The organism is Mesorhizobium sp. M0954 (genome assembly GCF_040319155.1).
Lineage (GTDB): Bacteria > Pseudomonadota > Alphaproteobacteria > Rhizobiales > Rhizobiaceae > Mesorhizobium.
The window spans coordinates 56,007-112,513 of sequence record NZ_JAMYNR010000015.1; the positions used below are offsets into that span (position 1 = coordinate 56,007).

The 56,507-nt window shown below is 61.3% G+C and carries 51 protein-coding genes and 7 pseudogenes (2 of these 58 cut by a window edge); 24 read left to right on the forward strand and 34 right to left on the reverse strand.

All coding sequences use genetic code 11. From position 1 onward, the window contains the following. The 4 genes from NKH93_RS21065 to NKH93_RS21080 form a co-directional block, all read left to right on the forward strand. Window positions 1-619: the 3' portion of an iron-containing alcohol dehydrogenase gene (locus NKH93_RS21065; RefSeq protein ID WP_352971792.1), read on the forward strand. The gene continues 707 nt to the left of window position 1, outside the view; 619 of the gene's 1,326 nt are visible here — the last part of the coding sequence; the start codon falls outside the window, past its left edge; the stop codon is at window positions 617-619. Between the two features lie 77 nt (window positions 620-696). Next, window positions 697-1,779: an ABC transporter ATP-binding protein gene (locus NKH93_RS21070; protein ID WP_352971795.1), complete on the forward strand. Its 1,083-nt coding sequence runs from the start codon at window positions 697-699 to the stop codon at window positions 1,777-1,779. Then, window positions 1,780-2,835, forward strand: a complete 1,056-nt coding sequence (locus NKH93_RS21075) for a hypothetical protein (RefSeq protein WP_352971798.1) — start codon at window positions 1,780-1,782, stop codon at window positions 2,833-2,835. 97 nt (window positions 2,836-2,932) lie between these two features. Beyond that, a complete protein-coding gene (locus tag NKH93_RS21080; protein ID WP_352971801.1) occupies window positions 2,933-3,931 on the forward strand; it encodes a sugar-binding transcriptional regulator in 999 nt (332 codons plus the stop codon). A gap of 52 nt (window positions 3,932-3,983) precedes the next feature. Here NKH93_RS21080 and NKH93_RS21085 read toward each other — a convergent pair whose 3' ends face one another. From NKH93_RS21085 to NKH93_RS21105, 5 genes are all read right to left on the reverse strand, one after another. Next, window positions 3,984-4,715, reverse strand: coding sequence for an ATP-binding cassette domain-containing protein (locus NKH93_RS21085; RefSeq protein WP_023678772.1), 732 nt, complete (start codon window positions 4,713-4,715; stop codon window positions 3,984-3,986). A 2-nt stretch (window positions 4,716-4,717) separates the two neighbouring features. Beyond that, window positions 4,718-5,698: an ABC transporter permease gene (locus NKH93_RS21090; RefSeq protein WP_352971941.1), complete on the reverse strand. Its 981-nt coding sequence runs from the start codon at window positions 5,696-5,698 to the stop codon at window positions 4,718-4,720. A gap of 194 nt (window positions 5,699-5,892) precedes the next feature. Beyond that, complete coding sequence (locus NKH93_RS21095; protein ID WP_502895713.1) at window positions 5,893-6,876, reverse strand: sugar ABC transporter substrate-binding protein; 984 nt, start codon at window positions 6,874-6,876, stop codon at window positions 5,893-5,895. A gap of 39 nt (window positions 6,877-6,915) precedes the next feature. Further along, window positions 6,916-8,121, reverse strand: a complete 1,206-nt coding sequence (locus NKH93_RS21100; protein WP_352503248.1) for a mandelate racemase/muconate lactonizing enzyme family protein — start codon at window positions 8,119-8,121, stop codon at window positions 6,916-6,918. A gap of 14 nt (window positions 8,122-8,135) precedes the next feature. Next, window positions 8,136-8,855 (reverse strand): FadR/GntR family transcriptional regulator, encoded by a 720-nt coding sequence (locus NKH93_RS21105; RefSeq protein ID WP_352503247.1) that lies wholly within the window; start codon window positions 8,853-8,855, stop codon window positions 8,136-8,138. A gap of 352 nt (window positions 8,856-9,207) precedes the next feature. Between NKH93_RS21105 and NKH93_RS21110 the strand changes: the two genes are divergently transcribed. After that, window positions 9,208-10,197 carry a Tim44 domain-containing protein gene (locus NKH93_RS21110; protein ID WP_352971944.1) on the forward strand — a complete coding sequence of 330 codons (990 nt, stop codon included), beginning with the start codon at window positions 9,208-9,210 and terminating at the stop codon, window positions 10,195-10,197. An 86-nt stretch (window positions 10,198-10,283) separates the two neighbouring features. Here the strand turns inward: NKH93_RS21110 and NKH93_RS21115 are convergent, their stop codons facing one another. From NKH93_RS21115 to NKH93_RS21130, 4 genes are all read right to left on the reverse strand, one after another. Next, window positions 10,284-11,375, reverse strand: coding sequence for an AI-2E family transporter (locus NKH93_RS21115; protein ID WP_352541845.1), 1,092 nt, complete (start codon window positions 11,373-11,375; stop codon window positions 10,284-10,286). Window positions 11,376-11,600: 225 nt separating this feature from the next. Further along, window positions 11,601-12,014, reverse strand: a complete 414-nt coding sequence (locus NKH93_RS21120; RefSeq protein WP_352971805.1) for a type II toxin-antitoxin system VapC family toxin — start codon at window positions 12,012-12,014, stop codon at window positions 11,601-11,603. Then, a complete protein-coding gene (locus NKH93_RS21125) occupies window positions 12,011-12,259 on the reverse strand; it encodes a plasmid stabilization protein (protein WP_352455498.1) in 249 nt (82 codons plus the stop codon). Before NKH93_RS21125 ends, NKH93_RS21120 begins: the two co-directional genes overlap by 4 nt. A 422-nt stretch (window positions 12,260-12,681) precedes the next feature. Next, window positions 12,682-13,824: a Fic family protein gene (locus NKH93_RS21130; protein WP_352971808.1), complete on the reverse strand. Its 1,143-nt coding sequence runs from the start codon at window positions 13,822-13,824 to the stop codon at window positions 12,682-12,684. A gap of 204 nt (window positions 13,825-14,028) precedes the next feature. Here NKH93_RS21130 and NKH93_RS21135 point away from each other — a divergent pair, with 204 nt between their 5' ends. Then, window positions 14,029-14,259 (forward strand): hypothetical protein, encoded by a 231-nt coding sequence (locus NKH93_RS21135; protein WP_502896473.1) that lies wholly within the window; start codon window positions 14,029-14,031, stop codon window positions 14,257-14,259. 355 nt (window positions 14,260-14,614) lie between these two features. Further along, on the forward strand, window positions 14,615-15,403 hold the full coding sequence (gene xth, locus NKH93_RS21140) for an exodeoxyribonuclease III (protein ID WP_352971811.1): 789 nt from the start codon (window positions 14,615-14,617) through the stop codon (window positions 15,401-15,403). 74 nt (window positions 15,404-15,477) lie between these two features. Here the strand turns inward: xth and ligD are convergent, their stop codons facing one another. Then, the gene (ligD, locus tag NKH93_RS21145) at window positions 15,478-17,250 is read right to left on the reverse strand and encodes a DNA ligase D (RefSeq protein WP_352971814.1); all 1,773 of its coding nucleotides are present in this window, start codon (window positions 17,248-17,250) and stop codon (window positions 15,478-15,480) included. A gap of 637 nt (window positions 17,251-17,887) precedes the next feature. Here ligD and NKH93_RS21150 point away from each other — a divergent pair. Then, the gene (locus tag NKH93_RS21150) at window positions 17,888-19,816 is read left to right on the forward strand and encodes an adenylate/guanylate cyclase domain-containing protein (protein WP_352971817.1); all 1,929 of its coding nucleotides are present in this window, start codon (window positions 17,888-17,890) and stop codon (window positions 19,814-19,816) included. Window positions 19,817-20,067: 251 nt separating this feature from the next. Here the strand turns inward: NKH93_RS21150 and NKH93_RS21155 are convergent, their stop codons facing one another. The 8 genes and pseudogenes from NKH93_RS21155 to NKH93_RS21190 all read right to left on the reverse strand — a co-directional run bounded on the left by NKH93_RS21155 (window position 20,068) and on the right by NKH93_RS21190 (window position 27,512). Continuing rightward, a complete protein-coding gene (locus tag NKH93_RS21155; RefSeq protein ID WP_352971819.1) occupies window positions 20,068-20,403 on the reverse strand; it encodes a hypothetical protein in 336 nt (111 codons plus the stop codon). 133 nt (window positions 20,404-20,536) lie between these two features. Beyond that, window positions 20,537-21,652, reverse strand: coding sequence for an ABC transporter substrate-binding protein (locus NKH93_RS21160; RefSeq protein ID WP_352971822.1), 1,116 nt, complete (start codon window positions 21,650-21,652; stop codon window positions 20,537-20,539). 74 nt (window positions 21,653-21,726) lie between these two features. Further along, complete coding sequence (locus tag NKH93_RS21165) at window positions 21,727-22,662, reverse strand: SMP-30/gluconolactonase/LRE family protein (RefSeq protein WP_352971825.1); 936 nt, start codon at window positions 22,660-22,662, stop codon at window positions 21,727-21,729. Between the two features lie 29 nt (window positions 22,663-22,691). Continuing rightward, the gene (locus NKH93_RS21170; protein ID WP_352971828.1) at window positions 22,692-23,747 is read right to left on the reverse strand and encodes an ABC transporter permease; all 1,056 of its coding nucleotides are present in this window, start codon (window positions 23,745-23,747) and stop codon (window positions 22,692-22,694) included. Window positions 23,748-23,766: 19 nt separating this feature from the next. Beyond that, window positions 23,767-25,309 (reverse strand): annotated as a pseudogene (locus NKH93_RS21175) (sugar ABC transporter ATP-binding protein). Window positions 25,310-25,346: 37 nt separating this feature from the next. Continuing rightward, window positions 25,347-26,231 carry an NAD(P)-dependent oxidoreductase gene (locus tag NKH93_RS21180; RefSeq protein ID WP_352771276.1) on the reverse strand — a complete coding sequence of 295 codons (885 nt, stop codon included), beginning with the start codon at window positions 26,229-26,231 and terminating at the stop codon, window positions 25,347-25,349. Beyond that, window positions 26,228-26,806 carry a gluconokinase gene (locus NKH93_RS21185; RefSeq protein ID WP_352971832.1) on the reverse strand — a complete coding sequence of 193 codons (579 nt, stop codon included), beginning with the start codon at window positions 26,804-26,806 and terminating at the stop codon, window positions 26,228-26,230. Before NKH93_RS21185 ends, NKH93_RS21180 begins: the two co-directional genes overlap by 4 nt. Next, window positions 26,775-27,512, reverse strand: a complete 738-nt coding sequence (locus tag NKH93_RS21190) for an SDR family oxidoreductase (protein WP_352971947.1) — start codon at window positions 27,510-27,512, stop codon at window positions 26,775-26,777. The genes NKH93_RS21185 and NKH93_RS21190 overlap by 32 nt, the downstream gene beginning before the upstream one ends. 157 nt (window positions 27,513-27,669) lie before the next feature. Here NKH93_RS21190 and NKH93_RS21195 point away from each other — a divergent pair, with 157 nt between their 5' ends. Together NKH93_RS21195 and NKH93_RS21200 are read left to right on the forward strand one after the other, a co-directional pair. After that, window positions 27,670-28,605, forward strand: a complete 936-nt coding sequence (locus NKH93_RS21195) for a 2-hydroxyacid dehydrogenase (RefSeq protein WP_502896474.1) — start codon at window positions 27,670-27,672, stop codon at window positions 28,603-28,605. A 14-nt stretch (window positions 28,606-28,619) separates the two neighbouring features. Then, window positions 28,620-29,651, forward strand: a complete 1,032-nt coding sequence (locus NKH93_RS21200; protein WP_352971835.1) for an L-idonate 5-dehydrogenase — start codon at window positions 28,620-28,622, stop codon at window positions 29,649-29,651. Between the two features lie 43 nt (window positions 29,652-29,694). Here NKH93_RS21200 and NKH93_RS21205 read toward each other — a convergent pair. From NKH93_RS21205 to NKH93_RS21220, 4 genes and pseudogenes are all read right to left on the reverse strand, one after another. Continuing rightward, window positions 29,695-30,090, reverse strand: a pseudogene (locus NKH93_RS21205) (GlcG/HbpS family heme-binding protein); the annotation flags it as partial. A gap of 44 nt (window positions 30,091-30,134) precedes the next feature. Next, window positions 30,135-31,127, reverse strand: coding sequence for a LacI family DNA-binding transcriptional regulator (locus NKH93_RS21210; RefSeq protein ID WP_352971953.1), 993 nt, complete (start codon window positions 31,125-31,127; stop codon window positions 30,135-30,137). Window positions 31,128-31,774: 647 nt separating this feature from the next. Then, window positions 31,775-31,906, reverse strand: a pseudogene (locus NKH93_RS21215) (DNA-binding response regulator); the annotation flags it as partial. Then, complete coding sequence (locus NKH93_RS21220) at window positions 31,903-32,820, reverse strand: sensor histidine kinase (RefSeq protein WP_352971841.1); 918 nt, start codon at window positions 32,818-32,820, stop codon at window positions 31,903-31,905. The pseudogene NKH93_RS21215 and the gene NKH93_RS21220, both read right to left, overlap by 4 nt. 515 nt (window positions 32,821-33,335) lie before the next feature. Between NKH93_RS21220 and NKH93_RS21225 the strand changes: the two genes are divergently transcribed. The 4 genes from NKH93_RS21225 to NKH93_RS21240 all read left to right on the forward strand — a co-directional run bounded on the left by NKH93_RS21225 (window position 33,336) and on the right by NKH93_RS21240 (window position 35,828). After that, window positions 33,336-33,638 (forward strand): BrnT family toxin, encoded by a 303-nt coding sequence (locus tag NKH93_RS21225; RefSeq protein WP_352474884.1) that lies wholly within the window; start codon window positions 33,336-33,338, stop codon window positions 33,636-33,638. Then, window positions 33,622-33,894, forward strand: coding sequence for a BrnA antitoxin family protein (locus NKH93_RS21230; RefSeq protein ID WP_352474883.1), 273 nt, complete (start codon window positions 33,622-33,624; stop codon window positions 33,892-33,894). Before NKH93_RS21225 ends, NKH93_RS21230 begins: the two co-directional genes overlap by 17 nt. Window positions 33,895-34,027: 133 nt before the next feature. After that, entirely contained in the window at window positions 34,028-34,642 is a 615-nt protein-coding gene (locus NKH93_RS21235) for an ATPase domain-containing protein (protein ID WP_352971955.1), read from the forward strand. Beyond that, window positions 34,605-35,828, forward strand: a complete 1,224-nt coding sequence (locus NKH93_RS21240) for a two-component system sensor histidine kinase NtrB (RefSeq protein ID WP_352971844.1) — start codon at window positions 34,605-34,607, stop codon at window positions 35,826-35,828. The genes NKH93_RS21235 and NKH93_RS21240 overlap by 38 nt, the downstream gene beginning before the upstream one ends. Here NKH93_RS21240 and NKH93_RS21245 read toward each other — a convergent pair. From NKH93_RS21245 to tkt, 6 genes and pseudogenes are all read right to left on the reverse strand, one after another. After that, window positions 35,812-35,931: pseudogene (locus tag NKH93_RS21245) on the reverse strand (hypothetical protein); the annotation flags it as partial. The gene NKH93_RS21240 and the pseudogene NKH93_RS21245 overlap by 17 nt on opposite strands. Before the next feature lie 542 nt (window positions 35,932-36,473). Beyond that, on the reverse strand, window positions 36,474-37,295 hold the full coding sequence (locus NKH93_RS21250; protein WP_352541824.1) for an ATP-binding cassette domain-containing protein: 822 nt from the start codon (window positions 37,293-37,295) through the stop codon (window positions 36,474-36,476). Continuing rightward, window positions 37,295-38,305, reverse strand: a complete 1,011-nt coding sequence (locus NKH93_RS21255; RefSeq protein WP_352971847.1) for an ABC transporter permease — start codon at window positions 38,303-38,305, stop codon at window positions 37,295-37,297. Before NKH93_RS21255 ends, NKH93_RS21250 begins: the two co-directional genes overlap by 1 nt. Window positions 38,306-38,414: 109 nt before the next feature. Continuing rightward, window positions 38,415-39,431, reverse strand: a complete 1,017-nt coding sequence (locus NKH93_RS21260) for a substrate-binding domain-containing protein (RefSeq protein ID WP_352502787.1) — start codon at window positions 39,429-39,431, stop codon at window positions 38,415-38,417. Between the two features lie 202 nt (window positions 39,432-39,633). After that, window positions 39,634-41,229 (reverse strand): FGGY-family carbohydrate kinase, encoded by a 1,596-nt coding sequence (locus NKH93_RS21265; protein WP_352971851.1) that lies wholly within the window; start codon window positions 41,227-41,229, stop codon window positions 39,634-39,636. Further along, on the reverse strand, window positions 41,226-43,286 hold the full coding sequence (gene tkt, locus NKH93_RS21270) for a transketolase (protein ID WP_352971854.1): 2,061 nt from the start codon (window positions 43,284-43,286) through the stop codon (window positions 41,226-41,228). Before tkt ends, NKH93_RS21265 begins: the two co-directional genes overlap by 4 nt. A 223-nt stretch (window positions 43,287-43,509) precedes the next feature. On the opposite strand from tkt, the gene NKH93_RS21275 reads away from it, so the two are divergent. Then, window positions 43,510-44,751, forward strand: coding sequence for an ROK family transcriptional regulator (locus NKH93_RS21275; RefSeq protein WP_352971857.1), 1,242 nt, complete (start codon window positions 43,510-43,512; stop codon window positions 44,749-44,751). Window positions 44,752-44,758: 7 nt separating this feature from the next. Here the strand turns inward: NKH93_RS21275 and NKH93_RS21280 are convergent, their stop codons facing one another. The 3 genes from NKH93_RS21280 to NKH93_RS21290 are packed head-to-tail and all read right to left on the reverse strand — an operon-like array spanning window position 44,759 to window position 47,579. Further along, entirely contained in the window at window positions 44,759-45,547 is a 789-nt protein-coding gene (locus NKH93_RS21280; RefSeq protein ID WP_352971860.1) for an ATP-binding cassette domain-containing protein, read from the reverse strand. Further along, window positions 45,544-46,581: an ABC transporter permease gene (locus NKH93_RS21285; protein WP_352971863.1), complete on the reverse strand. Its 1,038-nt coding sequence runs from the start codon at window positions 46,579-46,581 to the stop codon at window positions 45,544-45,546. The genes NKH93_RS21280 and NKH93_RS21285 overlap by 4 nt, the downstream gene beginning before the upstream one ends. Window positions 46,582-46,589: 8 nt before the next feature. Then, window positions 46,590-47,579 (reverse strand): sugar ABC transporter substrate-binding protein, encoded by a 990-nt coding sequence (locus tag NKH93_RS21290; RefSeq protein WP_352774054.1) that lies wholly within the window; start codon window positions 47,577-47,579, stop codon window positions 46,590-46,592. 250 nt (window positions 47,580-47,829) lie between these two features. Between NKH93_RS21290 and NKH93_RS21295 the strand changes: the two are divergent. Continuing rightward, window positions 47,830-48,212 (forward strand): annotated as a pseudogene (locus tag NKH93_RS21295) (ATP-binding protein); the annotation flags it as partial. Between the two features lie 152 nt (window positions 48,213-48,364). Beyond that, window positions 48,365-48,895 (forward strand): annotated as a pseudogene (locus NKH93_RS21300) (IS91 family transposase); the annotation flags it as partial. Between the two features lie 512 nt (window positions 48,896-49,407). On the opposite strand, the gene NKH93_RS21305 reads toward NKH93_RS21300, so the two are convergent. The 3 genes from NKH93_RS21305 to NKH93_RS21315 all read right to left on the reverse strand — a co-directional run bounded on the left by NKH93_RS21305 (window position 49,408) and on the right by NKH93_RS21315 (window position 50,712). Further along, on the reverse strand, window positions 49,408-49,605 hold the full coding sequence (locus NKH93_RS21305; protein ID WP_352837597.1) for a hypothetical protein: 198 nt from the start codon (window positions 49,603-49,605) through the stop codon (window positions 49,408-49,410). Between the two features lie 788 nt (window positions 49,606-50,393). Continuing rightward, window positions 50,394-50,603 carry a DUF1612 domain-containing protein gene (locus NKH93_RS21310; RefSeq protein WP_352971957.1) on the reverse strand — a complete coding sequence of 70 codons (210 nt, stop codon included), beginning with the start codon at window positions 50,601-50,603 and terminating at the stop codon, window positions 50,394-50,396. After that, on the reverse strand, window positions 50,563-50,712 hold the full coding sequence (locus NKH93_RS21315; protein WP_352971867.1) for a DUF1612 domain-containing protein: 150 nt from the start codon (window positions 50,710-50,712) through the stop codon (window positions 50,563-50,565). Before NKH93_RS21315 ends, NKH93_RS21310 begins: the two co-directional genes overlap by 41 nt. On the opposite strand from NKH93_RS21315, the gene NKH93_RS21320 reads away from it, so the two are divergent. The 7 genes and pseudogenes from NKH93_RS21320 to NKH93_RS21350 all read left to right on the forward strand — a co-directional run. Then, entirely contained in the window at window positions 50,687-51,472 is a 786-nt protein-coding gene (locus NKH93_RS21320; protein WP_352971870.1) for a hypothetical protein, read from the forward strand. The genes NKH93_RS21315 and NKH93_RS21320 overlap by 26 nt on opposite strands. After that, entirely contained in the window at window positions 51,465-52,148 is a 684-nt protein-coding gene (locus NKH93_RS21325) for an RES family NAD+ phosphorylase (protein WP_352971873.1), read from the forward strand. The genes NKH93_RS21320 and NKH93_RS21325 overlap by 8 nt, the downstream gene beginning before the upstream one ends. Window positions 52,149-52,217: 69 nt before the next feature. Continuing rightward, window positions 52,218-53,039, forward strand: a pseudogene (locus tag NKH93_RS21330) (site-specific integrase); the annotation flags it as partial. A gap of 86 nt (window positions 53,040-53,125) precedes the next feature. Next, a complete protein-coding gene (locus tag NKH93_RS21335) occupies window positions 53,126-53,338 on the forward strand; it encodes a recombinase family protein (protein ID WP_352971876.1) in 213 nt (70 codons plus the stop codon). Window positions 53,339-53,461: 123 nt separating this feature from the next. Further along, window positions 53,462-54,136, forward strand: a complete 675-nt coding sequence (locus NKH93_RS21340) for a protein-L-isoaspartate(D-aspartate) O-methyltransferase (protein WP_352971959.1) — start codon at window positions 53,462-53,464, stop codon at window positions 54,134-54,136. Between the two features lie 685 nt (window positions 54,137-54,821). Beyond that, on the forward strand, window positions 54,822-55,478 hold the full coding sequence (locus tag NKH93_RS21345) for a Crp/Fnr family transcriptional regulator (RefSeq protein WP_352971879.1): 657 nt from the start codon (window positions 54,822-54,824) through the stop codon (window positions 55,476-55,478). 680 nt (window positions 55,479-56,158) lie between these two features. Beyond that, window positions 56,159-56,507: the 5' portion of a LuxR C-terminal-related transcriptional regulator gene (locus NKH93_RS21350; protein WP_502896475.1), read on the forward strand. 452 nt of this gene lie beyond the right edge of the window; the window shows 349 of its 801 coding nt (coding positions 1-349); the start codon lies at window positions 56,159-56,161; its stop codon lies beyond the right edge, outside the window.

Genomic DNA, 56,507 nt, shown 5'->3' on the forward strand with positions numbered 1-56,507 from the left:
TGGCCTTGCCAGGCATGACGTCACCGCTGTCGGGCATCTCCAGCGCGTCCTGACGCTGTGCTCGATGGGCGTGTGCTTTGCCGGCGTTTCCCATCCCGGGTCCATGGGAGAGCACCAGATTTCCCATTGGGTCGACATGTTCGCGCAAGACCATCATCCCGGCACCACGCACGGCCAGCAGGTGGGGGTTGCCTCGCTGGTCATGGCGCGGCTGCAAGCGCGGCTGCTGGACATGGAAAAGCCGCCGCAGGTGAAGCCGACCGCCATCGACGAGGCGGCGATGCTGGCCCGTTATGGCGCGCAACTTGGACCACTTTGCATTGCCGAGATGAAGAAGACGGCACTCGACGCCAGCCAGTCGGAAATCTTCAACCGCAGGCTTGCGGAAATCTGGCCGGCGCTGCGCCAGGAGGTTCGGCCCATGGCAATGCCGGTCGCCCGCATGGAGGCAGCACTCAAGGCTGCGGGAGGGCCGGTCACCGGCGCGGAACTAGACCTGCCGCGCGCGCTTTGGCACGACGCCATTCGCTATTCGCGGGAAATCCGCGGCCGATGGTCCTTTGTCAACCTGGCCGCCGATGCGGGACTCTTGGAAGAGTTTCTGGAGAGCGAATGGTGAGAGCGCATCCGATCGCCAATCGCTCGCATGGCGAAAATGAGATCCAACCGGCAAGGCCAATCGAAGGGTAGTAATTTATGGCGTCTGTCACCATCAGCAACATAAAGAAGGACTATGGCGCCCTCTCGATTATCGATGGACTCGATCTCTCGATCGAGGATGGCCAGTTCGTCGTTCTGCTGGGGCCGTCCGGCTGCGGCAAGTCCACGCTGTTGCGCATGATAGCTGGTCTCGAGCCCATCACGTCCGGTGAGATCGCCATAGGCGACAGGGTCGTCAACATGCTCCATCCCAAAAACCGCAATATCGCGATGGTCTTCCAGAATTACGCGCTTTACGCGCACATGACCGTCTTCGACAACATGGCCTTTTCCATGCAGTTGAAGAAGCGCCCCAACGAAGAAATCAAACAGAAGGTCGGGTGGGCGGCCTCGATCCTCAACCTGACACCCTATCTGGAACGGTATCCCCGCCAGCTTTCGGGCGGCCAGCGGCAGCGCGTCGCCATGGGTCGCGCCATCGTGCGGGACCCAACTGTGTTCCTGTTCGACGAGCCGCTGTCCAATCTCGATGCCAAGCTGCGCGTGCAGATGCGCACCGAAATCAAGGAGCTCCACCAGCGGCTGAAGACCACCACCGTCTATGTCACGCATGACCAGATCGAGGCCATGACCATGGCCGATGTCATCGTCATTATGCGCGACGGCCATATCGAGCAGATCGGGCGCCCGCTCGATGTCTACGATCGCCCGGCAAACCTCTTCGTCGCCTCCTTCATCGGCTCGCCCGCAATGAACATGTTCCATGGCGAGGTGGCTTCCGAGCGCGACGCCTGGGTGGTGCGGACCGACGAGCTATCCCTCCCGCTGCCGCCAGGGGCTGCGGTCCGGCCCGGCCAAAAGGTGATCTACGGCATTCGCCCCGAACATCTTCGACCAGTGGCCGACGGGCGCGGCATTCCGGCGAGGATTACGGTTGTCGAGCCGACTGGCCCCGAAATCCACATCTTTGCCAGCATGGGCAACACCGCAATCTGCTCGGTGCTGCATGACCGCATGGAGCTCTCTCCTGGAGCTGTGATCCATCTGGAGCCGGCGCCTGAGCGAATCCATCTGTTCGACCAGGGCAGCGGCGAGCGGCTGGACAAGGGAAGAAGCTGAATGGCGCGGATCATCATCCTCGGCGCCGGCGTCATGGGCTCTGCCATGACGCTTCCGGCCGCTCACGCTGGTAACCGCATCACTCTTGTCGGGACCCATCTCGATGGGGAGATCGTCGGCTCGGTGGCCAGCACAAGTCATCACCCACGCCTCAACATCGCTCTGCCTGATGTGGTAACCGCCTGTTCCTGGACCGAATTCGCTGCGGCGATGAACGATGGACCCGATCTGCTTGTACTCGGCGTCTCGTCGGCCGGCATTCCTTGGGCGATCGACCGCATTGCAGAAAGCATCAAGTCGCCCGTGCCGATACTGATGATTACGAAAGGGCTTGCAGCAAGCGACGAAGGCGTGGAAATCCTGCCACATCTGCTTGCCCGCGAGATCGAGCAACGCACCGGCTTGTCGGTCCCGGTGATGGCCGTCGGCGGACCCTGCATTGCCGGCGAACTGGCGGCGCAGCGCGACACCTCTGTGATCGTGGCCGGGCATGATCCCGACCAGGTGGCCGCGGCGTCCCGCATTCTGCGCGCGCCTTTCTATCATGCGCGATCGTCATCCGATCTCGTCGGCGTCGAGATCTGCGCCGCTTTCAAGAATTTCTACACACTCGCCGTTGGAGCTCCCGTCGGGCTGCTCGAGCGCGACGGCAAGGCGCCCAATGGCGCACTGATGCACAATCTTGCCTCGTCGCTATTCTCGCAGTCCCTCGCCGAGATGGCGATTCTGGTCGAAGCCCTGGGTGGAAAGGTCGAAACAGTGCTGGGGCTGGCCGGCTCCGGCGATCTTTATGTGACCTGCCAGGCGGGCCGTAACGGTCGCATGGGGCGCCTGCTCGGCCGCGGCCTGCCCTATTCCGTGGCGAAGCGCGAACACATGAGTTCAGACACGGTCGAGGGCGCGCAACTGGCGCTGGACCTTGGTCCGACTTTGAAGAATATGATGGCCCGGGGTGTACTTCCCCACGATCGCCTGCCGCTGACGAGCGCCATCATCGACGCAATTTGCCATGATGCTCCGCTGGTTTTGTCCTTCGACCGCTATCATCGAGGCTAGCGGAGCCGGGAAACTCGACTGATGCCTCATATCGATGAGCACATGGCTCCGCCGAGCCGCTCTGGACCCGCTGCCGCGGAGTGGACAGGATGATCTGATGGAGAAACCAGCGCGAAAGAAACGCGATGGCCGCCAAGCCGTAACGAGTTCCGTCACGGCCGATCGCGAGGAAGGGCTGCTCGTACGCGCCGCCTGGCTTGCTTATGTCGGTGACCTGACGCAAGCACAAATCGCCAAGTCTCTTGGCCTGACACGCCTTCGCGTCAACCGGATGCTGGCGCATGCCCGTCAGCGCGGGATCGTTCAGATTCGCATCAATTCCAAGGTGGCGAACTGCATCGAGCTGGAGCACCGGCTGCGGGACGTCTATGGCGTTTCCGACCCAATCGTGGTTCCGACACCGCCCGATCCCGCCCTGGTGCCACAGGTGATCGCAGCCGCTGCCGGTGAAGCCCTGTCGCATAGAATCCGTGACGGGATATCGGTGGGCGTGGGATGGGGACGGACGCTCCAGCTTAGTCTGCGCTCAGTGACCGTACGCCCCGTCAGAGGGATGTCGGTCGTTTCCCTGCTCGGCGGGCTCACGCGTGGATCGGCGATCAACATCTATGAAATCGCCTCGCGGCTCGCGGCGCTTTTCGACGCGGAATGCTACTACATCGCAGCACCGGTGTTCACAGACACGGAGGCCACGCGCGATCTGCTTATGCGCCAGTCCATTCTGGAAGACGCTTTCACCCATGCCCGCGACGTTGACGCCGCTTTCGTTTCGGTGGGCGCGGTGCACAAGGACGCCACCATCTTTCGGATCGGACTGGTAGGAGACGATGATCTCAGATCGCTCCAAAAAGCCGGAGCCGTCGGCGATATTTGCGGCCACTGGATCGGCGCCGACGGACAACTGGTCGATCACCCGCTAAACAGTCGCGTCATCGGCCTCGCCCCCGAACATCTGCGCGACATCGACACTGTGATCCTGCCCTCCGGCGGCCTCGACAAGGTTCCGGTGCTGCGCGCCGTGCTGCGTCTCGGCGTCGTCGATGTGCTGATCACCGACGAGAAAACCGCCGAGGCGATCCTTGCGGAAAAGCCGTAGCGCAGACTGACCTCTGCCAGCAGAGCGGCTCGCGAGTGACCGCTTCTTCGCGTCACAGAACCTCGTGGATTTCCTCGATCGAAGTCTCGCCGATCCGCTTGTCGAGAACGATCTCGCCGCGCGCCATCGCCACGACCCGGTCACAGCATTCGAAAACATGATGCATGTTGTGGCTGATGAAGACGCTGGTGATGTTCTGGGCCTTGAGGGCGCGAACGAAGCCGATCACCTTTCGCGTCTCCTTGACCGAGAGATGATTGGTCGGCTCGTCGAGGATCATGACTTTCGACTTGAAGTGCATGGCCCGGGCGATCGCCACGCCTTGGCGCTGGCCGCCCGACAGTTCGCCGACCAGCGCGTCGGGCGACCTCAGATGCAGATCGACGTCGGCGATCGCCTTGACGCTTTCGTCACGCATGCGCTTCTGGTCCAGGATGCCGATGCCGAAAACCGAGCCCTTCACCGGTTCGCGTCCGATGAAAACGTTGCGGGCGATGGTCATGGTCGGGACCATCGAATTGTACTGGTAGATCGTCTCGATGCCGCGATCCATGGCGTCGCGCGGGTTCGAGAATCGGACCGGTTCACCGTCGATCCTGATCTCGCCGCCATCGGGCTTTTGGGTGCCTGACAGGATGTTGATCAGCGTCGATTTGCCGGCGCCGTTGTCGCCGACGAGGCCCAGCGCCTCGTCTGGGTAGATGTCGAGAGTGACGTTCTTCAAGGCGTGGACGCCGGAATACCATTTCTGGAGTCCCTTGATCGCGATGATGGGTGCCGCCATGATCAGGTCTCCACCTTCATTGCCCTGCCCCGCTTTCGAAGCCAGGCGTTCACGACGACCGCGAAGATAGTCAGGAAGCCGATTGCCATCTTGAACCAGTTGGCGTCAACCTGGCTCAGCACCAGTCCGTTGTCGATGACGCGGATCAGGGCAGCCCCGATGATGCCGCCGAAGATGGTGCCAATGCCGCCAGTCAGCGAGGCGCCACCGATGACGGCAGCCGACACGGCTTGCAACTCCAGCCCCTCGCCGATCGAAGGCAGCGGCGCGCCGAGCCGCATCACCTGAATGGTGCCGGCAAAGCCGGCGAGCACCGAACAGATCATGAAGCAGGCGACCTTCACCCGAGCCGTCGGGATGCCCATCGATTGCGCGGCGGGCAGAAAGCCGCCGGTGGCGCGCACCCAGTTGCCGAAATTCGTGCGCGACAGAAGCACCGTCACCAGGATTGCCACGGCGAGAAACCAGAAGAACGACATGCGAAAGAGGTCGCCCGGCCCCACATAGATCGTAAACAGCCATTTGGGCAGAGCGTTGGCCGGGATGACAGGAGGGAAGCCACCGGAGATTACCACCGTCAGCGAACGCGCGATGAACAGCATGCCAAGCGTGGTAATAAAGCTTGGTATCGCGAAACGAATCGTTATGAACCCGTTGAAGAAGCCAATCAGTGCGGCGATCGCGAGCCCGGCGGCAAAGGCCGGCGTGAACGGCACGCCTGCCGCCAGCATCACCGCCATGGTCATCGGGGTCAGCGCAAATACCGAGCCTACCGAAAGATCAAACTCGCCGCATATCATCAGCAGGGTCACGCCGATCGCGACCAGCCCCATTTCAGGCAGCAGCCCAAGCATTCCGCGCACGTTCTGTGTGTTCAGAAATACGCCGTTCGAGCGAATCTGAAAGACGAGGAGGAGGAGGAGCAGGAACACGACCGCCGCAAGCTCCGGCTTCTCCAGATAAATCTTCATCAAGCGCTTCATCATTCGCTCCGGCTTGGGATTGTTTGCGCTGGCTTGTCGCATCGGCAAGGGGATGGCCGCAGTCTGTCTGCTACCGCCCCTGACAAGGGAGATGCCGTTGGAGGATGGGACGGAGCCGACGCCCAAGGCCGTGCTGCCTGGCCCTCCCCTTGCCCTCTCCGCGTAAGAACGAGGAGAGGACGCCGGCTTCGCGCCTACCGCACGCCTTGTGCGGCCAGTTCCTTGAGCTTTGGCACGTCTTCCTTGACGATGATGCCCTTGCCGGTGTCGATGTCTGCCGGCAGCAGACCGACGTTCTTGGCGAGATAGGCTTCCATCACCGGCATGAAGCCCTGCATGTAGGGCTGCTGGTCGACCTGGACCTGGATGTAACCCGCTTCCATCTGTTGCAGGACTTCCGAGACGATGTCGAAGCCGCCCATCAGCACCTTGCCCGGCTCGATGCCGCGATCGATCAGGACCTGGGCCACGTAGGCATGCCAAAGGCCGGTGTCGAAATACACCGTGGTGTCCGGGTGGGCAGACAGATAGGCGCCAACACGATCGGCGACGACGGCGCCATCTGTGCCGGTGTCGAGCCGTTCAATGACCACTTCGCGTCCGGCATTCGCGGCCTTGTATTCCTCAAGGAACTTCATGACGCCGGCAGCGCGCTGTTCCGACCAGTTCTGACCGGGCGCGGAGACGCCGACGAGCGCCCTGATCTTGCCTTCCTTGGGGAAGAACTCGGACATCTTCTTGCCGAGTTCGTAGCCGGCGGGAATGAAGCCTTGGCCGATGAAAGCCTGGCGGGCATTGCCGGCTGCACCCTCGGTGTCGTCGACGTTGGACGCGATGACCGTGACGCCGGCAGCGCGGGCGTCGGCGATGATCTGGTCGAAGGCATTGTTGTCGACGATCGAGGTGATCAGCGCGTCCGGTTTTGCCGCGAGCGCCGCCTGCATGTTGGCCGATTGTTGCTCGATCGAGCCTTCGGTCTGCGTGAAGACCATCTGGCAATTGGCCTGGATCTTGGCGCAGGCGTCGTCAAACCCCTTCTTCACCGCCTGCCAGAACGGGTTCGACGCCGACGAATGATGCGTGAAGACGATGTTCATCGGCTCCTGTGCGCGTGAGCCGATTGCCGAGCCACCAGCCAGTACTGCTGCCAAGGCTGCCGAGATAAGTAGCTTCTTCATGATTCTCCTCCTCCGTAGAAAGCTGCTTCAGGTTCATTTTCAGAGAGTAGATGCGTCGCTCACCCGTCGAAGCGCCGTGAAGGCGCGATCGATCTCCGGGTTCAGTTCCATGCCGAGGCCCGGTCCGGGGGGCACGGTGATCATGCCGTTCTTCACCTGCGGCAAAGCGGTCACAAGATCGCGGTACCAGGTCTTGTAAAAGGCCCTGACACTCTCCTGGACAAGCGCGTTCGGCGCATTCAGCGACAGGTGGGTCGATGCGCCGAGCACCACTGGACCGGTGCAGTCGTGTGGCGCGACCGGCAGGTGCCATGCTTCAGCCATGGCAGCGATCTTGCGCGCCTCCGAGAGCCCGCCGCACCAGCTGATATCAAGCATAATGACACCGGCCGCTCCGGTTTCGAGAAGGTCGCGGAAGGCCCACCGGGAACCGAGCGTTTCCGAAGCCGATATCGGCGCCAGCGAAGCCTCGGCATAGCGTTTCAGGCTGGACAGGCTGTCCATCCTGATTGGATCTTCGTGCCAGAAGGTCTTGTGGGGGGCAAGCTCGCGAGCGATCTGCATGGCCGGCAGCAGCTGCCACATTGAATGGAATTCAACCATGATGTCCATCTTGTCGCCGACCGCATTGCGGATTTTCTCGAACGGCGCCAGCGCGGAATTCAAGTCGGGCTGCGATATATACTGGCCGCGCGTTTTCTCGGCGGCCATGTCGAAGGGCCAGATCTTCATGGCCGTGATACCTTCCTCCAACAACGAATGCGCCAGTTCGTCGGCGCGGTGAAGGAAGCCGTTCAGATCATCATAGGCGTCGCCAGGCTTATCGAGCCCGTAGTTGGCCGTCGTCTGCCCGGTGGCCTTCTTGATGTATTCGGTTCCGGCACAGGTGTTGTAGGTCCTGATCTCGTGCCTGGTGAACCCGCCGAGGAGTTGTGCGATCGGCTGACCCGTCGCCTTTCCGAACAGATCCCAAAGCGCGATGTCGAAAGCGGAATTGCCCCTGACTTCCGCGCCCGTCGATCGGAAACCGAGATAGCCGACGAGGTCGGCGGCAAGCAGGTCGATCTGCAAGGGGTCGCGCCCGATCACGCACGGCGCGACATATTCGTGCAGATAGGTCTCGACGGTTTCAGCCATGAAAAAGGTCTCGCCGAGTCCGACGAGGCCTTCGTCCGTGTGAACCAGGACCCAGAGAAGGTTCGGCCGCTCCTTGAGCCGCAGCGTTTCCAGTTTCGTGATCTTCATTGCGCCCCTGCTCCTCAGGCGATGCCGGCCGCCAGCAGGGCCTTGACGCTCTCGTCAAAATGCCTCGCCATCAGGTCACGCGCCGACTGGGGATCACCGGTCTCGATTGCTTCGGCGAGGTCGATATGGATCTGGATCATCGCCAACTGCTCGGCATCCGAAGGGCGGGTCCGCCAGCCGATCGGCCAGGTCTGGCGCGATACGCGCTCGAACGCGCCGACGATGAGGCTGAAAACCGGATTCTTCGCAGCCTTGGCGATTTCGAGGTGAAAGGCGAGATCGTGCTCCATGACCTGTTCCGGCCGCTGGAAATTCTCGAGCATGGCGAGCGCGTGCGTCCTGATCCTTTCCACTTCGTCGGCTGTTCTGCGCAAGGCCGCCAGCATGGCGGTGCGGGTCTCAATCGTGCGGCGCACGTCATAGATTTGCTGCACCGTGATCTGCTCGGTGTGGACGCCATGCTCGATCACCAGTGACATCGCGCCATAATCCAGCTCGGCGACGGTAGCCCGTCTGCCCGCCCTCAGGTCGATAAGCCGCATGGCGGCGAGCGAGCTGAAGGCCTCGCGAACCACGGTACGCGAGACGCTCAATTGTCTCGAAAGCGCGGCCTCGCTGGGCAGCCGGTCGCCGGGCCCGAGCTCATGCGCGCGGATATGGCGCGTGATCTCGCCGATCGTATTGCTGACCAGGCTCGCTGCGTCGGAATGTTTTGCGGATACGGCCGTGCTCACGCAATCTCCCGTTCAGGAGTGGGCAAACCTGTATGGCAGGTTTTCCAGATATGTTGATAGTACATAGGAAAGCTGTAAGTCAATCGAGTCTTCGCCGGGAGATCTCGGCATCATCGCCGGGGACATCGATGACCAGAGGCTTGCATGAGCGATGCTGTTGACGCGACCGGGTGCGGGAGCCTGCGTGGTCGAACAGCGATCATCGCGCTTGGGTAGGGCAGACATTCTCGTCGTGAACACCGGCGGGCGGCCGACCATGCCGCCCGAAAATATCTCGACGGACGATTCACTGCTATTTCGATCGACGCACCCCATATGAGCGGAAAGAGTGTCACTTGAGGACTTGCCTATGCTGATTTCGCGTTGGGGACGGTTTGCAGTTTTGTTTGCGGGGTTGTTCCTGGCATTTTCCATGGTCGCTGTGGATCACGCCGATGCGCGCCGTGGCGGCAGCTTCGGCAGTCGCGGCATGCGCACTTTCCAGCCGGTCCCGCCGACCAGAGTTGCGCCGCAACCGGCCGCACCGGTCGAGCGCTCGATGACGCCCAATGCGGCCACGAACAATGCGGCCCGTCAGCCGCAGGCATTCCAGCGCCCGGGCTTCTTCAACGGCCTCGGCGGATCGATGATACGTGGGCTGCTTCTCGGCGGTTTGATCGGCGTTCTTCTGGGTCATGGGTTCGGCGGCTTGGCCGGCATGTTGGGTCTTTTGCTCCAAGTACTGCTGTTCGGCGGCGCGATCATGCTGGCGATCCGCTTTTTCCGCTTGCAGTCGGCGCAAAGCCCAGCGTCCGTTACGGCTGGTGCCTCGCGGGGCACCGGGACCTTTGCGCGAAACGCAGCAGCGCGGCACGAGCCGAGCAACGGCCCGACTTCCTCCATTACCGGCATCGGGTCAGGATTTGGCGGAACGAGCCAAGCCAACGCTTCCGATGAGATCACACTCACCCAAACCGACCTCGACACGTTCCAGCAACGGCTGACGGAAGTTCAGGAGGCATTCGGGCGCGAAGATCATGCTGCATTGCGCCGGTTGGTGACACCCGAGATGGTGTCCTATCTGTCCGAGGAACTTGCCGACAATGCCAAAAAGGGCGTCAGGAACGACGTGTCGGACGTCAGCCTGCTGGAGGCCGATATTGCGGAAAGTTGGCGGGAGGGCGATCGCGACTACGCGACCGCTGCTTTGCGCTATGAGTCTCGCGACGTGACCCGCGACCGCGTCAGCGGCAAGATCGTTGAGGGCGGGGCCGATCAGCCGACGGAGACGGCCGAACTGTGGACCTTTACGCGGCAGAACGGCGGTGACTGGAAGCTTGCCGCAATACAGCAGCCTGGCTGATGTGCTTGCCTTCATTGAGATGTCTGCGCAGAGGCTGTTCAGGTTTCGCGCTACCACTCGAAGACCAGCGCCCTTTTCGCGCTTGATCAATCCGTCACGGACTGATGCGGTAGCTCACCAGCGCGCGCCGGCGTCGGCCGGTCGGTCAATCGAGTCTTTAGCACGTCGATGAGGCTGATTGTGATGGCGATCACCGCAGGTCCGAGGACAAGGCCGGATGCTCCGAACAAGACGATGCCGCCGACCGCGCCGATAAAGGCCACCACCGTGTGGAGGCGCAACCGATTCCCGACAAGCATCGGATAGAGCAGATTGTCGATGCCGCCGACGATGACGCCGCCCCAGACGGTCAATATCGCTGCGCTGGCCCAAGCTCCCTCCAGTGCGAGATAGACCGCTGCGGGCACCCAGATCACAAACGCCCCGAGCACGGGCACTATGGCAAGAAGTCCCATGACAAGGCCCCAAAAGACTGGCGTCGGCAGGCCGAGCCACCAGAACATCAGGCCACCCAATGTTCCCTGGACGGCGGCGACGAACACGGTGCCGAGCAGTGTTGCATGGACGGTCTCCGCAAAGCGAGACAAGATGTAGGCTGTCTCCGGAGCGCGCAGGGGCGAAAGGCCCGCGACGGCTTGCAGGCCATGTTGGCGGTCGCGCAGAAAATAGAACAGAAGATAAAATGTCAGGCCGAACATCGCGACTTGATAGATGGAGCCACGCAATAGCGACGTGCTTTGTCCCGTCAGCCATTGCACGAATGCGGCGACTGAGCCGGCCGGATCGAATTGGTTCTCGATCCATTGGGCAATGGCCGAAAGCGTGGGATAGCCAGACATGAAGCCGACTGCGTCCCAACCGCGGATGACCTCCTCCAGATAAGTCGCTCCGTTTACCGCCTCGCGAACGAGCTGTTGTGCGACGAGCGCCAGCGGCAGGCCGACGGCGATCGCCGCGACGCTTACCGATATCAGCGCTGCCAGGTTTCGATTTCCGACCCGTCTCTCAACCCACCGGTGAGCCGGAGACAGAATAATTGCCAGGACGAGCGCCCAGGTCAATGCCGGCAAAAAAGGCCACGCCAGCAGATAACAGACATATAGACCGATCGCCGTCGCTGCCAGGACGCCGAGCAATTTCAATTGTTTCACATCCGGCATCTGTTTCAGATCGGGCATCTCTCGCCGTCTCGCAAGCCCAGCGAGCCTAATGGTTTTCCCGAAGAAAAGGCAGGTCGGTTGCTGTACCCGGTCAGGCTGCCGCTGAGGCGCTTCGAGTGACCTTCAGGCGATTTTGACGACATGCAAATTGACCTGATATCGCTCGCCTGCGCTTTGACGGCCTTTCAGCCCGTCTTTGACAGGCAGATGGGGCTTGAACAAAAGCGACGACAGGAAAACGCTTCAGAACTCCCACGGAGATGTCAGAACGAGTCCTGCCGTCTCGAAGTCAGTCAGATTGCGCGTGGCGAGGCGGCCCCCGTTTACTCGAGCGATCGCCGCGATCATGCCATCGGGTGCCGACATGCCGCGTCGCTGGCGACCAGCAGCACCCATAATTTCCCCATAAACCAGCGCAGCCTCTTCTGTCAGACCGAAGATGCGGTCTGCGAAACGCCGGCGCCAGTCCGACAACCCTTGCTCCAGCCGTTCGGCACGTTGATCCGGTCTTATCTTCTGGATGCCGAACGCGATCTCGGCAATCGTCACGGTTGGAAGCGCGAGTTCGGCATCGTATCGGATCAGCCAGGCAATGACTGCCTCGTCTGGGGTCTTTTTCAACGTTTCGGAAACGACGGTCGTATCGACAAAGATCAAAGCTCGACGCCTCGATTCGGCCGGCGACTCTCACGGATCACCGCCTCAAGGTCGATGTCTGTGCCGGATTGCGCTGAAAGCCGCGGGTAGAAGGCAGAAGCAGGCTCACGACCGGCCTCGCGGACCTCATAAGATTCGAGGGCGCGCTCGACCACCTCCGCAATCGAGCGGTTTTCACGACGGGCAAGCCGGTGTGCAAGATCACGCGCCTTGGCGCTGCGGACTGAGAGTTGTGGCTCGGCCATATCGGACTCCTTGGCACCCATTGTATAGGCTCATTTCGCCTGCTAGCAAGATGGCATCTGATGGCTTGATGTCAAAACTGATGTTGCAGCGAGTTGCGGCTGCGCAGAAATAGGAGATAAAATGTCAGGCCAGCGTCGGTTGCCGTACGGGTTGTGGTGCAGTCAGGATGGCGAAACCAGAAGGCGTTGGGTGCCTAGGCAAAGCCAAAGCGCGATTCAGGGGTTTTGCAGCCTATCAAACCGCTCGCTGGGGCTTCAATGGCGGCTATCAAGGCGGAAAGTTCGTCAATGACTGGCCCTAACGGCTTGCGACCGAACCCGATGGACCAGTGCCGAGCGACAAACGGCATAGACGCATTCTCCGAACCAATCGAGCGGGCCAATCATGCTTTGGGCGCGCGCTGTCGGCTCGCGCTCCTGTTTCAACGATGTCGCCGAGGCGCGCGATCCGGCCCGTCATCCAATCCTGCCAGCGAATAGCTCGTGCTTCGCCCACCGGCTTCATCTCTCACGAGTATCCCTTGCGCCAGGAGATCATTGATATCGCGCAAGGCCGTGTCAGGTGAGGTCTTGGTCAGCACTGCCCATTTCGAGGAGGTGAGCTTGCCTTCGAAACCGTCCAGGAGCCGATTGACGACTTTGCGCTGGCGTTCGCTTAGAGGTCGTTGGACTATCTCCTCCCAAAAACGGGCCTTTCGCAGCACATTGGCCAAAATCTCCTCGGCCCCGCCGAAGGCGCGGTCGAGACAGCTTAGAAACCATTGCAGCCAAGGGGTGATGTCGAGACTGCCCTTCTGCGTCCGTTCGAGGATCGCGTAGTAGTCCTTCCGCTCCGCCCGGATTTGCGCGGACATGCTATAGAACCGCTGAGCGCTGCCCTCCGATCGCGCCAACATCATGTCGGCGATCGCGCGGGCGATACGGCCGTTGCCATTCTCGAAGGGATGGATGGTGACGAACCATAGATGGGCGACCCCCGCCTTCAGAACGGGATCAAGCGGCGCGTAACGGTTGAACCAGTCGATGAACGAGGCCATTTCAAGCTCAAGCCGGGCCGCTGCTGGAGCTTCATAGTGGACTTTCTCCCGACCGATGGGACCTGAGACGACCTGCATCGGACCAGAGGCTTCATGCCGCCACGCACCGACGATAATCTTCGTCATGCCGCTGCGACCCGTCGGAAACAGGGCCGCATGCCAGGCGAACAACCGCTCATCCGTAAGTAGCGCCTGATAGTTCTGAGTTGCGTCGAGCATCATCTCGACCACGCCCTCGACATCGCGGTCGACCGGCGCCAGTGCGCCAATATTCATGCCCAGTCGGCGGGCGATGGACGACCGCACCTGTTCCTTGTCGAGAATTTCACCCTCAATTTCGCTGGATTTGAGAACGTCCTCCGTTAGGGTCTGAAGCATCGCCTCGGCACGCAATTCGAAGCCTAGCGCCTCCATCCGCCCCAGCAGCCGGCCCTGCCGATGGCGCACCGTCGCCAGTTGATCGGCAAGGTCCTGGCTGCGCCACTCGAACTGCGGCCAGTTTTCAAGCTCGTAGATATAGGTCGCCATATTCTCCGCACTTTTTGCGTCGAATATGGGCCTCAATCGTCGTATATGCAAGATCATTTGCCGCAATTTATGCGGTGAATAGACCAGCTAAACACCGCATGGTCACGGCTTATTATTCCTCTTGTCGGCTTCTTCTCTCAAAGACCTCCAATCTTGACGCTATATCTCCTCAGGTTATGAGGCATTTTGCGGTTAGGCAGTGAGATGGCACTGGTCCAGTACTCCGACAATGGCTTCTTCGCTCCGTGCACGATTGCCGACGCCTTTCGCACGACGAGCGACGAAGTCGGCCGAACTGCCGGGCTGGGCAAGGATGCCGTCCAGCACAAGCAGCGGGTCCGGTCGGACAAGACCATGGCCGATGTGGTCCACAAGGTCGAGCCGTGCTTCGGTTCAACCCTTCGCAAGATCGCCCGCCTTGCCGCTACGAATTGAGAGCTGTGGCTCGGCCATATAGGATTCCTTCGCAGCATTACTTAAACCCACTGGACCCAAGGCGGTCGCCCTCAATCAGCAGTAGACCTGCCCAAGCTCCACCCGTCCGTGCGTTGCGGCCGCCCTAACGCCGGATTGTGCGCGCCGCATCTACCGCTCGCGACTTCGCCTACGACGCTCCCGACGACCAGCTCCTGCGCTCATTGCGCCATCTGGCACGCGGAAAAGCTCGCTGAAACCGCTCGACCGCCATTCTAGAAAGACGACTGACAAGGCCTCCCTTTGGCGGCATGATGCAAGCATCAACATCTGAGCCTTCCATGCTCAAATCGCCGAGGGTTGTTGAGAACTTCGGATGACCCGTATCGCAACCTTTAACGTCAACGGCGTGAACGGTCGCCTGCCCTTGCTCATCAAGTGGCTGGGTCAGACCGACTATGACATCGTGTGCCTTCAAGAACTGAAGACTTCGGACGAGAAATTTCCCGCGGAAGCCGTCAGGAACGCCGGTTATGGCTCGATCTGGCACGGGCAAAAGTCCTACAACGGTGTAGCTATACTCGCACGGGGAAAGGAGCCCCTGGAGCGTCGACGCGGCCTGCCGGGTGACCCTGACGATACTCACAGCCGGTATATCGAGGCAGAGGTGGATGGGATCGTCGTGGGGTGCATCTACCTGCCCAACGGCAATCCAGCTCCCGGCCCGAAATTCGACTATAAGCTCCGCTGGTTCGACCGTCTGATCAGCTACGGCCAGCTACTGCTCAAGGAGGGGATCACAAGCGTTCTGTGCGGCGACTACAACGTCGTGCCAACGCCGATCGATGCGGTGGTGCCGAGACGTTGGACGGGCGACGCAGTCTACTTTCCGGAGAGCAGGCAGGCCTACGCCGAAATGCTAGACAATGGCTGGATGGATGCCGTCCGCTGCATTCATCCGGAGAAAGGCATCTACACGTACTGGAACTTCTCCTACCGAGGCGGTTATGATCGGAGTTCCGGCCTGCGGATGGACCACCTCCTCGTCAGCCCATCACTTTCGAACAGGTTACGTGACGCGGGCGTGGACGCTGACCTGCGAGGCTGGGAAAAGCCGAGTGATCATGTGCCCGCCTGGATAGAGATCGACCCGTCCGGTAATTAGTTGACATGATCGAATGTTCGGCGGAATCGCCGGGCGTCTTCGCCCACTGCTAATAGAATGCGCTGCGAGATTGCTCACGCTGCTTTTCTAGCAGCCGCCCTAAACGGACGGTCAATGGTGAACGCATCCGGACGGATGGCTGCCTCCACCTGGCTCCAGGTCACGGGACGGGCGATTGGGAAGCCGGGTCGCGCTCGTGGGGAGAAGGCGCCGACCGCCGTGTTGCCGCGCCCATTGCGAAGGTAGTCGATGAAGATGCGGCCCTTTCGGGCTGCAGGCGCGGCGGAGAGCAGATAGCGATCAGGATGGGCTTCAGCGAGGCGCTTGGCGAACGATCGGGCAAGGAGCCGGGCATTGTCGTGCGTGATCTTCGTCTCAAGTGGGGCCATCAGGTGAATTCCCTTGCCGCCCGTCACCTTCGGCCAGCTGTGCAGACCTTCCGCTTCCATGATGTCGCGGAGCGTTAGCGCGGTCTCGATCACTTTGTCCCACTCGACCCCCTCGCCCGGATCAAGGTCCAGAACAACCCGGTCGGCATGTTCGATGTCGTCAACAGTAGCGTTCCAGGGATGCAGCTCTACCGCATCCATCTTGACCAGCCCCAGCAAGCCGGCAAGGTCGTCCACCCACACGCGCACACCTTCGCCACCCTCGCGCTTCTGAACGCGCAACTGATGCACTGCAGCTGGGATCTTCGGCAGCGCGCCCTTGTGGTAGAAGGTTGCCCCGAGAGCATGGCGGACCAGCTTCAGCGGTCGGTGGCCGAGATGGACGAGTGCGTAATCGGCAACCCTCTGCCAGTAGCGCGCAAGCTCTTCCTTGGGGGGTGAGACCCCGTCGGGCAGCAGTTGCAGGATGTTCTCCCTGGGAATGCCAAGTTCCTGGGCTGGCCCACGTCGCTTTGATGGCGCCGGAGGCTTGGCCGGGATCGCCACCAGGTCTTCTCGCAGACCCTTGAATACTGCCTCGCGCAACACGCCGCGATCAGTGACGCCGCTGAACTGTACCTCGGCCAGCACCTCTGGTCTGACCCACGTCGCCTTCGGCTTCACGATGGGCTCTGACAGAGGCGACTTGCTGATGATCAGCGGGTCGAGCCGCTCTCGAACCAGTTGAGCAACGCTCAAGGTGTAGCCGCTGCGGGCCTTCCCGGCATAGAGCAGTCGGTCGCCCTCACGGCGACCGATGTAGAGGGATGCGATGCGGCGCGGGTGAGCGCCCAGCTTCTCGACAAATGCCACGATGGGGAAAGTGTCGCTCTTGATGCACTTCACCTTGAGCCAACTGGTCTGGACCCCTGAGCGGTAGGTGGCATCGGTGCGCTTGGAGACGATGCCCTCCAACCCCATACGGCAGGCATGTTCAAATACGTCCGTGCCGCCCAACTCCAGATGTTCGGCGTAGGTCAATGTCGGGGCTGAGTTCTTCAGCAGCTTCTCTAGGGCTGCCTTACGCCTTACCAGCGGCTGCCGCCGCAGATCGCGCCCGTTGAGGTGCAGCAGGTCGAATGCGTAGAAGATGAGCCTCGGCGAGTCTGGGTTGCCCAACTCCCGTTCCAACGCTTGGTAGTCCGGCAGGCCAGTGTCGCCGAGAACGACAGCCTCCCCGTCGATGATCGCCGCCTTCACCGGCAAGCCCGCCGCCGCTTGAACAATTCGTCGGTATCGGTGCGACCAGTCGTAGCCACGGCGCGTGAAGGCTCTCGCTTTGCCGCCCTCAATGATCAGTTCGGTGCGGTAGCCGTCGTACTTGATCTCATGAAGCCATTCGCCGCCCTCGGGCGCATTCTCGACCAGCGTCGGCGACTGGAACTCAATGAAAGAAAGCCCGTCTGTGGCGTTACGCATGCACCCTCCGACGGCGAGTCAAGACGCAGAGCAGCAATAGGTTCCGGGGCATTTTAGCGAAATTGTATGTTGGGGCAGTTTATGGTTCCGTTGGAATTAGCATCAATTATCAAGCCGCGCACATAGCAAGGACTGGCGCGAGCTGGAGGCGGATTTGCTATGGCTCGATCTGCCGCCAGCCAAAATGCAATGACAATAGCCAACGCTTGGGAGGCGTGCGTGGCGCGGATCGTAGTCGCACCGCAATTGCACCGCCGTGGCGTCGTAGTCGAGGTGTCGGGGTCCGCCGAGCCTCCCTGCACCATCCTGATCTGATGTGCGTCCTGACATGGACTCTCCTTCCATGGCTGCATCGGGGCAAGCGGCAATTTCTGTCCTCACCAAAGGTCCGCTTTGTGAATAGCCGTTCATTGCGGCTGCCATGTATGAGCAACGGTCGGGTGGAAGCCTCACATTGCTGCGATCGATCTGAACCGGAACGGGCGCGCCATGAACAGAAATTGAGAAACATCTTCCGAAGTGGACATTCGGGTGATGCGCTGGGCACGGAAGCAAGGAGGCTCGTGCATTCGGGGCGCGCCCTCTTTAAAGCCGTCACGGGGCTTGCAATTCGGTGGCGCATTGCGACACTTGTTGCATGAGCACGTCCGCACAACCAGTGCGTCTGGCCCGCCCCGAAAAGAAGCGGCGTCGCATCCCTATTGCGGTCATCATGGCGTTGAGTTTTGGCAGCCTCATATTCCTGTCGGTCGGGGGCGTGCTCGCGTTGTCGGTCGGCGCCAATTTTCGCAACACGTTCGACTTGCTCGGCGCCCAGTCGACACTCCTGATCGATGCGATGGAGGACTCGCTGCGCGCAGAGATGGGGGACGCCGAGAACGCGGTCGACGGCATCGCGCAGCTGTATGCCCAGGGCGAGTTCCAGATCGACGACGAGGCGATGTCTGCAGCCGTTGCCGGTGCTCTGGCTACCGCCTCGGGGGTCGAGGCGATGCTGATCTGCACCCCCGACCTGGTCTGCCGTGGCGCCGCGCGCTCAGTCGAAAACAACGTTGCAACGGGCGCCATCGAGCATTTTCCGGCCAAGCCCGAGAAGTCGCCCCAAGTCCGCGCCGCCCTCGAACAACGCAGACGGGTCGGCGGCAGGCAATGGGGGGCATTCGTAGCCAACGAGTTCGGCCTGTACGCGCATGTCTCAGTGCCGCTGGCACGTGATGGCGTGACGCAGGCCTGGGTGATCGCGGCGGTCGAATTGCAGAAACTGTCCGATATCACGCGGGAGCTATCATCGCGATTTGGCACGCATGCCTTCATTCTCGACGGCGAAGACCGCGTGCTCGCCGACCAAAGGCTGGCCGATCCCGACGCTCTGAAGAACGGCGTCCTGCCGCTGACGCCGCTGGCCACGTATGGCGATCCGGTATTGGCCGCCTATAGCGCGCGGAAGGTAGAGCGGGATTTCGACACGCGCCGCGCCCGCGACATAGAAATCGCCGAGATCGACCGCAGCGTGGACAATGCGTCCGAGTGGAGCGGCGACGCCACCTACATCGCCATCACCCGCAAGATCGCAGGCTATGGCGACAAGCCCTGGACGCTCGGCGCGTATTTCGAGACCAGTCAGATCAGCAAGGAGATCGAGCGCGTGTTGGGATCGGCCCTGCTCGGTCTTGGGGCGATGGCCGTGGCGGTCATCGTCGCGATCCTGCTTGGGAGGCGCCTGTCGCGACCGATCCAGGCGATCGCCGGCCAGGCCATGCGCGTTGCCGATTTCGATCTCGACGGCGTGACTCCGCTGCCGCGCAGCAGGGTTCTGGAGTTGGACAACCAGGCTTCGGCCTTCAACGCCATGCTGATCGGTCTGCGTGCATTCTCGACCTATATTCCGCGCTCGCTGGTGGCCAAGCTGGTGCGCACCGGAGAGGTCGGCATCGCCGAACCGCGCGAAGCGGTCGTCACCGTCATGTTTACCGACATCGTCGGGTTCACCACGCTGTCGGAGCAGATGGACGCCGCAGCCGCGGCCAGGCTGCTGAACCACCACTTCGAGATCCTGTGTGGCGCGGTCGATGCACATGGCGGTACGGTCGACAAGTTCCTGGGCGACGGCATGCTGGCGTTCTTCGGCGCGCCGGATCGTCTGAAGGGCCATGCCGCGGCGGCCGTCCGCGCCGCCGCGGCGATCCGCGAGGAGCTGGACAAGGACAATCTGGAAGCGGCTGGCGAAGGCCGGCCTCCTCTTCATGTCCGCATCGGCATCCACACGGGCTCCGTCATCGTCGGCAATATCGGCGCATCCGATCGCGTGAACTACACAATCGTCGGCGACACCGTAAACATCAGCCAGCGGCTTCAGGAACTCGGCAAGTTGCTCGCACCAGATGCCGCGACCGCCATCGCGATTTCCGGCGAGGCTGTTTCGCGGCTCGACGAAAAATTCGAAACGATCCCGGCGGGCAGGCACAGGTTGCGCGGGCGCGGCGAAGCGACGGAAGTCTTTCAGCTTCGCAAAGTCGCGACGTCAGCACCGCCCCGTGTGGACGTTCGCCACGCCCAAGCAGGCTAGGGCCATGCCGCTTCCCTGCCGCTGATCGGCGGCTTGGAGAAGCCCGCGCGAATGCTGGTTCCGGCTAATGCCGACTTCCAAAAAGAGAATTCGGCTCCGCAAGGTCTCGAAAGGGTCATCGGCGTGAATTCGTCTTGCGCGGACGACCTTCCCCTCGGGGTCGCTCAAAGACTCCCATCTTGCGGACCAATCTCACCAAGGCGTCTGGGCTTTAACGTCGGCGATTGTCGTGTGGCGCTTTTTTGATCATCCTATCGAGCGGTTGGAAACTCGTTCGCCTCGAAAACATGGTGATGCACACGGCCGGTGAACATCTTGAGCAGCTCTCCAGTCGCATCGCGGCTCTGAAAGCGAACGTCGGACTGCAGCGCCTTCTTGCAGGCGTCCATGTCGGGATAACGGATGGCGAGCGCCATGGCATAGACGGGGGCGCCCTCATCCCGTGCCGTGCCATCCAGAACGCGCACCTCCTCGGCTCCAGGAAATTGCGTCCACAACGGCACTAGCCTTTCCCTGACAAAGCGCCGGAATTCGCTCTCGCGTCCGGGGTGGATTTCGCCTTCGAACAGGGCGTAGCGAATGATCATGGCGAGGATTTCCTGATTTTCTGCGCTTGGGATGGCCGCCGGCCGGCAAGGGCAGGTCGCGGTGCAATTCGTGGATTTGTCGTGCGAATGAGATGCGGGCGCATCGCGTATTGCGCCCGCATCGCCGGGCGTCCTACTTGCCCCAGATCTTCTTGTATGCGCCGCGGTAGCCATTGCCGGGGTCGAATGCGTTATTCGGCCCACCGTCGAACTCGACATTGTCGGCCGTCACCACATGCAGCGGCGACAGATAGCCCGACCATTTTTCGCCAGCGATGGCGCGGTTCAGCTCGTCGACCAATTGCCAGCCCTGCAAGTTGAGCGGTTCGGCGACGGTCACCTTCTGGAACTGACCGGCGCGAATGCGCTGATAGGCCGATTCCGAACCGTCGCCGGCGGCGACATTGATCGGCGCGTCGGTGCCGGCTTTGCCGGCGGCGGCAAGTGAGGGTCCCATGAAGTCGAAATAGAGATCGTTGATCGCCAGCGAATGCGTCCAGGCATCGCCGTACTTCTGCAGCAGCGAAGTGGTCAGCTGCGGCATGCGCTGCGAGGTCTCGGCGATCGGCGTGTCGACATATTCGAGCACCTTGCCGCCCAGCCGCTCGATCTCCGCCTTCATCTTGTCTGCCTTGGCGATGGCGATGGCGTAGGTCGAATCGGTGAAGATGACGACGCCGGGCTTGCCCTTGGCATCGGCGTAGGCCCAGTCGGCCGCGGCCGTGGAGACTTGCATGGCATCCGTCGACACGTTGGCGAACACGCCGCTTTTCTGGTCGGGCCCGATCACCGGTCCGGCATGCCAGGAGACCAACGGGATACCTGCGACCTTAGCCTGTTCCAGCGCCGGCGCCTGCTCGACCGCGTCAAAACCGTTGATGACGATGCCATTCGGCTTCAACGCCATGGCTTGGCCGAAGGCAGCGGTGCGGCCGCCGATCGAGCCGGCGCCGTCAATCACCTTGACCTCCCAGCCTATCGCCTTGGCTGCTTCCTCGACGCCGTTGGTGACGCCCAGGATGCCGCCGTTCTTGAGGTCGCCGGCGAGCACGACGATCGTCTTGCCTTGCTGCGCCTTCGGACCGGTGGTCGGGCCATCCCAGGCCGTGACCTTCTGCGCATATTTCTGGACGACCGCCATGGCGTCGGCTGTGGCGTCCGCCCGTGCCTGGCCAGCGAACAGGACAGGAGCAGCGATTGTCATGGCCGTCAAGGCGACGGATGATTTCAGGAATGTTCTGCGTTGCATGTTGGTACCTCCCTTGGTTTCAAGAAATTGCATGGTCTTTCAAAACTCGGCTTTCGATTGGAGTTGACGACATGTCACCGGCTGATGTCGCCCGCCACCGGACCAACGCCGGCCGGATATGCGTTGACGTAGATGGCGTAAAGGGATGTCTGCGCAGTGATGTAGAGGCGGTTGCGCTTGGGACCGCCGAAACAGACATTGGAAACGAGCTCGGGAACCAGGATACGGCCGATCAGGGTTCCGTCCGGCGCATGGACGCGCACCGAGTCGGCGCTGGAGGCCCAGATGTTGCCGTCGCGATCGACGCGAAAACCATCGAAGAGGCCTGCCCCGCACTCGGCGAAGATGCCGCCTGCGCGCGCCGACCGGCCATCGGCGGCAAGGTCATAGGCCTTGATCGCGCGCGGCAGGCCGGGCACATGGCTGGCGCCGCTGTCCGACACGTAGAGGATCGTCTCGTCGGGCGAAAAAGCCAGGCCGTTCGGCTGCACCATGTCGGTGACAACGGCGCTCACCTCACCCGAAAGCTCGTCGAACCGGTAGACATGGGAGCCGCCGATCTCCGCTCTGGCGATCTTGCCCTCATAGTGGCTTTCGATGCCGTAGACCGGGTCGGTGAACCAGATCGTACCGTCGGATTTGACCACCACGTCATTGGGTGAATTGAACCGCTTGCCTGCAACGGTTTCGACAAGCGTCTGCCAACGCCCGTCATGCTCGAGCCGGGAGACACGGCGCCCGCCATGCTCGCAAGCAACGACGCGGCCTTCGCGGTCGAGTGTGTGGCCGTTCTGGTAGTTACAACGGGCCTCGAAGATGCTGACGGAACCATCGCTTTCGTCGTAGCGCAGCAGCCGATCGTTCGGGATGTCCGACCACAGCAAATGCCTTGCGGCGGGGACATACACCGGTCCTTCCGCCCAACGGCTACCGGTCCATAGCCGTTCGAGCTTGGCATGCCCGATCATCAGCTTGCCGAACCGATCGTCGAGAACCTCGTAGTCGTTCATTCCATGATCCACGGGTTTGGCTCGATTTGTCACTTCGAGGGCTGCGCGACGGTCTTGGTCCTGTTTCTTTGCGCTGCGCCGCGCTTGCGCTGGGCGTAGCCGGCAATGCCTATGGCGACGAGCAGCGTGACGCCGTTGAACAATGGCTCGACGAAGAACGAGCCGCCGAACTGCTGAATGCCCGAAATGCCGACCGCCAGGATGATGACGCCCGTCATCGTGCCCCAGACGTTGACTCGTCCAGGCTTGATCGTGGTCGAGCCGAGAAAGGCGCCGACGAGAGCCGGCAGCAGATACTCCAGTCCGACGCTGGCTTGGCCAATGCGAAGCTTGGAGGCGAGCAACACTCCTGTCAGCGCCGTCAGGAAGCCCGAGGAGATGAACGCCCCAATGACGAAGCGTCGCACCGGAATGCCATTGAGAGCAGCCGCCTTCGGGTTGGCGCCGATGGCATAAACGTAGCGGCCGATCGGCAGATATTCGAGAATGATCCACAGTGCGACGGCGATGCCAAGCACGTAGAGGCCGGTGATCGGCAGCCCGAACACCATCGTGCCGTTGAGCGCGTAGAAGCCGTTGGACAACACGCCGACAACCTGCCGGCCGCCAGTGTGCCAAAGCGCCAAGGAATAGAGCACGGTGCCGGTGCCCAGCGTGGCGATGAAAGAGTCGATGCGGGCGACTTCGACCAGCAGGCCGTTGAGGAAGCCGGTCGCGGCGCCGAGAACCAGCACTATCATCACTGCCAGCGGCCACGGAAAGCCGAACATGGTCTGCAGACTGATGGCCAGGATGTGCCACAGCACGATGCCGTAGCCGACGGTGAGGTCAATTCGGCCCGACGCCATCGGGATCATCGCCGCCAGCGACAAAAGCGCGATGATCGCCTTGTCGGAGATGATCGAGCGCAGGTTAAGCAGCGTCGGGAACGTGTTCGGCAGCAGGATCGAAAACAACAGGATCAGCAACACCGTCAGGATAACCAGCCCGTAGACCGGCAGCAGCCGGATGACCTTCTGCCCCATGGACAAATCAGCCATCTCGCCGCGGGTCGGTTCGAGGGCGCTGGATTCGATCGATTGCATGAGTTCGCTCCCAGAAAGATCAGGCGGCTTCGGAAGCCGATGCCGCGGTGATCACGGCGGATGTGGTGAGGTCTTTGCCAGTGAGTTCGCGAACGATCCGTCCTCGCGAAAACACCAAAGCGCGGTGGCAGATGTGGGCAATCTCCTCGAAATCGGTCGATACCACGACGACGGCGAGGCCGGCTTCAAGCGCGCGGCCGATCAGCCGGTAGACCTCAGCCTTGGCGCCGACATCGACGCCGGCCGTCGGATCCTCGGCGATCAGCAATGTACGCCCGGTGTGCAGCCATCGCCCGACGACCACCTTTTGCTGGTTGCCACCCGACAGCGCCTCTATCGGCAGGTTCGGATCGTTGGGGCGCAGCCCGACGGAACTGCCGATCGCCTGCGCCAGCGCAGCCTCCCTGTGAGGCGCAAGGAAGGAAAACAGGCCGCGCTTGCCGGCGCCGGGATTGAGGAAACTGTTCTCTCGAATCGACAAGGATCCAGCGATTGATTCTTCGGTCCTGTCACGCGCGATCAGGCCGATGCCGGACGACATCGCCGCGATCGGGCTGGACAGGTCCGGCACAGCCCCGCGGATCGTCACCGTGCCGGAAAAGGCCTGGCAGCCAAACAGCGCTCGGCCAACCAGTTCCTGCCCGGCACCGCGCAGGCCGACCAGGCCGAGCAACTCACCCTTGCGTACGTCGAAAGACACCGGGCCGGCACCGGCGCAGACAAGGTCGCGGACAGCACAGATCGTCTCGCCGGCCTGCGTTTGAGCCTTGCTGAAAACCTGGCTGACCGGACGGCCGACGATCATCTCGACCAGTTCGTCCGGTTTTGTATCGGCGACTTTCTTCTCGCCGACCAGCCTGCCGTCGCGCAGCACGGCGACGCGATCGGCGATGCGGAAAATTTCATCGAGGCGGTGCGAGACATAGATCATGCCGACGCCGCGCTGCTTGAGCGGACGGATGGCGTCGAACAGCCGCTCGACCTCGTCGGCGGGAAGGCTGGCGGTCGGTTCGTCGAGCACCAGCACATCGGCCTCGGTAGCCAAGGCGCGAGCGATGGCAACCAGCGACTTTTCTGTACGGGTCAGATCCTGGACCCGCGTCGTCGGGTCGAAATCACAGCCGACCAGCTTTAACGCCTCCTGCGCCCTCGCCTCGGTCGATCGCCAGTCGATCAGGCCAGAGCGAAGCGAAAAGCCTTGGGGGCAGGCCGACATTCTCGCCGACCGTCATCCATTCGATAAGACCTAGATCCTGGTGAATGAAGGCTACGGGCTGGCGCTGGTTCGGCCGCGGCGGGCGATGATGGTAGGGCTCGCCGCGAAACAGGATTTGGCCGCCATCCGGCCGATAGATGCCGGCGAGCGTCTTGATCAGCGTCGACTTGCCGGCGCCATTCTCGCCGAGCAGCGCCAGGATCTCGCCCTTGTGCAGATCAAGCGTCACGTCGGAGAGCGCGCGGGTGCCGCCGAACTCCTTCGTAATTGACTTGAACTCGATCAGTTTTTGCTCGGTCACAATGCGTTCCTCCCGAGATCGCCCAAATGATGTTATCGATAACATTTCTAGGCGTCAAGCATCAAAGAATAAGGCCAACGGATCAGCTGGTCTTGCCGTCGAGCAGACGCATCATCTCGGCCGAATCGTTCGGCCCCAATCCAGCGGCGCAGAGCAGGCGATGGATCTCGACCACCTGCCCGGTCATCGGCATCGGCGTCTTGGTTTTCAGCGCGAAGGCCTGCAGCGAATCCAGATCCTTCAGCATGTTGTCGATGCGGCCGGTGGCTGAAAAATCCCGGGCAGCGAATTTTGCCATGAACTCCTGCATGATGCTGGAGTCGGCCCGCCCGCCCTTGAGTGCAGCGGGAATTGCCTTCGGGTCTACGCCGCCGGCTTCGGCAAGCTTCACGGCTTCGGCGACAGCCTGGAACAGTACTGCGCAGAACAGCTGGTTGATCAGCTTGGTCGTCTGCCCTGCCCCACTTGGGCCCATGAGAGTGTAGTTGGCGCAGAGATGCCGCATCACCGTGCGCGCCTGTTCGAAGTCTTCAGCCTCGCCACCCGCCATGACGGTCAGCCTGCCGGCCAGCGCGCCGGGAACGCCGCCCGAAAGCGGGCAGTCGAGCCATTTCATGCCGGTCTCGGCAGACAGCTTCCCGGCCATCTGCGCGGTGTCGACAGGATCGATCGAAGACATGTCGATCAGCAGCTTTTCCGACGACGCCGCAGCCGCCACACCACCGTCGCCAAACACCACCGAACGCACGATATCGGCATGGTTGAGACTGAGAATGACGAAGTCGTTCGCTCGCGTTGCCTCGGCGACCGACGCGGCGGCAGCCGCACCCTTTGCAGTCAGCGCTGCAATCTTGACCTTGTCCAGATCGAACACCGTCACGGCTAGCCCAGTCTCGATCAGGCGTGTGGCGATCGCCGATCCCATGATGCCGGCGCCGACAACGGCGACTTTTGTTGGTTGCGTCATTTCAACGTGCCTTTTTCCTTGATGCTGACAGGGCTGACCCCAAGTGCACCCAGACCCTGCAATACTCTATCGGCAATCGTGTCGACAGGCGCCTCGATGTCCACTGTGACCACCAGCTTCTCGTCACCTGGATGCTCCAGTGTGGCGAACTGGCTGTCGAGCAGCGCGGGCGGAAAGAAGTGGCTGCGGCGCTCGGCGAGCCTGGCTTGCAACACCGCACGTGAACCGTCCAAAAATACGAAAAGCACGGGCCCAATGGCACCATCGCGAAGACGATCGCGATACGATTTCTTCAGCGCCGAGCAACTCGCGACGAGCCCGCGTCCTTCCTCATGGGCATGGCGCAAGGCTGAGCCCAACAGGTCCAGCCAAGGCCAACGATCCTCGTCGGCAAGCGGTATGCCCGCCGACATTTTCTCGACATTCCCGCGCGGGTGCAGCGCGTCGCCTTCGACAAAAGCGAGCCCTAGACGAGCCGCGATCGCGATGCCAATGCTGGTCTTGCCGCAGCCGCTGACACCCATCACGACGATGGACCAGGACTCAGAGGCAGGTTGTGATGCCGCCATCGACATAGAGCGTGTGTCCATTGACAAAGGACGAGGCCGGTGCAGCCAGAAAGATCGCCGCGCCGACCAGTTCGCCGACATCGCCCCAACGACCCGCCGGTGTGCGGTTGGTCAGCCAGGCTGAAAACTCGGGATTGTCGACCAGCGCCTGGTTGAGCGGCGTCTTGAAGTAACCGGGCGCAATGGAATTGATCTGCAAGCCGTGCTTCGCCCAATCGGCACACATGCCGCGCGTCAGGTTGCGCACAGCGCCTTTCGTGGCTGTATAGGGGGCGATGTTGGTCCGTGCCAGTTCGCTCTGCACCGAGGCGATATTGATGATCTTGCCGCGCCGCCGCGGGATCATGTGCCGCGCCACCGCTTGTCCCACAAAGAACACGCTGGAGATGTTGGTGCGCAAGAGTTCCTCCCATTTGTCAGCGGGGAAATCCTCGAGCGGCATTCGGAACTGCATGCCGGCATTGTTGATAAGGATATCGATGGCGCCGATCGTCGCCTCGGTCTCCGCGACGCCGTTCGCCACCGCAGCATGATCGGTGACGTCGAAGACGGCGCTATGGATCTTGTGCCCCTTCGCTGTCAGTGCATCCGCAGCTGTTTTGACCTTTTCGGCGCTGCGTCCGTTGAGCACGATTTCGGCGCCGTGCTGCGCCAACCCCTCGGCCAGCGCCAGGCCGATCCCCTGTCCCGAGCCGGTGACCAGCGCCCGCATGCCGGTCAAATCGAATAATGAACTGCCCAAATGCTCCTCCTGAGCAATGTTTCCTGAGCGGCCACGATTTCCAACGCACTGCCGCCAGTCCCTATTGACATGAATGTTATCGATAACATAGTCAATGGAAAAATGAGTTCGCACAGGAGACGACGCCGTGACCGACATTTTGGTGACAGGTCCCTATCCCGATTGGGACATGGGAGATCTTGAGGCGAAATATCGCGTCCACAAACTTTGGCAGTCCGAGGACAAGGACGCGTTGCTCTCAAGCCACGCCGGCGCGATCCGCGCCATAGCTACGCGCGGCGAGCTTGGCGCAAGTGCTGCGCTGATGAGAAAGCTGCCGCAGCTCGAAATCGTTTCCTGCTATGGCGTCGGCACCGACGCCATCGACCTTGCCTATGCCAGGGCGAACGGCATTCGTGTCACCAATACACCTGATGTGCTGACCGAGGACGTAGCCGATATCGGGATCGGGCTGCTGCTCGCCGTGGCGCGAAAAATCCCGCAGGCCGACGCCTATGTACGCGATGGAAGCTGGCGCAAGGGCAATATGGGGCTGGTCACGCGTGTCTGTGGAAAAAGGCTGGGCATTGTCGGCATGGGCCGCGTCGGTGCGGCGGTGGCGAAGCGCGCCGCTGCATTCGACTGCACGATTTCTTATTTCGACAACCGCAAGCGCGACGATCTTCCTTATGCTTTTGTCGGCGATCTGGTCGAACTGGCGCGCGACAGCGAATTTCTGATCGTAACGCTCGCCGGCGGCGAAAGCACAAAACACATCATTAATGCGTCGATCCTGGCAGCGCTCGGAGCAGACGGTATCGTCATAAATATTTCGCGCGGCAGCACGATCGACGAGACCGCGTTGCTCGCGGCCCTGGAATCCAGTGCCATCAAGGGTGCCGGGCTCGACGTGTTCTGGAACGAGCCAACCATCGACGAGCGCTTCCTGAAGCTTACCAACGTCGTGCTGCAACCGCACCACGCCAGCGGCACGGTGGAAACCCGCAAGGCCATGGGTCAGCTCGTCCGCGATAATCTCGCGGCCCATTTCGGCGGACAGACCTTGCTGACACCGGTCGTATGAGAAGGGATCACATCATGAAGTCGATCGTCATCCACGCGGCAAAAGACCTGCGGATCGAGGAGACCGATCCGGGCTCCCCTGGCGCCGGACAGGTCGAGATCGCGGTCGAGGCTGGCGGCATCTGCGGCTCGGACCTGCATTATTACAACCATGGCGGCTTCGGCGCGATCCGCCTTCGTGAACCCATGATTCTTGGCCATGAGGTTGCGGGCACGGTGCGGGCCCTCGGCGACGGCATCTCCACACTTGCGGTCGGCGATCGCGTGGCGATCTCGCCCAGCCGAGCCTGCAATGCCTGTCGCTACTGCCTGCAAGGCATGCAGAACCAATGCCTCGACATGCGCTTCTATGGCAGCGCCATGCCGATGCCGCACATCCAGGGCGCCTTCCGCCAGCGCCTGATCGCCGAGGCGTGGCAGTGCCACAGAATAGCCGACCACATCTCCATCAACGAAGCCGCTTTCGCCGAGCCCTTCGCGGTGACGCTGCATGCCATGAACCGCGCCGGCTCGCTGCTCGGCAAGCGGGTTCTGGTCACCGGCTGCGGGCCGATCGGCGCGCTTTGCATCCTCGCCGCACGAGCCCACGGCGCGCGCGAGATCGTCGCCACCGATGTCATGGAGGGCGTGCTGGCGAAGGCCCTAGAGATCGGCGCCGATCGCACTATCAACGTCGCGACAAACAGCGAAGAGCTCGCCGCCTATAATGTCGACAAGGGTAGTTTCGACATGATGTTCGAGGCCTCCGGCAATGAACGCGCGGTGCGTGCAGGGCTCGATGTCCTGAAGCCACGCGGCGTGCTCGTGCAGCTCGGTCTCGGCGGCGATCTGTCAATCCCGCAGAACCTCATCGTCGCGAAAGAGATCGAGATGCGGGGCACTTTCCGTTTCCACGAGGAGTTTGCGCTCGCCGTCGACCTGATCAATCGCCGCCGGGTGGATGTCAAACCGCTACTGACAGGCATCTATGCTCTCGACGAGGCGGTCGCGGCTTTCGACATCGCTGGTGACCGAAACAAATCCATGAAGGTTCAGATAGCGTTCTGAAGATCCTTCGGTTGCGCTGGAGGCGCATCGGCACATCGCATGAAATCACGTCGGCGCCAACCGCCGCCAAGGCGGCGTGTGCCACATCGAAATCGCCGGTTCCCGACCCGACGCCGATGCCGCCCGCAAGGCGTCCGCCGAAGCGGATCGGCAAGCCCCCCGGGCAAATTGGTCACGCCGCCCTGCGATGCGATACCGGCTGAGAGCGCCGCTTCGAACGCCATGCCGCCAGTAGCGGCGTTTATTGACGCCGCGGTGCGCGCCTTCGCCTGCGCCGTACGCATGCTGAGGAACCGCGCGCCATCCATGCGCAGACTGGCGAGGACTTCGCCGCTCGCATCGACAACCACGAGACATTGCGGCACGCCCATCGTGACGGCGCGCGCTGCTCCGGCTTTCAAGGCACCGTCATGCGTGAGGTGATGGTCTCGCGAAACATCGCTGCTGGGCTGCCCTTCGCTGCGTTTGAATCGATGCAGGAGCTCAGGTGCTTTCGCGCTCGACGACGCGATAGCTTGTGAGGACGATTTCTTCGCCGTGTCGTTTCTCGTCGCCTCGGATCACCTGGATCAATCTGCGGGCGGCCTGTTGCCCGATGCCGTAGCAGTCGACATTCACGGTGGTGATGCCGGGATGGCAAAAGGCGGCTACCTCGTAGTCGCCGAAGCCGGCAATGGCGATGTCCTGCGGGATCCGCATGCCCCGGCGCTTGCATTCCATCAGTGCGCCGAAGGCCGAAAGGTCCGAAACGCAGAGTACGGCTTGCGTGTCCGGCCAGCGCTCCAGCATGCTGACGACGGCCTGGCCTCCCTGCTCGATGGATATCGGCGGCACGCCAAAGGAAACGAGGCGCCCGGTTGGCAGGCCGAGCTCCTCAATGGCTCTGACAAAGCCTTCGCGCCGTTGGCTGCCGCGCGTGTCGCGCGAGGTCGTGCCACCGATGTAACCGAATTTATTGTAGCCTTTTCTGGCCAGCGTCTTGACGAGAAGCCCCATCGCCTCTTCGTTGGAGAATCCGACCACCTGATCGATGGGTTTCGCCGGCAACTCCCAGGTTTCGACTACAGGGATGCCCGCGTTTTTAAGAAGCCGGCGGGCGCGCTCCGTATGGGCGCCGCCGGTCAGAATGATGCCTTCGGGCCGCCGACGGAGCATCGCTTCGATCAGCCTTTCCTCCTTCTCGACCGTATAGTCGGTGTAGCCGAGCAGAAGCTGGAGTCCCGTGCTCTCCAGTTCATCCGTTATGCCGCGCGCCGTATCGGCGAAGTTGGAATTGTTGAGTGATGGAACCATCGCGGCAACAAATCCAGTCTTGCGCGAGGACAGGCTGCCGGCCGATTGGTCGAGCACGTAGCCGAGGTCGTTGACCGCGACCATGATCTTTTCCCGCGTCGCCTTGGAAACGAGGCTGCCCTCTTTCAGGGCGCGTGAAACCGTCATGGTGGACACACCTGCCCGCCGCGCCACGTCGACCATCGTCGGGGCGTGGCTCTCGCCCGGTCTCGATGAGGCTGCCTTGGCCATCATGCCGCTCCACCAGCCGGCAGCGATGTGCCCAAGCAAAACGCTGGACACTCGGGCACAAGGTCTCTGCGGCGTCCGGCATCGCTCATGAACCACCCGTTGGAATCAACTTCACGCAAGGCATGTTATCGATACCATATCAAAAGACAACAGCCACATACGGCCCAAGCGTAAACATGGTCATGAGCACCGGTTTGGGCCGCGATCACACTTTGGCTCTACTGCCGACGACGATTGCCGAATGAGGTCCGCCCGACAGGACCGGACACCGTTTCTTCGATGCCTGCCGGGCGTGGGTGCGCCAGCTCTGTCAGCCAGCCCATAGCGAGCAAGTCGACGGTGTAGGCGACGGGATCAGGAGCAGCAGGGCAGGAACGCCCGCCATTGGGATGCCGGCACCACACGATAGACCGCCTTCATGTAGTTGGCGCTCCCGAGCAGATAGATCGCCGGTCCGCCAGTGAGGATCAGGACTTAGGTTAGGCCGTCTTGAGCGGATCATGGGAATGCGCCAGCACCAGATCGTTGCCGACGGCGGCGGCGATGACCCCGCCGACCAGGATCCCGCGGGCATAACGAGGCCTATCTGCCGAATTGTCGGAGGTTAGAAACTCTTCCGCCGAGGAGAACGACTTCGCGTTGAAACCGAACGCTCTAAGCAGGTCTGGCAGGGACTCGCGCACGGATTCATCGTCGTCGACGACAGACACGAGTGGTTGCACAACTTTCATCGAATCCCCGCTGAACTCTGCGCATTGCCCATAGCCGATGCGCGCATGGTGCCGACCTCGCGAAGCCCTTCCCCGAAGTATTCCGGGATGGAGAATGAGAACGTAGCACCCGGGCCACGGTTCCGTTCAGCCCACAGGCGTCCGTTATGGCTCTCTATGATGGTGCGGCTGACGGACAACCCGATCCCCATGCCCTCGCTCTTGGTTGTATAGAACGCCTCGAAGAGGCGCGCCGTTCCTTCCGGCCCGAAACCAACGCCGGCGTCCTGTACGGAGAGGTGCACGTGATCGTCTTCGTCCAATTCGGTTCTGATCACCAGCTGCCTCGGGCGGTCATCGACGCCGCTCATCGCATCGGAAGCGTTCCGCAGCAGGTTTATGATTACCTGTTGAAGCTGGACCCGGCCACCGCCGACCGGCGGAAGCCCGTCGGCGAACTCGGTGTGCAGCACCACCCGGTTTCGTTGAAGATCGCCGGACGACAGTGCAATCACCTCTCGCGCAGCCTCGTTCAGATCAATTGGTTCGATCGTTGGGGGCCGTTTGCTGAAAAGCGCGCGCAATCGTGCAATCACGTCCGCCGCACGATTGCCGTCGCGGATGGTGCGGCGCGCGGTTTCTTGCGCGACCTCAATGTTTGGCGGGTCGGCCGCCAGCATGCGAAGGCACGTGCTGGCATTGGTAATGATTCCTGAGAGCGGCTGATTGACCTCATGCGCGATCGAGGCCGTCATTGCGCCGAGGCTCATTACCCTCGTGAGGTGGGCGAGTTCCGACCTAAGTTTGTCGTGCGCCTGCGCCAACAGCCGGCTTTGTGTCACGTCCTGAACCGCGCCAACGCATTCCAGTCGACCAGTATCGTGCTTTATCACGCGGCCGAATACTCTGACGTGTTTAATCCTGCCATCAGCCATGAGAAGCCTGATGCCGTATTCGGGATTGTCCCGACCGGAGCGCACCCGACGGGCGGCTGCACGATGCCAACAGCCTTGATCGTCGCCAGCAGCAGGGGGCCTGCGGGCTGGACTTGGAACGGCGCGCCTTGTCGGGATTGTCCTTGAGCGAGCGCGGATCAACGAATTTCAGTTCCATGGGAATGCTCCTTGGAGGGTTGCAGACGCGGCCTTTCACCGGTCCTTTCTCGTCTTCCTTCCGAAGACATCCCCCTGCCCGCGGAGCGGGCGGGCCGGTGCAACTGCCTGGTGAGCATCCCTGCCCGGCAGGACAAGCGGGGCTTTCAGCCCTGCGCCGGACGACGCGGCCGGGATTGCGAGGCTGGCGGTTGAGCGTCAGCGCCGCCGGTCTGGCCGATCAGCGAGGGGGTTTTCCTTGCCTCCATTTCCTCTCCCTATGCTGTCCAAATCTGCTGGGCGGAGCGCTCACGCCTGACGGAGCTTGAAATCCGCGTATATTATGGCAATATACATCGATGATCGAATGGGAACGGATTGCCGGCTTCGACTGGGATGCAGGCAATGCCCGCAAGAGCATCGACAAGCACGACGTCAGCCAGGCCGAGGCGGAACAGGTGTTCTTCAACGAGCCGTTGCTGACCGTTCCCGACGCAAAGCACAGCGCCATCGAGCAACGAATTCATGCTCTGGGGCGCACCGATGATGGAAGGCTGCTGCACATCACCTTCACGCTTCGGGACAAGGACACCAAGATCCGGGTGATTTCCGCCCGGGATATGAGCCGCAAGGAGCGAGGCTACTATGACCAAGACAGCTAAGCCGGTTCCGACCTTTGCATCGGAGGCCGAGGAGCGCGCCTTCTGGGAGTCCAACGACTCCAGTGAGCATGTCGATTGGAGCAAGGCAGAGCGGGTCCGCCTGCCCAACCTCAAGCCGTCGTCGACCTCGATCTCGTTGCGGCTGCCCAATAGCCTGCTCGAACGGATCAAGGTCGCGGCGAACAAGCGCGACGTGCCCTATCAGTCCCTTATCAAGACCTGGCTGTCCGAGAAGATTGACGCCTCTCGAGGCTAAGGAGGCCGACCTTAAGCCGCCTCTACCTCTCCCGGGTAACGAGCGGCAATGCCGATCTTGACAGGATGACGAGCGGGGCTTCTTCCGCGACAGCGTTACGCTGGTCAGCGGCGCGACCGGCACCGGCAAGACGCTGCTGGTGACCAATTTCCTGGCCGGTGGCGTCGCGGCCGGCGAACGCTCCTTACTGGTTGGCTACGAAGAAAGCCGCGGTCAGCTCATTCGCAACGCGCGCAGTTGGGGTGTCGATTTCGAGACGATGGAAGCGGAAGGCGGGCTCAAGGTCGTCTGTCTCTATCCGGAGGCGCAAAGCCTTCCCGACCATCTGCTGATGATCCGTCAATTGGTCGAGGAATTCAAACCGGATCGGCTTGCCATCGACAGCCTTTCCGCGCTCGAACGCATTGCGCCCGAGACCGGCTTTCGCGAGTTCCTGATCAGCCTCACATCCTTCGTCAAGAAACGGGAAATCGCTGGACTTTGCACCGCGACGGACAAGTCGCTGGTCGGCGGCCATTCGGCGAGCGAACAGCACATCTCGACGCTGACCGACTCCATCATCCTTTTGCGCTACATTCAGAAAGCACAGTTCATGCATCGCGGCCTCATGGTGCTGAAGATGCGCGGCAGCGAACACGACAAGCAGATCAGACGCTTCACGATCGATGGCGGCGGAATGCATCTCGGCCAGCCGATAGAGGGCGCGCCGGATGTCTTCGGCGGTTCCGCGACGAACGATCCGTCATAGTCATACCTGTGAGGAGGCCAGAACGATGACGCGGAGCGCGGCGGAAATTTCCGACCTGACCGATGATCCGCAGCTGACCAGCATCAGCCAGCTCAGTTTCCGTCTCCTGATCGAGAACACGGCCGACGGTGTCCTCGTCGTCGATCTTTCGGGAGCGGTTCTCTACGCGAATCCGGCCGCGGCCCGCATTTTCGGGCATCCGCTCGAAGAGCTTCTTCATGTTCCCCTCGGGCGGCCCGTCGTCTCGGGAGAAACCGCAGAAATCACCGTGGCCCGTCCGGGCAGCAAGGCGGCCGAGGTCGAGATGCGCGTCGTCGAGGTGACCTGGGATGGCAAATCTGCCCTGCTCGCCAGCCTTCGCGACGTGTCCGCGCGCCGCGCGCAGGAAGAGCGCCAGTTGCAGTCGCAAAAACTCGAAGCCATCGGTCGCATCGCAGCCGGCATCGTTCATGACTTCAACAATCTGATCGCCGTCTTCGAATCCGGCCTCCGGCAGTTGGCAAAGCAGCTTGCGAAGAATCCCGCCGATCCGAAAATCGGTACGCTGATCGAGGAGATGCTGAAGCGCACGCGAAATGGCGGCGCGCTGACGCAGCAGTTGCTCGCCTTCTCCCGGCGTCAGTCCCTAGAGCCCGAAAAGGTCGATCTCAACCAACATATTGGATCGCTCACCGCTCTGCTGGAGCGGACCCTCGGCCGCGACATCAGGATCGAGCGTCATCTCGATCCAGCGCTCGGTCCGGTTCTCATCGACGCCAATCAGCTCGACGTCGCCATTCTCAACCTGGCGGTAAACGCCAGGCATGCAATGACAGACTACGGCAGGTTCACGATCGAGACGAGTGACGCGCCTGACGATCTGGACGATCTGAAAGGATTGGCGGCGTCGTTCGTTCGCTTGACGCTGAGCGACACCGGCCACGGCATGGACAAGCAAGTTCTCGCCCAGGTCTTCGAGCCCTTCTTCACGACAAAAAGCAATGGCGAGGGAACAGGGCTCGGACTCAGCCAAGTCTACGGCTTCGTCAAACAGTCCGGCGGGCACATCCGCATCGATAGCCAGGTGGGCAAAGGGACCAGCGTGCATTTGTTCCTGCCGCGCACACCCCGTCGCGATCCATGGTCATGCCGACGGGTCGATCGTTCTCGCCGATCGGCACGCAACCGATACCCTCATCGCGCATGACCCGCGCGACTTCCTGCATCGAGGCATCGGGGGAGTACCAGCGCACTTTCCCCGTCATCGCTTCATTTACCAGCATGGTCGCCTCCATGTGGCCAGGTCCCATCGAGGTCGCGGACGGCTGCAGCACAAAAAGGGCGATGGCATTGCTGTGGACAGTACCGCCCGCGAAGTCCCGAACATAACTATGCACCCGGACGATGCGGTCACTGACCAGCTATTCAGGCGCCTGGTATCCGAAAAAATAGCCGAGCGCCGGCAGGCTCGAAGTCTTTCTGTTCGCCGTGAGCTGGCGTTCCTGGCCTTTTCATCAAAGCAGGCAACGGCTTCTATCGCGTCACCGATCGCGAGGCTGATTGATCCGGGTTTGCCGGCGAAGACCCGTTAGCCACCATGACCAGGCGATCTTTCTGACCTAATCTTCGAGCTGCTTCGCGACGTCCTCTATTGATTATGTGTAGAGCGGGAGCCTCAATGGAGATGGTGGCTAACGAGCTCGACATGAATTCGCGGTGACCACATGCGTTCGGCCTATGACAGCGGTCCTAAAGCGTGTCGCGTCAGAACGGATTCAGGCGACCCGCTTTAGGTCTTTGTTTTATGCATGTCGTTCTCCCAAGACCGAGCTCACTTTTGGGCGACATTGCATTAGCGAAAAGCTGATGCTGCCGGTTTTTCGAACTTCGCCGCGCCGGTCATGATGGCGACGACATCGCCCATGGTGTGGGTTTTCGGACTGACCACGGCCGCACGTTTGCCCAGGCGCATGATGTGGATGCGGTCGGCGATTTCGAAGACGTTCGGCATGTTGTGGCTGATCAGGACCACCGGCAATCCGCGCTGGCGGATCGCCCGGATCAGGTCGAGAACCTGGCCAGTTTCGCGCACGCCGAGTGCCGCCGTCGGCTCATCCATGATCGCGAGCTTCTTGGCGAACAATGCCGCTCTGGCAACCGCGACGCCCTGACGCTGGCCGCCTGACAACGATTCGACCGCGCTGCCGATCGACGGCAGGTGGAATTTCAGGTCCGCCATGCTGCGCTCCGCCTCCGCGCGCATACCCTTCTTGTCGAGCATGCGCAGCACATTGCCGAGAAAGCCGGGGCGGCGGCGTTCCCGGCCGAGAAACAGGTTGCTGGCGATGTCGAGCGCGGCCGCAACGGCGAGATCCTGGTAGACCGTCTCGATGCCGAGCTTGCGTGCTTCCAGCGGACCCTTGAAGTGGACGGGTTGGCCGTCCAGCAGAATGTCGCCGCTGTCGGGGACGATCGCGCCAGTCAGCGCCTTGATCAGCGAACTCTTTCCAGCGCCGTTGTCACCGACCACCGCCAGGATTTCGCCGGCGCGCAGTTCGAAATCGACACCGTCGAGAGCGGTGACGTGGCCGTAGCGTTTGACTACGTTGCGGGCTTCGAGGATGACGCCACCCGGGGTGGTCACCACTGGCGCTCTCGGCTCGACAGGCGTCATCACCGCCTCCCCCTGGTCAGTTGATCGAGCGCGACCGCCACGATCACGAGAATGCCTGTGATCAGATCCTGCCAGAGCGGATCAATGCCGGCGAGCGTCAGCCCGTTGCGCAGGACGCCGACGATCAGCGCGCCTATTAGGGTGCCGATCAATCCGCCCCGGCCGCCGAACAGGCTGGTGCCGCCGATGACGACGGCGGTGATGGAATCGAGATTGGCGGTCTGCAAGGCATTGGGGTCGGCATTGGGGATTCGGCCGAGCGCCAGCCAGGCCGCGATCCCGTAAATGAACGCCGCTAGGACGTAGACCGAGAGCAGAAGCCGACCGACCGGTATGCCGACAAGCCGGGCAGCTTCCGGATTGTTGCCGACCGCGTAGACATGCCGTCCCCATTGCGTCTGGTTGAGAAGAAACCAGATAAATCCATAGAGGAGGAGCATGATGATGACGCCGTAGGTGACGACGAAACCGTTCAGGCGGATGGTGTTTCCCGTCCAGCCGAGAAAGTCGTCGTTGACCGCAAAAGCCCCGCCCGCCGAAATCAACCTGAGGGCGGCGGTGATGATGCCCAATATACCGAGGGTCACGATGAACGGCGGCAGGCGCAGGCCGCTGATCAGGCTTCCAGCCGCGACACCCGCCGCTGTGCAGGCAAGAACGGCCAGGGCCATGGCCGCGATCGGGTCATAGCCGCTGTTGACCAGCTTTCCGGCCAGGATGGTGCCCAGTACGCAAATCGCTCCCACCGCGAGATCGATGCCGGCGGTCAGGATGATCAAGGTCTGGCCAATGGCCAAGGTGCCGATGATCACCGTCTGCTGGAGAATGATCGACAGGTTTTGCGTGGCGAGAAAACGCGGATTGGTCAGGGAAAAGATCACGCCGAAAGCGAGCAGTACCAGCAATGGGCCCACCGATGGCGTGCCGATGACCTTCTTGGCAATGCTGGACGTCCTGCCGAAAGAGAGTGCCGATGGCGAATTCATAGTGCCCTCTGGAACGGTCGCCATGTCTGCCTGCCTCAAGGGTTGGGCCGGAAACGAACGGGACCATGCCGATGCAGATACACCGTCTTGTCGACGGCCTGTCCAGCATGGTCCCCCCGGGAGGATTCAGAAATCAGTCGCCCCAGCAGTTCTTGAGGCCCCATTCGGTGTCCTTGGAGTCGATCCCTTCAACCGGCTTGTCGGTGATCAGGAACGAACCCGTATTGACGAAGCCGCTCGGCTTCTTGCCGCTGGCCGCATAATCGACGACCGCGTCGACGCCCATGGCCGCCATCTTGTAGGGGAACTGCATGACGGTCGCGGCGATCTTGCCGGCCTTGACGTCGCGGACACCGGCGCAGCCGCCGTCAATCGAGGTCAGCATGACATCGGCTTCCTTGCCGAAGGATTTCAACGCCGCATAGCCGCCGGCGGCGGCTGGCTCGTTGATGGTGTAGACCGCATTGATCTCGCCGTTCTTGGAGAGCAGGTTTTCCATGCCGACCTGGCCCTTGTCCTGCGCGCCATTGGTGATGGCCGAGCCGGCGATGGCCGGATCGCCCTCGGCAAGCCCGAAGCCCTTCAGATAGCCATTGTGGCGGAACGTATCGACCGTGCCGCCAGGCGTTCCATCGAGCATGGCCAGCACCGGCTTCTTGTCGCCGAGCGCCTTGCGGGCATAGGCGCCCTGCTGCACGCCGGCCTCGAAATTATCCGTGGCAAAGGTGGCGTCGACCGCATCGGCGGGATCGGTCGCCGTATCGAGCGCGATCACGAGGACCCCTGCATCGCGCGCCTTCTTGATGATACCCAGCATGCCGGTCGAGTTGTTAGGCGTCACCAATATGCCTTTGGCGCCGGCGCTGATCAGATCCTCGATCGCAGTGACCTGGCCTTCATTGTCGCCGTCGAACTTGCCAGCACGGGCGATCAATTTGACGCCCTTGGCCTTGGCCTCCGCTTCGGCAGCCTGACGCATTTTCACAAAGAACGGGTTGACCTCCGTCTTGGTGACGAGGCCGACAATAACTTCCTCGGCCGAGGCATGGCCGGTCACTGCAAAAGCGGTCCCGAAGAACACCAGGCCCGCAACGGCTGATTTCACGATGGTTCCGGATTTGGTGCCGGTCGACATAGGCAAAGTGAACATGAACTCCTCCCAAGTTGTTGAACCTTTCTCCTCAAAGGCTCACCGAGTTACGCATATGTTTTGCATACAGTCAAACATTATATCTGTAATTATGTATGTTTTTATACATAACTATAGATGCGAGCCGCGCCTCATGCGTGCCCTGCACGTCGAAGGATGGCGGTTCCGCAAAAGAGATCGACGGGGCTGGCAATCCCCTTGCTCAGGCCACCGATTTCGTTTCTTTCTCCGGCCGGTCGAGCGACGCCGCCCTGTTCAGATCATGCATGGCGTTGCGTACGGTCCGGCTGTCGCTGAGCTGCCGATAATTTTTGTAGAGAGACCGGTAGGCGGCCGCGCTTTCGCGGCGTGGGTGATAGGGGGTGAAGGTGCGCGCGCCGAACCGGGCCGTGCCCTCGGCGAAGCCGCTCACCAGTTCGGCCGCGACCGCGCCATGAACCGCCGCGCCGACAGCCGTCGCATGGGCAATGCTTGGAACCTCCACGACGCGCCCCAGCACGTCGGCCATGATCTGCACCAGCAATGGATTGTTCTGGGCCAGCCCGCTCGTCAGGATGATGCGGTTGATGCCAAAATCGCCGGCCTCGAAGAGGTCGACCACCGTGCGAGCGCCAAAACACAGCGACTCGATCAGTGCGCGGTAGATGCCGACGCCCGTGGTTTCGGTGGTGAGACCGAGAAGCAGGCCGCTGAGGTCTGAATCCGCGAGCGGCACCCGGTTGCCGTTCCACCAGTCAAGCGCCACGAGATGGTTGGCGCCGGGTTCGAGCCCGGCTGCCTCACGGTTGTAGATACGGAAACTTTCAGCCTCGTCCGCGCCACGCGGAAAGGCCTTCACGAACCAGGCGAGCATGTCGCCAAACCCGGCCTGCCCGGCCTCGTAGCACCAGAGATCGCGAACCGATCCATCCTTGGCCACACCTTCGATGCCGGGGGGCAAAGGACGGAACTGTTCGTTCAAAAAGAGATAGACCGCAGACGTTCCGAGCGCACCGACGAGACAGCCGGACGACACGGCCCCGACCGCGGGCAGCACGACGTGTGAATCGATAACCGCCACTGCGACGATCGCGCGGCCAGTGATCCCCGTGCGCGTCCGCCATGCCTCAGACAGGCCTCCAGCCGAAGTGCCGATACGGTGCGGCACCGACAATCTTTCGGAAAGACCGCGCACAATTCCCTGCGGATAGCCTTCGGTCTCGGAATACTGGGCCTTGTAGGCTGCAAAACCCAGACTGCGCATTTCGCGGCCGGTCAACTGCCAGACAAGCCAATCGCCGGACTCGATGAACCTGCCGGCGGCGCTCCAGATGTGCGGTGCCTCGTCCGCGATCTGGGCGGCCTTGGGAAGCAGCCATTCCCCGGAAAGCTTGCCGCCGAAATTGCGCAGGAAGGATCCGCCCCGACGGTTGATCGCGTCTGCGTAGGGCTGTGCGGCGCGATGTTTCCACAGCTTGACATAGGCATGAGGCTCGCCGGGGTGAAGTTCGGAAAGGGCTATGCCATCGGTGGTGGTCGGCATCGGCGAGCTTGCCGAGAAGCCGAGCCCGATCGACTCGATAACCCGACCGCGCCCCAGCACATCAAGGATTTCTTCCGCAGCATCGAGATAGTCGGCGGCGTTCTGCAACGCCCATGAGCGTGGCAAGGGCGTGCCGTCAGGAAGGCTTTGCGTCATGACGTCATGGCGATAGGCATGCGTGTGGCTGCCGATCTGCTCGCCGGTTGCGGCGTCGATCAGGACGCCGCGGGCTGATCCAGTGCCGTAATCCAGTCCGATGACATAGGTAGCGGTCATCTCGCCTGCTGCCTTCCCAACTCCGGCGACGCAGCGCGGCGATGTTTCTCGAGCGCCCTGTGGACCGCCTTTTCGACGGCCTCTACGGTCAGGTGGAAATGCTCGTAGAGGATCTCGGCCGGGGCCGATTCGCCAAACGTATCGATGCCGACGCATTCGCCTTCGAGGCCGACATATTTGCGCCAATAGTCGGTGACGCCGGCTTCGACGGAGATGCGGGGGACGCCCCGTGGCAGCACCTCGGCCTTGTAGCCGTCATCCTGCCGGTCGAAAGCACTGGTGGACGGCATCGACACCACGCGAACCTGAACCGCTTGCTTAGCAAGTCGCTCGCGGGCGCCGACTGCGAGCTGCACTTCGGAACCGGTCGCGATGATGACAGCGTCCAGCCAGCCGTCTTCACGGCGCAGCACGTATCCGCCCCTGCGCACCGCTTGAACCTGGGCTTGGTCGCGCGGCTGAAACGGCAGGTTCTGCCGGCTAAGCGCAAGACTAGTCGGCGTCGCCACCTGCTCAAGCGCAATCTGCCAGGCAACCGTCGTTTCAACGGTGTCGCACGGTCGCCATACATCCATGTTGGGCATCAAACGGAGCGTGGCCAACTGCTCGATGGGCTGATGCGTCGGACCGTCCTGACCGAGCGCGATGGAATCGTGGGTAAAGACATAGATGGCGCCAAGCTTCATCAGCGCTGCCATCCGCAGGGCGTTGCGCGCGTATTCCGAGAACATCAGGAACGTGCCACCGAATGGACGAAACCCGCCATGGACCATCAGGCCGTTCATGATCGCGGCCATTCCAAACTCGCGCACGCCATAATAGATATAGTTGCCGCCCGAGATGGATGTGATCGGTTCGGCCCCCTTCCAAAGCGTGAGGTTCGAACTGGCCAGATCGGCGGAACCGCCGATCAGTTCGGGAAGCAAGCCGGCAAAGGCCTGAATGGCATTCTGGCTTGCTTTGCGTGTCGCCAGCATTTCGGCCTTCTCGACGGTTTGCGCAACGAACGCATCCGCCTTGGCGGCGAAGCCTGCGGGAAGATGGTGCGTGGCTCGCCGTTCGAACTCCTCCGCATCATCGGGGTAGGCCGCGCGGTATGCCTCGAAGCGGCGGCGCCAGGCGGCCTCCGATGCAGCCCCCCTGACCGAGGCGTTCCACGCGTCGCCAATCTCTCCTGGAACGGCGAACGGCGCATGCGGCCAATCGAGCGCGAGCCGAGCCCGGCCGACCTCGTCGGCGCCGAGCGGAGAGCCATGGCTATCGTGACTTCCGGCTTTCGTCGGCGCCCCCTTGCCGATCATGGTCTTGCAGCAGATCAGCGTCGGGCGGGCTGCTTGCGCCTTCGCCGCGGAAATCGCCCGGTCGACCGCCTCGACATCGTGCCCGTTCACATCGGCAATGACCTGCCAGCCATAGGCCTCGAAGCGCTTGGGCGTATCGTCCGAAAACCAGCTCTCGACATGGCCGTCGATGGAGATGCCGTTGTCGTCGTAGAGCACGATCAGCTTGCCAAGGCCGAGCGTTCCGGCAAGCGAGCAAGCCTCATGCGAAATGCCTTCCATCAGGCAGCCGTCGCCTGCCAGGACAAAGGTATGGTGGTCGACAATGTCGTGTCCGGGTCGGTTGAATGCGGCGGCCAATGTCTTTTCGGCAATTGCCATGCCGACGGCATTTGCGAGGCCTTGCCCGAGCGGCCCGGTCGTAACTTCAACTCCCGGCGTATAGCCGAATTCGGGATGGCCCGGCGTCCTGCTGCCAAGCTGCCTAAACTGTCGGAGATCGGCGATCGAGACATCGTAGCCTGTGAGATGAAGCACGCTGTAGAGCAGCATCGAGCCGTGGCCGTTGCTGAGCACAATGCGGTCGCGGTCGGTCCAGGCCGGATTGGATGGATTGTGACGAAGGTGCCGGTGCCAGAGCGCGACCGCGATCTCGGCCATGCCCATCGGCATGCCTGGATGGCCGGACTTGGCGTTCTCGACCGCATCCATTGACAGCGCGCGAATGGCGTTCGCCAGGAGATCCGGTCGGGCTAAGTCCTTTTGCGCTGATAACATGCGATATTCCGTCGATGGAGTGACGGAGAAACACTGGAACGGCGCGGTCGGTCCGCGCAAGTTCGTCGTTCCTCCCAGACGATATACTCTTAGTCATCGATATATCTATAAGTCAACGTATTATTGCATATTTTTATACAAAAGCTATGCAGCTTTCTTGCAGACACGCCTTTATCTCCCGGGGGTTTGTGGCTAAATCTCAGGGCGAACGGGAAAGTGCGGAATGGTCAGGACAAATGGTACGGCGGAGCATCCCGCCCTTGCAAACAGCGGGGAAATTCTCTCGCTGATTGCCACTGGCGCCGCCACGTCCCGGTCAGCGTTGCTCGACGCGTCGGGATTGTCACGCGTGACTGTCACCCAGCGCCTGAATGCGCTGATCGACTCAGGCCTGATTCGCGAGACGGCCCGCACCATGCCGAGTGGCGGGAGGCCCACGCGCGTGCTTGGGATCAATGAACGGGCGGGTTTCTTTCTCGTCGCCAATATTGGCGAAACCTACATCCATCTTGCCGCAATGGACCTCGAACCCGCGATCGTCTCGCAAAGCACAATACCGTTCAACGCGTCGGACGGACCGGCGGCTTCCCTCGAGCAGATTGTCGACGGGTTCGACATTCTTGCAGCGAAGGCTCGAACCAGCCATGGCTCGCTTTTTGGGGTCAGCCTCAGCATGCCCACGCCGGTCGATTTCAAACGCGGCCGCGTCGTCGGTCCCTCGGTCCTTCACGGGTGGGACGAATTCGACATCATCAGCTGGCTGCGCCGTCGTTTCGATGTACCAATCTATGTCGAAAATGACGTAAACCTCATGGCGATCCACGAGCACCGCCAGAATTTCCCGCATGTCGATGACATGTTCTTCATCAAAGCGGGAACGGGTATCGGCAGCGGCATCATCGCCGGCGGCAAGATCTTTCGTGGCGCTCAGGGCGCGGCCGGCGACATCGGCCATATCCAGTTTAACTCCGAGAACGCGCCCTTGTGCCGCTGTGGCAAGCTCGGTTGTGTCGAAGCCCGCGCCGGCGGCTGGGCGATTGCCCGGGATCTCTCAAGCAAAGGCTTCAAGGCGGAGAACGCCCGCGATGTCATATCGCTCGTTGAAATGCAGAAGCCGGAAGCCCTGATGCTGCTGCGCAGCGCTGGGCGGGTGATCGGCGAAGTCGCCTCCGATGTCGTCAGTATTCTCAACCCGAACTTGATCATGGTGGGCGGCACACTCGCCAAGGGTGGAGAGTTTCTGTTGTCCGGTATCCGCGAACTCGTCTACCAGCGATGCCTTCCACTTGCCACGCGCGAGTTGCAGATCGTCCTTGCCAACCCGCAGAAGGACAGTGCCCTTTTTGGCGCTGCCTATCTGGCGCTTGAGGATATCTTCAGCCTCGGGAAAGTGGAGGAGCTCATCGATCGGCTAGCGATCGACCGCGCCAATCCAGTTTTACAAAGCAGCACGATTTCCGGATGACGCTGTTTCAGGTGACGCCCATGATCATTGCGACAAGATCCTTCTGAACGCCTTGGCCTACAGTCATCTCGCCGACACTCCGGCCTTGCCGCATGACGACAGCACGGTGCGCCACGCGCACGACGTGGTCCATGTTGTGGCTTACGATGATGACTGACAGGCCTCGCTCCGGCAGGCGTCTTACCATCGTCAATATCTCGTCGGATTCGCGCACACCAAGTGCCGCCGTAGGTTCATCCAGAATGACCACCCGTCGGGCGAACGCCACTGCCCGTGCAACCGCGACAGCCTGACGCTGGCCACCCGACATCAGTCCGATCTCCTGGGAAGGTGAGACATGGCTGACGCTCAATGCGCTGGCATGCTGCCGCCACTGTCGCTGCTCTTGTCCAGCGGAAATGAAGCCCAGCGGACCGAGCCAGCGTGGCCGCGTCTGCTCGCGTCCGATCAGGAAGTTGTCGGATACGGTCAGATTGTCGAAGACAGCAAGGTCCTGAAATACGGTCTCGATGCCCGATGCACGCGCGTCGGCGGGCGAACGCAGCCGCAATGGGTGTCCGTCAAGCTCGATGTCACCCGAATCCAGCGTTACGATGCCGGTGATCGCCTTGATGAGTGTCGACTTTCCGGCGCCGTTGTCGCCGAGCAAGGCAACAATCTCGCCCTCATGGAGGTCAAGCGACGCACCAGCCAGCGCCGTTACGAACCCGTAGGCCTTGCGCGCGTCCCGCACCGAGAGAACCAGACGCGCATCGGTGGCCATGTTGGAAATGCTGTCTGGCGAGGCGACACTCATTGGCTCACCAGTCTCGCACGCAGCGTTCGAATGCGGGTCTCGATGTGTTTGCGCAAGACATCGAGCTCCAATGCCATCAGGATGCCTATGCCGATCGCCACCGACGACCAGAACGGCGAGACATCGAGCTGCTGCAGGCCGCTGCGGATCGTGGCGATGATGAGCGCGCCGAACAGCACGTTGGTGATGCTGCCGCGACCGCCGAAGAGACTTGCGCCGCCGACAACCACCGCCGTGATGGCGTCCAGCTCATAGCCGATGCCCGAAAGAGGCGAAGCCGACCCGGTCCGACCGTGATACAGCATGCCTGCAATGCCCGCTGTGGTGCCACAGATGGCATAGGCGCTCATGGTCAACCTGTCGCGCGGAAGCCCAACCCATTGCGCGACATCCGGATTGCCACCAACCGCATAGAGCCAGCGGCCCCATTGCGTACGCCGCAACATGAGCCAGAACAACCCTGCAAGAACCAGGACCATCAAGGCGCCGGCAGGTATGCCCAGCATCTTGCCGTTTGCCAGCCAATGCACGGCGGGCGAAACACCCACGAGCGTGTTGCCGCCGCTGATGAGCAATGCGACACCGGCAACAATGCCGAGCATCGCGACGGTGACCACGAGGGGCTGCGGAATGCCGCCTTTAACGATGAGGAAGCCGTTGATCAGTCCGACAATCAGACCAACAAGAGGATAGATGACCAGCGCAATCGAGCTGGGTTGATCGACACCGGTGAGCGTGGCCACCGTCACGACACTCAGCGCTATGACGCTGCCGACCGAGACATCGACGCCGCGAACCAGGATCACGAGGAATTGCCCTAGGCCCAAGGCGCAGACAATCGCGCTTTGGGCCAGGAGGTTCTGAAGATTGCGCACCGAAATGAAATGCGGGGCAAGCAGGCCGAATGCCACGACCAGGGTTACGAGAATTATGATCGGCCCGGCCTGCAGAAGCCATAGCAGGATGGAGAGGTGATCGCGGCGCCCCGCCGCCGGGTCGGATGATTTCCCCGCGATGTTGACGTGCGCTTCCATCGGTGGCGTTATTTCACGACGTCATCAACGTTGCCCGCCACAACGTCGGAGACCGTCTTCAGCATGCCACCCGCATTCTCCGAGGTTTGGACGGGCTGCGCCGGCACCACCACAAGCTTTTCAACGCTTTTACCGCGCACCAGGTCAGCAGTGGTGTCCGTGGCTGTTCTGGCGATCACCTCGAACGGGTAAGGGACCGTGAACTTCCAGTTCTTGTTGCCCGCAGCGATCGCCTTCAGCGCGTACTCCTGGCCGCCGACCGAACCAACGATGACATTGGAGCCGGCTGCCTCGAGCGCCTGCAGCGTGCCCTGTGCCGAGACGTCAAAGATATCGTAGATGCCGACCAGATTTGGATGCGCGTTCAACATGCCCTCGGCGATCGTGCGCGATTTCTCGGGGTCGCAACGGGCGTCGCCCTCGGCAACGATGCTGAACTTCGTACCCTTCAACGCATCCTTGAAAGCATTGATGAACGCGTCGGTATCCGCCAGGCCCGCAATACAGCGGATGACGCCAATCTCGCCTCCCGCAGGGAGTTGTTTGGCAAACTCCTGCACGACTGCCTTCTCGGCCCCGACCGGATCATAATTCACCTGCGCCGTCAGGTCGTCGATCGGCGGTGGCGCGCCGTCGAAGGACAGCACCTTGATGCCTTGCTTGGTCGCATCGTTGAGCGCGCTTACCAGTTCCTTGGAGGTGGCACCGGTGTTGACGCCGATAACCTTGTAGCCTTCAGCGGGGGCGTTGACGATTTCCTGAATGAAGAAATTGACGTCGCCGCGCGAGGTGCCCGATTTGACGTCGATCTGGACATCTTCAATCTTGCCCGCCCGGCCTTTGGCGACATTGTACTGGCGAACATAGGCCTGATCGCCGAGGTAAGAAAAGAGCATCAGCCCCTTGGGCTTTTCCCCTGCAAAAGCGCTAAAGGCAACGCAGCAGCCTGCCGCAAGCAAGGTCGCGACGGAAGCGTGCAAAACCAGCTTCGATTTCATTTTTATATCTCCTCCCTGGGTGTCGAGGCCCCTTCCCGATGTCAGCCTCCATCTGACGATACGCCATCTCCATCAATATGTCTATCTTCATCTAAATTATAGAGTGATTTTGTTCATTTTTAAACATAACTCGATGCCGACGCAGGTTTGCTCCGGTTCCCGATTGAACCGGTCGTGCGATAGCGCATGATGGCTGGAGGGCGGAGATCGATGGCCTTCCGCGTGCCTCTGTCAGAGGTTCGGCCAGCCAATTGCCCGTTCTCTCATCCGCAACGGCGCACGCGGGCGCTTCTTCAATGCCGTCGACCTCGTCAACAGGCTCGAGACCGAACCCGCTCCGGCCGCCAGGGCCGCATTGCCGATCACCTGACCCGGCTCGACTTCGTCGTACTCGATGAGCTCGGCTATCTGCCCTTCGCTCTGGCCGGCGGGCAATTGCTCTTCCATCTGGTCTCGAAGCTTTACGAACGCACCAGTGTCATCATCACCACCAACCTCGCCTTCGGGGAATGGCCGAGCGTCTTCGGCGACGCCAAGATGATAACCGCGCTGCTCGACCGCCTCACCCATCACTGCGAGATCGCCGAGACCGGCAACGAATCCTGGCGCTTCAAGAGCCGATCTCAAAGCTAAAGCCGAAAGGCCAATCAGCCGCGCCCGATCAGGCTGTGCAACCCCGACCAGCTCCGCCTGATCGGGCGCTTACCGGCGTGCCCTTCACCGCCCCAAAACCGGGGTCCCTTTTGCGCGAAAATATCGGGTCCCGATTCCGTGATCATTGACAGACGATGCTGACGATCGCAGCCGATCCAAAACACCTCGGCGCGCGCATCGGCATCACCGCCGTGCTCCACACCTGGGGATCGGCGATGACCCACCATCCGCACGTGCACATGATCGTGCCGGGCGGCGGCATCGCACTGGGCGATAGCCGATGGGTCTCCTCGCGGCCGGCCTTCCTGCTCCCGGTGCGCGTGCTCGGCAAACTGTTCCGACGGCTCTTCCTCGCCCGGCTGGTCGCTCTGCACGACGCCGGGCGGCTCGCCTTCTTCGGATCGCTGGTGCACCTGTCCGATCGACGCGCATTCCTGCACCACCTTGCTCCTGTTCGAAAGAAGTGTTGGGTGGTCTACGCCAAGGCGCCGTTCGCCGGGCCGGAGGCGGTGGTCGCCTATCTGTCGCGCTACACCCACCGCGTGGCAATCTCGAACCGCCGCCTGATCGGCTTCGATGAGGCCGGCGTCACCTTCCGCTACAAGGACTACCGTCGCTACGGCGCTGACATGCAGCAGGTAATGACGCTTGCTGCCGAGGAGTTAAGGGACTTCTTCGGTCGGCCCCTCTTTGGCCCGATCAATAGCCGCAAGTAATGACTGAAGGTTTGGCGGCAGTTCTGGTTCGACCCCCAGATTTAAGAACGTTTGTACGTTATGACGATAGCCATCGGAACGGATCAGTTTCCGAAACGGTTCGGAGACAGACTGATGGTCTGCTTTGTTGCTGGTTGCCATGTTCGGGGAGTCCCTTCCCAATGAGCCGCAACTCGCCCGCAACGAAAGGGTTCCATCAGGACGTCGGAATATTTAGTATAATTTCTGAGCGGGAGATCGCATAACCGGCTCGCGCGAAGACCCCCCGTGCCACCTTCGTTTGCCGCAGCATCATCCTCGCTCTTTGAACTGAAGATTTGTGCCGGTCTGGCGTCCGCGTGGCACATCGTGAACGTTGGAATGCTTCTGTCCAATGTTTGCTCACGCTGTGATGCCAATAGGGCAGGCTCTTGCGGCGGGGTGCCGCAAGGCCGCGACAAATGAAACGCCGGCGCAGTTCAACCCACGCGACGTCGTTCAAAGCTGGGGGGATCGATCTCCATCAAGCGGTCTGCGGCCTCGACCGCAGTTCGTATCCTGCTGCACAGCGCGAGATTTTCGGCCAGCATTTCTTCAGTGCGTTGAAGCGCGAGCTCGGTCCGGTGGATGCGCTGCCTGGCATTGGCAACTTCCGATGTCAAAATATCGACCGCCATCCCGTGGCCGTGGGGTTCCATAGTGCCCATGGGTTTCTAATACATGGGGGGCGATATCGTTCCGTGATGTCGGGCGAAACGGCGGGCCGCAGAATAGCGCTATGGGCCGAATGACCAATGCACTCCCTGTCAAAACAGCGCCAGAAACAGGCGAACGGCTTCGGCCGCTCTACCTGCCACGGGCAGAGGCGATCACGGTCCAGAGGGTCATTGATCTGTTCAGGCACGACTACAGCGCAAGCGACGACACACTCAGGCGGCTGGTGATCAAGGACCGTCATCACAATCAGACAAAGCCCGGCGCTCCGTCGAGAATAAGCGCTCCCGGTTTGGCTATGGCGCTCGCCGGCGATGATGACGCACTTGCGCGGTTGAGGCGGGACGATCGCGAGCACCCGCACAACTCGGTATTTCAAGCGGCTCGGCATCCCGCGACCCTGACCTGTTATCAAAAGTTATGGTCACGGCTACTGTCCTAAGTAGATGTCGCGGCCCGACATAACCGAGGGGGTCAGTTCTTCATTTCGTCAGGGGGTCAGTTTCTCAATTCGGGCGACAGGCGTGTCGGAGCGGCTCTTCTGCTTGAGGCCGGCTCGCGAGGAGCTATGGTCGGAATTGGGTGACGCGGCCGATCAGGCGGCGCGGTGATCCGCTGTCGCGGACTGTGCGACACCATTGGTGAATTTGACGCCGGCGATGTCTGAGCGGCTCAAGAGCAAGGCGACAGTATCGAGGTATCCGCCGCGGCGGGAGGCACGCGACGCTCGATGCGGATCTGCTGGAATGGATTATGCGGAGGCAGCTTCGAGTTGCCGCGCCGGTTCCTGGTGCGGCGCAGCATCTGTTCCCGCGCCAAACGCCGGCCGGTCATGTTCCTTTAGGCCGAGCGCGGTGGCTTCCGTAAAGGTGTCAACAAATGCCAGCAGGCGTGTGGTCCGGTCACGGTGACGCCGGCGCTCACGGCCGACAACGTGCAGCCCGCTGTTGAGCGCCAGCAGGTGGGGCCGCGGTCTTGCGGCGCTGCCGCAGCATGCGAGCGACTAGAAGGGTGCCGAGCCAGGGTTGATGCTGGAGTGGACTGATGTCTTTCCAGGCGTCCGAGAGCATCGCAGTAACACCACTTGATGAGATCGGTTATCGTGCTATATATGTAATCATCCTCACCAACCCAGCGGAGTGGAATATTATGGCACATACCAATGACACCATTGAGCTATCGGGATTTGGCGCGCTCACCGGAACTCCGAAGGAGGTTGGTGACCAACTTGATCGGCTGACCGCGGAGCAAGTCATAGCACTAACATTCGAGCATGGGAGTGAACCCGCAGTTCGCGCCCTTGCGGACACGGTCGTCAGCATCGCGCCTCTGGTCCGTACCATCCTGATGAGTCGCCAACGTGAAGCCATTAACTCAATAATCGAGGCCCTGGTCCCTCAGGTGCCGCCCCCGCAGTACATGCTTGTCGAGGCGCGGATGACGGCCGAGGCGAGAAAGGCAGTGCTGGAGAGCGGCGATTGGCTGACCGCTCCCCAAATCGCCAAAATGGCTGGGTTCAGCACAAGCAACCCAAGTGCGCAGCCACACAAGTGGAAGAAAGAAGGCCAGATCTTTGCAGTTCGGCATCGGGGCGTAGACTATTTCCCTGGGTATGCTCTGGATTCCGCCGCTGGATATCGGCCTATCAAAGCGCTCGCTAAGGTTCTGGGCGTCTTACACGAGAAAAAGGACGACTGGGGGCTCGCCTATTGGTTTGCATCGGTCAATAGCTTCCTTGGGGGCAAGCGTCCGCAAGATGTGCTCCCTGCGCAACCCGAGCGCGTTCTTGCAGCCGCCGAGGATGAGTTGGTAGGCGCACTCCATGGCTAAATCAAAGATTGGACGGGGACTTGGGACTCCAGTTCCCGTTCCATCGCACGATTTGCAGGATATCATCACCCGAACGATATGGCCGGCGGGCCAAGTTATCCATCGTATCCATTTGAATCTCTATGCCGGCGTCAAGTTCAATCCAGGCCTGAAAGGCAATGCCCGATTCAGCCCGATCAAGAATGCAAGTGGGGCCAATATCCCAACTCTGTACGGCGGCACGACCTTTGACTGTGCGGCGATGGAAACCGTCTTCCACGATGTGCCATTCGCGCCAGGCCTGAAGACCTACGACAAGGTGAAACTGGCGGATCAAGTCTATTCGCAGGTGGCGCCGCAGGGCGAATTGGTCTTGGCTGATCTGAGCGTCACAGCGCTGAGGAAACTCGGCATCAAGCGCAGCCAGATCATCGACACCGAGAAGGACCACTACCCAGCAACACGCCCCTGGGCTGAAGCCATTTACGCACAATGCCCAGATATCCAGGGCCTTTGCTGGATTTCTCGGCAGGACGACCGGGCTCTCGCCGTGATGCTGTTTGGCGATCGAATTCCCGCAAAGATGTTGGTGCAGTCCGGCGTGTCGCTCGATTTGACCGGGAATTCTGACGTCTATTCCGAATTGCTCGAACTCGCCGATCGTATCGGCGTAAAGATCGTGGGCATCAGCTTCTGATGGCGGGAACAGGACATCAGGGCAAATCGGGGGACAGCGTCAACCGTCTAATCAGAGTGTGCCGTTGCCGTCATGGCCGCGCCGAGGGCGGAGGGACTGTTGCGGGTAAAAGCCGTCCGTATGCGCCGTGCACCGTGCGCTGGCGGCTGTCGAGCTGTTCGACGCTGATTCAATGGCGCGGTTTGCGCGGAAATTTTGCAGCCCCGGGCCTGCAGAGCGCGATCAAACTGGCGGTGCGCGCCAGGCCCGTCCGCGGCCGCAAGAGCAGGAAGGCTGTGACCGCCGATATTCTGGCCGCCCTCCTGAAACATGCGCCGGCGACCGTCTCGTCGACGTCAGGGATCGCGCGATTCTCATCACCGCCTTCGCCTGCAGCGGCGGCGTCGCAGCGAAATTTCTGCTCTTCGCGTCGAACAGCTGGTCGACGAAGACCCGGTTCCGGCCGATCCCAACGCTCCCGGCGGCGATAAATTGCCGTGCCTGTCGATACGGCAATACGGCTCGGCTGCACAGAGACGACGCAAGCCGACAGCGACGCTTTCGTGCTGCTCGTCGGGCCGGCCTGTGCTGGTCTTGAAGGACTGGCTGGAACGCGCCAGGATCAGCGACCGCGTCGTGTTTGGCGGCATCGACCATTGGGACAATCTCGAAGCGCGCGTCCTGACGCCGCAGGCCGTCAATCTGATCCTGAAGCGGCGCACCGCCGAGGCCGGGCTCGATCCGCAAGCCTTCTCCGCCCACGGCTCGCGCTCCGGCAATCTCACCGAAACCGCACGTCGCGCCATTCCGCGGCCCGAAGCCTTGCAGCAGTCGCAGCATCGCTCCGTGCAGCAGGCCTCAAACTATTACAATGACGCGGAACGCACGCTCGCGCGGGCGGCGCGGATAATCCCCTCAGTCGCAATTCGATCCGACCCTTGCGGCGTTAGCTCCAGGACAATTGCTTCCGAGGCAGCCGGCCTCCCGGATCGATCACCTTGACCTGGTGCGGGAGCACCGAGGATCGGGCGACCGATGCCCAGGTCGACGAGGTCAAGGCGGCTGGCTGCCGCCTCGCCCACCAGGAGCACGGCTCCGGCGCCTCGCCCTCCCGGCCGGTGCTGGCGAAACTGATGCGCGATAGCCGCATGTGTGACACACCGCTATGGCGATATAGCGCCCAGAATCTCCAGGGTCGCCGCCAGCGATAGCCTGCCAAGACATCACCCACGCTTGCCCTGGGCACCCGTAATGGAAACGATGGCGGGCGCTACCGTGACGAACAGGATATAATGCTCACCGGCAGCAAGCTGGTTGAGGAAGGCCCCACCGTCATGAAGCCAATGAACGAACAGCACCTCGCGGTCCTACGCAGGCACATGGTCGAGATGATTGCAATCCATACCGACCTTGCAAGCGACGAACTCGGCAAGGCGGCACTCGATGAACGGGTGATGGCAGCGATGCGGCGAGTGCCGCGGCATCGCTTCGTGCCAGCCTCGGTTGCACCTTATGCCTACCAGGACATGCCGCTGCCGATCGGCTTCGATAAAACCGTCTCGCAGCCATTCATCGTCGCTCTCATGACCGATCTCCTCGCTCCCCAACCGCACGAGGCGGTGCTCGAGATCGGCACTGGCCTGGGCTATCAAACCGCAATCCTCGCGGAACTCGCCGGGCAGGTTTGGAGCGTGGAAATCATCGAGGAATTCGTAAGCCGTGCGGAGGCTCTCCTACAGGAGCTAGGCTTATCCAATCTCGCCATTCGTGTCGGAGACGGGTCTCGCGGCTGGCCCGAGCACGCCCCATTCGACAAGATCCTTGTCACGGCGGCGGCTGAGCAGACACCGCCGGCTTTTCTGAAGCAACTCAAGCCGGGGGGACGGCTGGTTCTGCCTTTGGGATCTAAAGAAGCACAGTTTCTGACTGTCATCGACAAGGATGCGGCAGGGCAGCTCGAGACCCGGAAACTCATCCCGGTTCGGTTCAGCCGGCTCGAAACCGTCTAGTGAGGTGCGACAACTGGCCCGACCGCGCTTTTCCGACCGTCAATCAGATGCCAGCCTTCCGCGTTTCTTCGCCCTTGGTGAACGCGAGAAACAACACGTCGCAGATTTTCCGAACAGGACGCCGGTTTATTCCGATGATTGCTTGCTTCAATGTCCTTTCCACCATTGCCTCCTCCTTCCGGTTGGCGCTGGGATGGCTTTGCTTTTGGTGGCACGCTTATCCGCAGCGTGGCCTGAGTTAACTGCGACATACGGCGCCAGCATGGTCTGCTGAGGAAGCGTAGTCTGGCGGCCTCGCCTGCGGGCGAATGCCCTTCCGCGGGATTTCCTCACGACCGAGGCGCAAAATGATTCCGCGACATCCGTCATTATGCACGACGACACGCGCGTCGAGGAGGCCCGCCATACGGCCCTCGATACCACACTTCTGCAGGCCTTGGCGTGGATCGCCTCGCTCGAGCGGGGAGACTTAGCCACCTGATGTTTGCAACACCTTGATCTAAACGCAGTTTACCTCATTCAAACAGACGAGGACATTAGGCCACCCATCCCCTAGGGTAAGAGGTCGTTCGGTCGACTTTATCCAGGAGAAACTATTGTAAGTCGTGTGGAAATAAAATCAAACTCGCGATTCTTCATGCAGACACTATTGGAGTTCATGTGCTCGCATCCCATAGGGGGAACGTTGTCGAAGGACGAGTGGGGGAACAACGATTTTCTCGGTGTTACCGCAAAAACCTATAAACCCCATTCGGTGATATGCCGCCAGGAAGACGACAACGGTGAGATATTCATTGTAAAATCGGGTTGGGCCATACTTTATCACGCACTGCCAGACGGAGAGCGGCAGATCATAGACACTCCCCTCAAGGGGGACGTTGTCGGTTTCCGTGGTTTGGACGGACCCCGTCTTGCGTCGCTGGCGTCCATAACCGAACTAGCTGTTTATGAAATTTCCAGTAAGGAACTGGTCGAGGCCATCCTGTCGGACGGCCGAATCGGGAAGAAGATCGCCTGCTCGGTGGCGCGCCTGAACGCCATCCTTGCCGAACATCTGATAAATTCCGGGCGGCGGAACGCGATGAGGCGTACCGCCCATTTCCTGCTCGAATTGGAAGAGAGGCTCGCCATGGTTGAGCTGTCGGTCCATGGAAGATATGAGTGTCCTCTTGCCCAGCATGAACTGGCCGACATTCTCGGAATGACCACAGTTCACATCAACCGAACGTTAAGGGAGCTCCGCAAGGCCGATCTCGTCTCTTTCAAGTCAGGCCATGTAGAGGTGATCAACCGCAAGAAGCTGGTCGAAACAGCCGGATTCGACAGCGAGTATCTCAGGTAGCGGCTATCTCTCTTTGAACGCCAGCGCATGGACGCCAAAATGAAAACGGTCGTTCCGTCGCCGGAACAGTTCGAGACGACATTTACGGAGGGCTGGTCGTGCGCGGGACGGCTGACGTCTCGACGACAGCGGTATCCGGCTCGAGGCGCTCGACGGTTGGCCGAGCGGAACGCAACCCGTTCGTGCTGACCAAGTGTGACAAGGGAGATCATCATGGCGGCGCCAACTCGGCCTACCGCGCGAGTGCGGCGTGCTGCCGAATTTATGCGCAGAGGCCGCTTACCAAGGCGTGCTCGAATTAAAGTGGGGAGCCAATGCTGTCAGCACTGTCCCCCGACAGTGGCAACGGCACTTTCGGCGGTTCTGGTCTGCCGATGAAATGTCGGAGGCACCCGCTGATCCACATTCGGCTCTCTGCTGGGCTGAAGATGGCTGGGTGTCCAATGCATGCGCCTTTCGCACAGAGTCCAGCCCTTTGGGTCCAGCTTGGCATCGGTTCCCTGAAAATTACCAAAAAAACAATCTATGTTAGAGACTGCTTATAAATAACCCCTACACTTACCCGCGCTGGGTATCGCTAGGGGGGTTGGGGAACTGAAAACGACGCAAATGGGGTAATCGAGTCTCGACCCTTCAAAACGCGCAGTACCAAACTTTCACTGCAAGAGAATGCGGAAAACATGTCGGCCAGCGCAAGACGGCTTGCGTGGGAAAGAGGGAGTATTGACTTGGGTGCCACGGCAGGACTGCACAATCATAATTCGGCCCATCAGTCAGAAGTTCCGTCCGGCGGACCGGGAATCGTCCAAGCGCAGACAGGCAGGGAATGCCTCCTCATCTTGGACGGAAGGGCTCTGGACCGCGAGTGTCTCGCATCGGCTCTCGTGGAGCACGAACTCGGCATGGATGTCGCCGCCTTGGGGTCCATCGAGGAATGGCGCGTCAGAAAGAGATCGGGCCCTCCCCTTGCGGCCATACTCTTCAACCTTGGCAGTCGGAAGGTCACCGATCGTGGCATCGCTGACGAGA

Excerpts from the sequence above, each read along its gene's own strand:
- NKH93_RS21075 (WP_352971798.1), top strand. The coding sequence starts at position 1,780 with ATGGCGCGGATCATCATCCTCGGCGCCGGCGTCATGGGCTCTGCCATG.
- NKH93_RS21305 (WP_352837597.1), bottom strand. The coding sequence starts at position 49,605 with ATGGCGGTCGATATTTTGACATCGGAAGTTGCCAATGCCAGGCAGCGC.
- NKH93_RS21095 (WP_502895713.1), bottom strand. The coding sequence starts at position 6,876 with ATGAAGAAGCTACTTATCTCGGCAGCCTTGGCAGCAGTACTGGCTGGT.
- NKH93_RS21340 (WP_352971959.1), top strand. The coding sequence starts at position 53,462 with ATGAAGCCAATGAACGAACAGCACCTCGCGGTCCTACGCAGGCACATG.
- NKH93_RS21125 (WP_352455498.1), bottom strand. The coding sequence starts at position 12,259 with ATGGCCGAGCCACAACTCTCAGTCCGCAGCGCCAAGGCGCGTGATCTT.
- NKH93_RS21185 (WP_352971832.1), bottom strand. The coding sequence starts at position 26,806 with ATGTCGATGGCGGCATCACAACCTGCCTCTGAGTCCTGGTCCATCGTC.
- NKH93_RS21160 (WP_352971822.1), bottom strand. The coding sequence starts at position 21,652 with ATGCAACGCAGAACATTCCTGAAATCATCCGTCGCCTTGACGGCCATG.
- NKH93_RS21290 (WP_352774054.1), bottom strand. The coding sequence starts at position 47,579 with ATGAAATCGAAGCTGGTTTTGCACGCTTCCGTCGCGACCTTGCTTGCG.
- NKH93_RS21135 (WP_502896473.1), top strand. The coding sequence starts at position 14,029 with ATGGCACTGGTCCAGTACTCCGACAATGGCTTCTTCGCTCCGTGCACG.
- NKH93_RS21200 (WP_352971835.1), top strand. The coding sequence starts at position 28,620 with ATGAAGTCGATCGTCATCCACGCGGCAAAAGACCTGCGGATCGAGGAG.
- NKH93_RS21165 (WP_352971825.1), bottom strand. The coding sequence starts at position 22,662 with ATGAACGACTACGAGGTTCTCGACGATCGGTTCGGCAAGCTGATGATC.
- NKH93_RS21255 (WP_352971847.1), bottom strand. The coding sequence starts at position 38,305 with ATGGCGACCGTTCCAGAGGGCACTATGAATTCGCCATCGGCACTCTCT.
- NKH93_RS21320 (WP_352971870.1), top strand. The coding sequence starts at position 50,687 with ATGTCTTTCCAGGCGTCCGAGAGCATCGCAGTAACACCACTTGATGAG.
- NKH93_RS21100 (WP_352503248.1), bottom strand. The coding sequence starts at position 8,121 with ATGAAGATCACGAAACTGGAAACGCTGCGGCTCAAGGAGCGGCCGAAC.
- NKH93_RS21090 (WP_352971941.1), bottom strand. The coding sequence starts at position 5,698 with ATGAAGCGCTTGATGAAGATTTATCTGGAGAAGCCGGAGCTTGCGGCG.
- NKH93_RS21115 (WP_352541845.1), bottom strand. The coding sequence starts at position 11,375 with ATGCCCGATCTGAAACAGATGCCGGATGTGAAACAATTGAAATTGCTC.
- NKH93_RS21180 (WP_352771276.1), bottom strand. The coding sequence starts at position 26,231 with ATGACGCAACCAACAAAAGTCGCCGTTGTCGGCGCCGGCATCATGGGA.
- NKH93_RS21130 (WP_352971808.1), bottom strand. The coding sequence starts at position 13,824 with ATGGCGACCTATATCTACGAGCTTGAAAACTGGCCGCAGTTCGAGTGG.
- NKH93_RS21280 (WP_352971860.1), bottom strand. The coding sequence starts at position 45,547 with ATGAGTGTCGCCTCGCCAGACAGCATTTCCAACATGGCCACCGATGCG.
- NKH93_RS21150 (WP_352971817.1), top strand. The coding sequence starts at position 17,888 with ATGAGCACGTCCGCACAACCAGTGCGTCTGGCCCGCCCCGAAAAGAAG.
- NKH93_RS21315 (WP_352971867.1), bottom strand. The coding sequence starts at position 50,712 with ATGCTCTCGGACGCCTGGAAAGACATCAGTCCACTCCAGCATCAACCC.
- NKH93_RS21220 (WP_352971841.1), bottom strand. The coding sequence starts at position 32,820 with ATGGCTGATGGCAGGATTAAACACGTCAGAGTATTCGGCCGCGTGATA.
- NKH93_RS21080 (WP_352971801.1), top strand. The coding sequence starts at position 2,933 with ATGGAGAAACCAGCGCGAAAGAAACGCGATGGCCGCCAAGCCGTAACG.
- NKH93_RS21210 (WP_352971953.1), bottom strand. The coding sequence starts at position 31,127 with ATGGTCGACGTGGCGCGGCGGGCAGGTGTGTCCACCATGACGGTTTCA.
- NKH93_RS21260 (WP_352502787.1), bottom strand. The coding sequence starts at position 39,431 with ATGTTCACTTTGCCTATGTCGACCGGCACCAAATCCGGAACCATCGTG.
- NKH93_RS21275 (WP_352971857.1), top strand. The coding sequence starts at position 43,510 with ATGGTCAGGACAAATGGTACGGCGGAGCATCCCGCCCTTGCAAACAGC.
- NKH93_RS21285 (WP_352971863.1), bottom strand. The coding sequence starts at position 46,581 with ATGGAAGCGCACGTCAACATCGCGGGGAAATCATCCGACCCGGCGGCG.
- NKH93_RS21240 (WP_352971844.1), top strand. The coding sequence starts at position 34,605 with ATGTCTTCGGCGGTTCCGCGACGAACGATCCGTCATAGTCATACCTGT.
- NKH93_RS21265 (WP_352971851.1), bottom strand. The coding sequence starts at position 41,229 with ATGACCGCTACCTATGTCATCGGACTGGATTACGGCACTGGATCAGCC.
- NKH93_RS21190 (WP_352971947.1), bottom strand. The coding sequence starts at position 27,512 with ATGCGGGCGCTGGTCACCGGCTCGGGACAGGGGATCGGCCTGGCGCTG.
- NKH93_RS21170 (WP_352971828.1), bottom strand. The coding sequence starts at position 23,747 with ATGCAATCGATCGAATCCAGCGCCCTCGAACCGACCCGCGGCGAGATG.
- NKH93_RS21085 (WP_023678772.1), bottom strand. The coding sequence starts at position 4,715 with ATGGCGGCACCCATCATCGCGATCAAGGGACTCCAGAAATGGTATTCC.
- NKH93_RS21250 (WP_352541824.1), bottom strand. The coding sequence starts at position 37,295 with ATGACGCCTGTCGAGCCGAGAGCGCCAGTGGTGACCACCCCGGGTGGC.
- tkt (WP_352971854.1), bottom strand. The coding sequence starts at position 43,286 with ATGTTATCAGCGCAAAAGGACTTAGCCCGACCGGATCTCCTGGCGAAC.
- NKH93_RS21325 (WP_352971873.1), top strand. The coding sequence starts at position 51,465 with ATGGCTAAATCAAAGATTGGACGGGGACTTGGGACTCCAGTTCCCGTT.
- NKH93_RS21155 (WP_352971819.1), bottom strand. The coding sequence starts at position 20,403 with ATGATCATTCGCTACGCCCTGTTCGAAGGCGAAATCCACCCCGGACGC.
- NKH93_RS21230 (WP_352474883.1), top strand. The coding sequence starts at position 33,622 with ATGACCAAGACAGCTAAGCCGGTTCCGACCTTTGCATCGGAGGCCGAG.
- NKH93_RS21070 (WP_352971795.1), top strand. The coding sequence starts at position 697 with ATGGCGTCTGTCACCATCAGCAACATAAAGAAGGACTATGGCGCCCTC.
- ligD (WP_352971814.1), bottom strand. The coding sequence starts at position 17,250 with ATGCGTAACGCCACAGACGGGCTTTCTTTCATTGAGTTCCAGTCGCCG.
- xth (WP_352971811.1), top strand. The coding sequence starts at position 14,615 with ATGACCCGTATCGCAACCTTTAACGTCAACGGCGTGAACGGTCGCCTG.
- NKH93_RS21225 (WP_352474884.1), top strand. The coding sequence starts at position 33,336 with ATGATCGAATGGGAACGGATTGCCGGCTTCGACTGGGATGCAGGCAAT.